We start from the raw sequence: 54799 nt of genomic DNA, 5'->3' as shown, positions 1-54799 counted from the left end.
CGTGCACCCACAGCGAAGTGAGGCGATCGCACGTGTCCGCCACCACCAAACGTCCCCGCCCCTGGACCACCGCCACCCTCGGCGGCATGGCCTCCTATCTCGACGGCGCGACCATCGTCACCGTCGGGATGTCATCCGTCGTCCTTCAGGAGCAGTTCGGGCTGAGCGCCTGGGCGGTGGGTGCGCTCAACTCCGTCCTCATGCTGATGTTCGCCACCGGTGCCGTCGTCGGCGGCAGGCTCGGCGACCTCCTCGGCCGCCGAGCCGTGTACTCGGTCGACCTCGTGATCTACGCGGTCGGCGTCCTCACCGTCATCCTCGCCCCCAACCCGACCGTCCTGTTCGCCGGTGTCGTCGTCACCGGCCTCGCCATGGGTGCCGACGTGCCCACCTCGCTGGCGCTGATGGCCGAGGAGGCCGCGGAGGGACGCCAGAGCAGCACCGTGGCCTACTCGCAGACGCTGTGGCTCGCCGGTGTGTCCGTCGTCCAGATCCTCGGGTTCTTCGTCGGGGGCTGGGGGCCCGTGGCCACGCAGATCCTCTTCGGACACCTGCTGCTCGTGTCACTCGCCGTGTGGTTCATGCGGCGCGGGGTGAGGGAGTCCGCCGCCTGGCAGCGGTCCCGGACCGCGTCGGCGTCCGCCCCGCGCCGAGACCTGCGGGCCGTCTTCCGCAGGCCGTACGGGATGGCGTTGCTCGGCACCGGTCTGTACTTCGTGATCAGCGGCATCATGCCGAACACCGTCGGCCAGTTCGGCGCCTACCTCGTGGTGAACCTGGGCCACTCCACCGTCCGGGTCTTCAGCCTGATCGGCTGGGGCACCATGGTCGTCGGCATCGCGATAGCCCTGCTGTTCCAGCGTCTGGCGGACTCCCCGCTCCGCCGCGTACTGCTCATGATCGGCCTGGCCTCTCTGGCGCTGGGGCCGCTGGCCGCGATCGTCGGCGGCTACTCGGTCGCGTCCCTGGTGGTTCTGTTCGCCATGAACACCATCGCGGGAACCTGGGCGGGCGAGGGCCTGTACAAGGTGTGGAGCCAGGAGGTCTTCCCCACCGAGATCCGCAGCACCGCCCAGGGAATCACCTTCGGTGCGGCACGCTACGTGATGGCCGCCTTCGGCCTGTTCACCCCGACGCTGGTGCAACGGACCCCGACCCTGTTCATGGGCATCCTCATCGCTCTGGGAGCCGTCGCCACGCTCATCGGCCTGCTCTGGCTGCCCCGGCTGCCCCAGCACGGTCTCGTCGACGCGAACGCGCACGAGCCGGTCGACTCGGTACGGACGCACAAGGCGACCGAGGACACCTCCACTTCCTGAACCGGGACGGGCCCACGGGCCCGTGCCCCCGTCACGCACAGCCCCGCCACCACCCGCACCACCCGAGCGACCAGGAGCAGCCTTGACCGTGGAGCACGACGAGCGTCCCCCCGGCACCCACCCCAGGCGCCCGGAGCCGGGACTGCGCGTGGGCGTCACCAAAGCCGACATCACTCCGGTGGACCTCACCGGTCTGCACCCCATGCCCGGCGCGTTCTCCGGCGTCCACGACCCGCTGTTCCTGCGGGCCCTTTACCTGTCCGACGGGGAGACCGAAACGGCCCTGGTGTCACTGGACCTGATCGAGGCGGGCGACATCACCCCGGTACGCGAGCGCATCGAGCGGGAACTCGGCATCCCGGCCGACCACGTGATGATCACGGCCACGCACACCCACAACGCGCCCAGGATCGCGGACGTCTCGCCCGGCGCACTCGCCCACGCGGGCGGCCCGGAGTCGTTCGCCTACACGGAAACCGTCTACGACCGAATCGTCGACGCGCTCCGAGAGGCCCGGGCCGGCGCCCGCCCGGCACGCTTCGGCGCGGGCACCGGTACCGCCGACGTCAACGTCAACCGGGAGACGTACACCGAGCACGGATGGAGGCTGGGGCACAACCCCGAGGGCCCGTCCGACAAGACCGTCTCGGTCCTGAAGTTCGAGGCGCTGGACGGCACACCGATCGCCCTGCTGGTCAACTACGCGGTGCACTCCACGGTGGTGTTCGGCACCGGAGAGGTCAGCGCGGACCTGGCCGGTGCCGCCTGCCGCTATGTCGAGGAGCGGTACGACGGGGACGTGGTCGCTCTGTGGACCCCGGGAGCGCTCGGCGACCAGGCTCCCCGGGTCGACCTCGGCGTCCCGTTCGGTGTCGCTCCCACCGAACCTCAGAGGGCCCACGCCTACGCGGCCATGGACGCCCAGGGCCTCATCGTCGGCGCCGAGGTGGTACGGGTCGCGGGCGGGCTCGGCGGCCTCACGGGCGTGGTGCGCATCGACGCGGGACAACTGACGGTGCCCTGCCCTGTGAAAGCCGGGCATGACGTCATGGAGAGCATGCGACAGGAGGCCGTCGACACGGTGCCGCTGCGCCTGGCCCTGATCCGTCTCAACGAGGTGGCACTGGCCGGCGTGTCAGGCGAGGTCGTGACCGAGATTCACCGGCGGCTCCAGAAGGAGTCGCCGCTCTCCCGCACGGTACTGATCTCGCTCGCCAACGACCGCATCGGCTACCTCCCCGACGACGCCCGCTTCGACCGGCCCGTCCACTCGGTCAACGGCTGCCCGATCGCGCGGGGTCACGCCGAGGCCGCCATCGTCGGCGGCATCGTCGGCATGATCCGCGACCGGCTGAACTGACCTACGCGACGGAGACGACCCGATGACCCTCTTCGCCACTGGCCGGGGCCTGACCGCGGGCGCGGGCAAGGCAGCTGTCGACCTGCCGCCCTCGCTCTTCCCGGTGGACGGCTTCACCGCCGTCCACGACCCTCTGCACGCACGCGTGCTCGTCCTGGACGACGGGGCGAGCCGGCTCGCACTGACGGTGATCGACCAGACGTCGATCTTCGACGACCAGATCGCGCGCACACAGCGACTCCTCCACGAGGTCTGCGGTGTCGACCCGACCCGCTCACTGGTGATCGCGAGCCATACGTTCTCCGCCCCCCACGTCCTTCCCCCTGACCGCACACCGGAACGGGAGCGGGACAGAAACGCCCTGTTGAGCGCGGCGACCGACGATGCCGTCAGACGCGCCGCCACCGAGGCGGCGGCGACCCTGAGGCCGGCCCGTACGGGCTTCGGGCGGGCCCCCTGCCGCGTCAACGTGTGCCGGGACGTGGCCACGGCTCACGGCTGGTGGCTCGGAGCCGACGACGCGGGGCCCACCGACCCCGACGTCGGCGTGACCCGTCTCGACGGCCCGGACGGCCGGCCCATCGCCGTCCTCGTCAACCACGCCGTCCAGTCGTCCGTGATGAACGGCTCCGTCACGCGAGCCGGGGGGCGGGAGGTCACGGCCGACCTGGCCGGCGCGGCGGCTCAGCGAATCGAGCGGCACTACGGCGACGGCACCGTGGCCCTCTTCCTCGTCGGTGCCGCAGGAGATCAGGCCCCCTTTCTCTCCACCGTCCGTACCACCGTCGACGAGCACGGAGAAGTGCGGCAGAGCGACCTGCACGAGGATGGGTACGCCCTTATGGATCTCCTCGGCGAACGGCTCGCCACCGCGGCCACGCGGGTTGCCGACACGATCCGGACCACAGTGCCCACGGCGCCGCTGCTCGTGCTCCACGACACCGTGCGAGTTCCGGCCCAGGTCCCGCCGGCCGGTCTGCACGCGCTCCGTCCGACGACGCGTTACGACTTCACCCCGGCCGGTACGACCGAGGCACCGGTCGTCATCGCGCGCATCGGCGACACCGTGTTCGTGGGCACCCAGGCTGAGTTGAACGCCGGCACCGGCCTCGCTCTCAAGGCCGCGTCACCCTTCCCGGACACCTGCGTCGTGACCATGGTGAACGGCGCCGCCAAGTACATGGCGGACGCGGGCAGTTACGACCGGATCACCTACGAGTCCATGAACTCGCGCTACGGCAAGGGCGCGGCCGAGGCCGTGGCGGAACGGATCACGGAGATGCTGCGATCCATGTGACTGACGGTCACTGACTCATCGTCAACTCACTTGAAGCTGAAGCGAGTTGACAAAAAATCATGAGAAACTGATTGTCCTGTAAGGCAGCAATCACAGTGTCAAGCGATCGAATTCCCGTCGTCCGACACTGAGTTCCCCTGAAAGGGAAAGCTGAATTGCAGTCAACAAACGCACACCGCAGGTCGCCACAGCGACGGAAGAAGATCGCCGGAGCCTTCGTCGCGGCGACCGCCCTGCTCCTCGGAGGGCTGTACGCCACCGCGAACGCCGCCTCCGTCGACGAGAGCTCTTCCTCCAGCGCCTCGACGGCCACGACCTCCTCCACCGCGTCCACGGTATCCGTCTCGGACGTCGTGGACGCCGCCGACACCTTCGTGGCCACCCTGGACGACGACCAGCAGGCGGAAGTACTCCTCGACTTCACCGAGGCCAACGCCACCGCCTGGTCCAACCTCCCGTGCGGTTCCACCTGCCGGGTCGGCATCGAACTGAGCTCGCTCAGTGACACCCAGCTCACCGCCGCCAAGGCCGTGCTGGAGGCCGCCGCCGGGACCGGCAGCGGCACCGGATACGACCAGATCACCCAGATCCTGGCCGCCGACGACGTCCTCGGGGAGACCGCGAGCGGCTACGGCAGCGGCAACTACTACCTGGCGTTCCTCGGCACCCCGAGCGACAGCGGCACCTGGCAGCTGCACTTCGGCGGCCACCACCTCGCGGTGAACCTCACCTACGCGGACGGGGCGGTCGAGGGCTCCACCCCGTTCTTCATCGGGGTCGAGCCGACCAGCTGGACCGACAGCGGCACCACGTACGAACCCCTGTCCGCACAGCGTGACGGAATGCTGGCCATGCTCGAAAGCCTGAGCAGCACCGAACTGTCGGAGGCGAAGCTCTCCGAGTCGTTCAGCGACGTACTGCTCGGCCCGGACGAGGACGGCCAGTTCCCGTCCACCAAGGAGGGCCTCGCCGTCAGCGAACTGACCGACGCCCAACAGCAGTTGGTGCTCGACGCCATGGCCCCGTGGGTCGAGGTGGCGGACGACGACACGGCCGCCTCCGTGCTCAGCACCTATGAGTCGGAACTCGACGAGACCTACATCTCGTACTCCGGCAGCACCGGCCTGGACGCCCAGGGCGACTACGTCCGCATCGACGGACCGGGCGTATGGATCGAGTTCGTCTGCCAGAACGGCGTGGTCTACCAGAGCCAGATCCACTACCACACCGTCTATCGGGACCACAACACCGACTACGGGGGAGAGTTCTCGTTCTGATGAGCCGCCTGCCGATCTCACTGTCATCCGTGCTGCGCACGATGGCCGGGATCGCGGCGGTGGTGACGGCGGCGCTGCTTCTGGCAGCGCCGCCGGCTGCCGCGCATCCCATGCCGCACTCGGTGGTCATGCTCGACGTGCACGAGACATCGGTGACCGCCGAACTCGAACTGCCGGTGGCCGACTTCGCCACGGCGAGCGGTATCGACCTGACCGACACCACGGTGGCCGGGCAGACCGGGGCCGTCCGCCGCTATCTCGCCGCCCACTTACGCCCCACCACCCTCCAGGGCAAGGCGTGGACCGTCACCTTCGGTGCCGTCGCACTCAGCCAGGCGGAACAGACCTCCACCGGCCCCTACCGTGAACTGACCGTGCGGGCCACGCTCACCGCACCGCCCGGCGGCGACACCCGCCACTTCGTCCTCGGCTACGACGCCGTCGTCCACCAGGTCGTCACCCACACCGCCCTGGTCTCCGTCCGTCAGGACTGGGCCACCGGCAAGGTGAGCGAAGGCGACGACGCCACCCAGGTGGGGGTCATCCGCACCGACACCCGGACCATGAAGGTCACGGCCCTCACCGTCGACCTGGAGAGCGGGGGCGTCTGGAGCGGGACGTACGCCATGTTCCGGCTCGGTGCGACCCACATCCTCGAAGGCACCGACCACCTGCTCTTCCTGTTGATCCTCCTGCTGCCCGCACCGCTCCTCGCGGCCGGGAACCGCTGGCGCGGGACGGTCAGTGTCCGGACCGCCGTCGGCCGCATCGCCCGCACCACGCTCGCGTTCACCGTCGGGCACTCCCTCTCGCTCGCCCTGAGCGCCTTCGGGAAGCTCGACATCCCAGCCCAGCCGGTCGAGGCGTTCATCGCCTTCAGCATCCTCGTCGGCGCGGTCCACGCCATCCGGCCGCTCTTTCCCGGGCGCGAGGCCGTCGTCGCCGGGTTCTTCGGGCTGGGACACGGCATGGCATTCTCCTTCGTCCTGGCCGAGATGAGCCTGTCCACCTCCCAACTCGCCCTCAGCCTGGCCGGGTTCAACCTCGGCATCGAGGCCGTGCAGCTCCTGCTCGTCCTCCTCGCCCTGCCGAGCCTGCTCCTGCTGACCCGGCTGCGCAGACAGTCCGTCGTGCGCTGCGCCTGCGCGCTGCTGACGGCCGGCGCCGCCCTCGGCTGGCTGGTCGACCGGCTCGGTCTCCCGAATCGGGTCGCCCGTGCCGCGGACAGCGCCGGAGCGCACACCTCCCAGCTCTTCGCCGTGCTCATGGGTGCCGCCGTGCTCTCCGTCCTGTGGACGGGGCTGCGGGATCGGCGCCTGCCCGTGAGGTTGGTCGAATGGCGGCGGACCCTCCTGTTCGCCCGGCGGTGAGGTCAGCGGGACACCCAGGGCCACCGGGGTGGAACAGTGGCCGGCCGAACGCGGGCCTCAGGCGCTGAGCCCGTCCCCGTCGAGGTCGGTGCACTGCCGGAGCACCCGCAGCTCATCCCCCTCGAACCCCACCTCGTACAGTTTCCCGCGCGCGTTCTCGAAGGGACGGTGAAGGATCATCATGAGCCGGCCGTCGAAGACCCGGAACAGCATGCCGTGCCCGCTGTCGTCCCGGACCAGGGGTCGGCGCTGTTCCCAAGGGCCGGTCAGCTCACCGGACTCGGAGACCGCGTAGGTCTGCACATAGCCGCCGCTGACGGTGCCGTCCGCACCGGCCGTGTCCTTCTCGTACGTCGACCACAGCATGAGGAGGGCGCCGTCAGGGGTGCGGTACAGCTGCGGGCCGTCGGTGACGTAGGGCGCGAGCTGGTGCGGTACGCCCGCGGGGATCTGCTCACCGAGCCAGAACGCGTCCGAGCCCTTGAACAGGAAGACGGGCTCCCCGACGGTTCCTGTGAGATCGGGAGCCAGCCGAACGGCTTCCATCGTTCCGTCGACGGTCTGCAGCCACTCGTGCGCGTACACCATCCAGGGCTGCCCCTCCGGGTCGACGTACAGCGTGCCGTCGAGGGTCATGAGGTGTGCGGGCGGGGTGGGCCGGGCCGGGTCGACGACGTTGAACGGCCCCAGCAGGGAGTCGGACACGGCGGTGATCGTGCCGCGCGCATGGTTGGGCAACTGGAAGGGCGTACCCCACCGCCCGGACGGCGGCACCGGCAGCGTCCTGCCCTCGTCGTGCAGGGTGGTGAACAGGTAGTACCTGCCGCCCCACGCGTGCACCTCCGGCGCCCATCCGCCGTCCCGCGCCCACATGCCCTCCTGCTCGCCCACCCGGAACACCACGACGGGCCGCGTCCAGTCCCGCAGGTCCCGGCTCCGGTAGACCATGGTCCCGACGCCGTCCACACCGAGACCGACGGCTCGTTGGACGTGTACAGGTAGTAGGTCCGCGTCTCCTCGTCGGCGACGACGAACGGATCGTGCAACGGCATGTCGGGCAGCCGCAGGGGCTCGGTGTCGGTCACGGCTGAACGATACGTCCGCGTGTGATCACCCGCCCAGGTCAGCAGCGCACCGTCAACTCCACCCGCACGTCGTCCCCCGCCGCCGGCCCCTCCGGCCGCCGCACCGCCTGCTTGAGCGGCAGCAGACAACTCCCGTCCTTCGGGAAGAGCGACGTCGTGAAGGTGACCTCGCCGATGTCGGCGGACTCCTGGTCGGGCACCGGGACGAAGCAGTACGGCGCCGGGCCGCGCCATTCGATCACCCGGCCGGTGAAGGTGAGTTGCATGAGGCCCCGTCCGTAGAAGAGGAACGTCAGGACACGTTGTACCGCGCCGCGATGTCCGTCAGATAACCGCGCAGCAGGATCTTCGCCTCCTCAAGCAGTGCCGTGTCCCCCTTCGTGTCCCGGCGGAAGGCCTCCTGGGCGAGGGCGTCGGCGGCCAGCATGGCGGCGTGGCAGACACGGGTGAGGTTCTCGTCGTCGTCGGCGAGGCGCAGGGCGAGCAGGACGCGGCGGATTCCGTCGGCCATTCGCCGCTTGTGCTCACGGTCCGCGGCCCGGGTCCGCTCGGTCAGTCCGCTGCCGAACCACAGGGCGCGGAAGCCGTGTTCGGTGCGGTAGATCTCGGCGTACGCGTCGATGAGGACGCCGACCGGGTCCTCCCAGCGCTCGACGGACGCGGCCTCGACGAGCGCGTCCATCGCCGCTTCCAGCTTCGCGAAGTAACCGGCCGCGAGCGCCTCGATGATGGCGCCGCGGTCGGGCAGGTACTGGTACAGCGAGCCGACCGACACCCGTGCCTCGGACGCGATCCGGGTCGTGGTGAGCGACTCGACGCCCTCCTCGACCAGGATGCGCTCGGCGGCGTCCAGCACCCGCGCCAACCGGGCCCGGCTGCGGGCCTGTTGGGGAGTGCGGCGCAGGGAGGCCATCCACGCGGCCTGGTCGCCGTCCGGGGTGGACTCACTCACCGCGACCGGGCCGGGATCACCCACCGCGTCCGAGCCGGGCTCACCCACGAAACGACCTTCGCTCACTCACGTGACGACCTCCGAATGTGAACGTGACTTTGTTTCAGGTTTAGGTTAGCGTCGCGCGCATGACCGACTCAAGCTCGGCGCTGAGCGAGGAGCGGACCGCCGTGGCGGACGCCTGCCGCCGTCTGGGGGCCGAGGGCCTGCTCATCGGTACGGCGGGAAACGTCAGTGTGCGCGTCGACGACCGCGTGGCGATCACCGCGACCGGCGCGGTCCTCGCAGACCTCACCCCGGACCAGGTGACCGTCGTGGACCTCGACGGAGAGATCGTGGCCGGAAGGCTGCTGCCCACCTCGGAACTCGACCTCCACCTCGGTGTCTACCGCCGCTACGGCACCACCGCGGTCGTGCACACCCACGCCCCGATGGCCACCGCGCTCTCCCTCGTCCTCGACGAACTGCCCTGTATCCACTACCAGTTGCTGGCCCTCGGCGGCACCGTACGGGTCGCGCCGTACGCCACGTTCGGCACCCCGCAACTCGCCGAGTCGGTCCTCACCGCGCTGGAGGGCCGGGGCGCCGCGCTGATGGCCAACCACGGCGCGGTCACCCACGCCCCGACCCTCGGCAAGGCGGTCGAGCACGCGCTGCTCCTGGAGTGGGCCTGCGGTGTCTACCAGCGCGCGGCCGCCCTGGGGAAGCCCCGCATCCTCGACGAACAGCAGCAGATCGCGGTGATCGAAGCCGCTCTCGCCCGTAACTACGGCACCACGCAATCCGCACAGGAGGGGAAGAGATGAACGTCGTCACCATGGGTGTGCACGTGCTGGACGTACTGGTCCGGCCGGTCGAGGAGATACCCGAGGGCCAGGGCGCGACCCTGGTCGAGGACATCCGCATGACCGCGGCGGGCACGGCCGCCGGTACCGCGCTCACCCTCGCCAAGCTGGGTGCCTCGGTGCGCACCGCCGGAGCGATCGGCACCGACCCGACCGGCGACCTGCTCACCCAGCTCCTCAACAGGGCTGGAATCGGCACCGAGTTGCTGGTCCGGCGCAGGGACACCTCCACCTCCGCGACCGTCCTGCCCATCCGCCCCAACGGCGACCGCCCCACCCTCCACCTGCTCGGCGCCAACATCACCTACGGCCTCGACGACGTGCCCTGGGACGCCGTCGCCGAGGCGAGCCATCTGCACCTCGGTGGACCCGAGCTGATCGGCGCGGAGGTCGCCGCCCGCATCCTGGCGTACGCCAAGGAGCACGGCGTGGTCACCTCGGTGGACCTCCTCGCCCCCGGCGAACTCGGCACCTTCGACCAGATCGAACCGCTGCTCCCGTACGTCGACTTCCTGCTCCCCAACGAGGACCAGGTCCTCGGCTTCAGCGAGGAACAGGACCTCGTCACCGGCGCGAAGAAGTTCCTGGCCCAGGGAGTGGGCCTGGTCGCGGTCACCCGGGGCGGCGACGGCGCCCTCCTGGTCACCGCCGAGGGCACCGAAACGGTCCCCGCCTTCGAGGTCGAGGTCATCGACACGACGGGCTGCGGCGACGCCTTCTCGGCGGGCTTCCTGCGAGGGATGAGCCTGGCCCGTACCCCGCGTGAGGCGGCCGTGCTCGGATGCGCCGCGGCCGCTCTGGTGGCGCAGGGACTGGGCAGCGACCACGGGGAGTTCGACCTCGCGGAGGCCGACGAGTTCTCGATGACGAGCGAGACCCGGGCCTGATCCGCACCCATACCTTGCGAGCTGTGACGGGTGGGGAATGGGCCCAGCGCACACGGTGTTGCGGGAGCATCGAGTCGTCCCGCAGCACCGCACGACAGGGAGTCGCCCCATGCCCCGCTCCGAAGCCCGCGTCACCACCGACCGCCCCCACCGCTACGCCAAGCAGCTCGCCTCGCACCTCGGCCGCCGCAGCCAGACCAGCTGGGACGAGGAGAGCGGTGAGGGCACCCTGCTGTTCCAGAACGGAGGCAAGGGCTCCCTCACCGCGGCCGAGGGCGCGCTGCTGCTGACGCTGGAGACGGAGGCCGAGCATCTCGACCTCCTGGAGGGCGTGGTCGGCAGCCACCTGGTCCGCTTCGGCACCAAGGACGAACTCGTCGTCGAGTGGACGCGGGACACCGGCGAGCCCGGCACCACGCAGCGCAAGGACACCGACTGACGCCGGCGGACCTCAGATCACGCAGCCCACATGGGCCAGCGCCTGCTTGAGCAGCACCCCGTGACCGCCGGGCATCTCGCTCTCCACCGCCGGCGACAGGGCCTCCTGCGGGCTGAACCACACCAGGTCCAGGGCGTCCTGGCGAGGCCGGCAGTCGCCGGCCACCGGGACGACGTAGGCGAGGGACACCGCGTGCTGGCGCGGGTCGTGGTACGGCGTGACCCCATGGGTCGGGAAGTACTCCGCGACCGTGAACGGCTGAAGCGAGGACGGGACCCGGGGCAGTGCCACGGGCCCCAGGTCCTTCTCCAGGTGGCGCAGCAGGGCGTCCCGGACCCGCTCGTGGTGCAGAACGCGGCCGGAGACCAGCGTCCGGCTGACCGTTCCGTCGGGGCCGATGCGCAGCAGCAGGCCGACGCTGGTGACTTCGCCGCTGTCGTCGACGCGCACGGGCACGGCCTCGACGTACAGGATGGGCATCCGGGCGCGCGCCTGCTCGAGATCGTCGGCGCTCAGCCAGCCGGGCGTGGTTTCGGTCAAGTCAGACATTGCTGGATCATACTTTCCGGGGACGGCGGGCGCTCAGTCGCGCTCGCCTGGTGGGACGGGGGCAGGGGCAGGAAGTCCGTAGAGGCGGCGGGCATTGTCCCCGCTCGTCCAGGCCGCGATGCGCAACGCGTCCGGCAGGCTCAGCTCGTCGGCGTCCACCCGCTCCTGCAGCAGACCGGCCAGTCCCTGCCGGAAGGCCAGTGCGCCGAGCAGATGGAATTCGGCCACTCCGTACGCGTCGGAGCTGTACAGCAGCTTGCGGAACGGCGTGATCTCCAGCGCCTCCGCCAGGATCGCCCGGGACCGCGCGGGGCCGACGTAGTGCAGCGTGAGGCCCACGTCCAGGTACACCTGCTCGAACACGGCGGCCAGATAGGCGGCCTGCCGCTGATACGGCCAGCAGTGCAGCAGCAGAACGGGGATCGTGCCGGCGGTCAGGTGCAGCCAGTCCGTGAGGTGGGTCGGGTCCGCGCGGTGCATCCGGATGTCGCTGTCGCCGAACCCGGTGTGCAGCTGGAGGGGCAGCCCCAGATCCACGGCGGTCCACAGCAGATGCCGTACGAGGACGGGATCGGCCAGTCGACCACCGCGGGCCAGCCAGCCGGCGGCGGCACGGGTGACCTCCGGATCCGAGGGGCGGGCCGGGTCCAGATCGAAACCGGTGCGATAGGCGGCGACCGACTTCACGGCCACCACACCCGGCCGCCCCACGGCCTCCAGCGCGGCAGCCCGGAACACGTCGGCGTACGCGCGCGCCTCCACGCCCCGCGCCGCCACACCCTCGGCGACCCGCTCCAGCCGTACGACCTCGTACGCCGTCCCGCCGGCCGCCTCCGCCAGCTGTGCCGGGGTGGTGAGGCGTTCCGTCTCGTAGCCGGTGTCCACGCAGAACACGTCCGTGCCCGTGGCGGTCAGAAAGCGCCGGTTGACCTCCCGAGGGCCGAGTTCGGCGCGACGGGCGAGGTAGTCCTCGGGCGGCGCGTGGCGGGGCAGGTCCAGCAGGGGCGCGCAGTGGCGGCGGACCGCCACGCCGACGGGGCTGTCGAAGGGGGAGATCCCGGGCCAGACCGCACCCTCGGTGATCAGCGACTCGAAACCGGTCCGGTCGAGGGCGCCGGTGACGACTCCGTGGCAGTGGTGATCCACGAGCCGGGCGGCGGAGAGGACGTCGTGGACGGGGTGCGCGCCCGTACCCGCTGATTCCAGGCGAGGTCCGCTCATGCTCAGTACTTCCAGCGGTACGCCGCCGCGATCTGCTCGTCGTCCAGCTCGGCCACGGAGTCGACCTCGCCGAAGCGGACCGCGACCACGGCGTCGGTGAGGACCGGGCCCAGGGCGGCCCGCAGGCGTTCGTCGGCGCGGAACGCCCTGACCGCCTGGGAGAGGGAGGTCGGCAGCCGGCGTACGCCCGCGGCGGCCGCCTCGTCGGGGGCGAGCAGGGCCGGGTCGCCGGTGATCTCCTCGGCCAGCGGGGTGGACGAGGTCAGGCCGTCGAGTCCGGCGGCGATCAGGCCGGTGAGAGCGAGATAGGGGTTCGCGGCCAGGTCGACCGGCTTGAGCTCCAGGTTCGCGGCCCGGTCGGTCAGGCCCGCCGTGCCGGTGACGATCCGGACGGCCGCCTCCCGGGTCTCACGGCCCCACGCGGTGAACACGCCCGCCCACTGGGAGGGTTTGAGGCGCAGATAGCTGGCCGGGCTCGGCGCGGTCAGGGCCGTGAGCGCGTGCAGGTGGGCGAGGACACCCGCCACGAACGACTCGGCCTCGGGCGTCATGCCGTACCGGCCCTTGCCGCCGGAGTGCAGGTTCACCCCGTCGCGCCAGGCGGACAGATGGAGGTGGCCGCCATTGCCGACGCCCTCCGCGAAGACCGACGGGGCGAAGGAGACGACAAGACCGTGCCGCTGGGCCACCGCCCGGATCGTCTGCCGTACCAGCACGCTGACGTCGGCCGCCGCCACCGGGTCCAGGGCATCCGTCGAGATCTCGAACTGCCCGGCCGCGTACTCGGGATGGAGCTGCTCGACCTCGACGCCCTGCTCGGCGCAGGCCGCCAGCAGATCCGCCAGGTAGTCGCCGAGTTCGACCTGCCGGGTCGCGCCGTACGCCGGTCCCGCGACCGCGGGTACGAAATGACCGTCGGCCGCCGGGCCCCGGCCCACCGCCCACTCGATCTCGACGCCCGCCTTGAAGGTGATCCCGTACCGCTGGGCGGCCTCGGTGACGATCCGCCTGAGGACCGTGCGGGAGCAGCCCGGATGCGGCTCGCCCTCCTGGGTGATCCGGTCGACCGGTGCCCACGCCCAGCCCGGCTGACCGGCCAGCGTCACGAGTTGGTCGAGGTCGGGGTAGAGGCGCAGATCGCCGTCGGGGGAGCCCAGGGTGTCGGTGGTGACGATGGAGTCGTTGGCCAGGAAGGTGTCGAACACCGGGGACATGCCCACGCCCCAGGCCGCGGCGGAGGGGAGTTTCGCGGTCGGGATCGTCTTCACCCGGCAGATGCCCGCGGTGTCGACGTAGGCCAGGACCACACCGCGCACACCCTTCTTGAACAGTTCGTCGCTGACCGCGGTCGCCCGGTCCACGTCACCGGGGCGGCCGCCGGGGACGGGGTCGGCAAGGGTGGTCATACGTCCTCCACGACGGGCTCGGCTGGTTCGGATCCCGCGTCAGGCTTTCACGGCCACCGCGCCGAACTGCGGTACCACGGCCGGGGAGTCGGACTCCGCGCGCCACTGCGAGCAGGAGACCAGGCCCGGTTCGAGAAGGTCGAGCCCCTCGAAGAACGCGGCGATGTCCTCGCCGCTGCGTGCGGTGATCGGCGGAGTGGCGTTCTCGTTCCAGAACTTCATGGCCGGGATCTGGCCCTCGCCGCCGAGCTCCGCGTCGAACGTGGGATGTGTCAGGGCGAGGTGACTGCCGGCCGGCATCGCGGCCATGACCTCGCGGGCGATCCTCCGTGCCTCCTCGGTGTCGAGGACGAAGTTGAGGATGCCGAGCATCATCACCGCGACCGGCTTGGTGAAGTCCAGGGTCTGCGCGGCGCGTTCGAGGATGGTGGCCGGGTCGTGGACGTCGGCGTCGATGTAGTCGGTGACGCCCTCCTGGGTGCTGGTCAGCAGGGTGCGGGCGTGGACGAGGACGATCGGGTCGTTGTCGACGTAGACGATCCGCGCGTCGGGTGCGATGCGCTGGGCGATCTCGTGGGTGTTGTCCACCGTCGGCAGTCCGGTGCCGATGTCGAGGAACTGCCGGATGCCCTGCTCCTCGGCGAGGAAGCGCACCGAACGGCCCAGGAACCAGCGGTCCGCGCGGGCGATCTCCCGGATGATCGGGAACATCCCGGCGACATGGTCGCCGACCCGCTGGTCGACCTCGTAGTTGTCCTTGCCGCCGATCCAGTAGTTCCACACGCGCGCGTTGTGCGCCACACCTGTGTTCAGCCTCGCCGACGCACCCGACGGGGTGTGGCTCTCGCTCACGACTGTGCTCCTTCTCGTACCCGCTGCCGTTGCCGCCATTGTGCCGTCCGATGATCAGCTTGTCCCGGAAACGGCGACCTGAACGCCCCGTCCGAGATGCCCGCGGATCTTCCGACGGCGACACTGGCCCGGTACCGACCCTTGGCGCGAGGAGTGAACATGCTGCCCGGATTCCTCACCAGGGCGGTCGAGTTGCTGCTCGGCCGGGAGGGACGCTCGCTCCATCTGAAAGCGGCGGGCGGCGCGACCGCCGTGCTCCTCGTGGTGATGCTCACCGGATCCTGGGCGGTCGTCGTCGCCGAGAACGGGGCGAGGGGCGCCAATCTGACGTCGTACCCGAAGGCCCTGTGGTGGTCGGTCGAGACGGCGACGACCGTCGGATACGGCGATTTCTACCCCGTGACCCCCTGGGGCCGGGTCGTCGGCACGGTGGTCATGGTCGTCGGGATCACGACGTACGGCATGGTCACGGCGGCCCTCGCGACATGGTTCGTGGCGCGGGAGCAGAAGCGGCGCCATGGCCTCCACCAGGTGGAGGCCGAGACCCTGCACGCCCTGCACGAGCGCTTCGACCGGCTGGAGGAGCTTGTCGCGGCGAGGAGGAAGGGGTGACTCAGCCCTCCGGCCGGGCGAGTCCGTGCTGCCAGGCCCCGGCCGCGATCACCGCCGTACGGCAGGGGCCTCCCTCCTGTGCATGGTCGACTCGGTGGTCCGCTCCGGCGCCCTGTTCGGGCCGGGCGCGCCGGCGATCCTGCTTGCCTGCTGCTCATCGCGGTACGGCACTGTCCGCGCACCTCGGTGGTGGCGTGTTCTGATCGGCCTGACCGTGGCGTTCGCCGCGTATCTGCGCTCGCAGGACCACCGGCGGACCGTCGCCGTGAGCGAGACCCCGTGCTCCGAGCGTCTGGCCATCGCCGCCGACCTGCACCACTTCGTCGCCCACGCATCCTGGTGCAGACCCAGGTGGCTCGCATGATGGCGGGAACCGACTCCGACGCACTCGATCCCGTCCTCGCCGACATCGAGCGCGCCGCGACCGAGGCGCTCGCGTCGATGCGCCGCACGGTCGGCGTCCTGCGAGACACCGACGACGCGGCCGACCTCGCGGGCATCGCCGGTCTCGTCGACGGCTTCACGAGCCCCATCCAGAAGGACCGGCGACCTCCCGTACGAGGTCCTGGCGGCGGCCTTCCGGGTGGTGCAGGAGGCCCTGACCAACGTACGGCGGCACGCGATGGGCTGGGAACTGCATGTGGGGCCGCCGTCCCAGTACGGGTGGGAGGTGCGGGCCGTCCTTCCCGAGTGACGCGCGCGGTCTTCCCCGGGTGAGGGGCCGGGCTGTTCAATGGGGCTGCACAGGAGAGGAGCCCGCCCGTGTCCCCTGTCCCCGTGCCGTCGGTCGGCGCGCGCATCCGGCAGGCGCGTCTGGAGCGCGGCCTGAGCCTGCGCGCACTGGCCCGTGAGGTCGGCGTCTCCGCGAGCCTGGTCTCCCAGATCGAGACCGGCAAGAGCCAGCCGTCGGTGAGCACGCTGTACGGCATCACGACGGCTCTCGGTATCTCCGTCGAAACCCTCTTCGAGGTGCGGGAGGCCGCCGTGGCGGCGAGTTCGGCCCCGGTCGTGCACGCCTTGGCGGCGTTCGCGGCCGACCCTGGCCGACGCATGGGCCCCCTGGTCACGCCCGGTGAGCGGGAGGTGCTGGAACTGGACTCCGGAGTCGTGTGGGAGCGGCTCGGACACGTCCCGGGCACGGACGTCGACTTCCTGCTCGTCACCTACCGGCCCGGGGGCTCCTCCTCCGGTTCGGGCGGCCTGATGCGGCACCCCGGTACGGAGTACGGCTGGCTGACCTCCGGCGAGCTCGTCCTCACCCTCGGCTTCGACGAGCAGGTCCTGCGCCCCGGCGACGCCGTCTGCTTCGAGTCCACGACCCCCCACCGCTACCGCAACGACGGCGACGCACCGGCCGTGGGTGTCTGGTTCGTCGCCGGCCAAAGCGTTCAGTGACGCTTGACACCTCTCGCGGTCGGTCGTTGACTCGATGGTGGGGGTGGTCGCGATGGCGATCCGCACATACGGCCCCAACGCCGTCGACTGGGAAGAGCGCGTCGACCTGGACCGGCTGCGCAGGCAGCGCCTGGCCCGGCTCCACGACACGCTGTACCGCTCCGAGCTGGGCGCCGTGCTCAGCTTCGACTTCGCCAACATCCGCTACATGACCGCCACGCACATCGGCACCTGGGCGATGGACAAGCTGATCCGTTTCGCCCTCCTGGTCCGCGGCGGGGAGCCGATCGTCTGGGACTTCGGCTCCGCGGCCCGCCATCACCAGCTGTACAACCCGTGGCTCGACTACAGCGACGGCAAGGGTGGCCCGCCCACCGGAGCCCGCGCCGGCATCTCCACCCTCCGGGGCGCCTTCCATCCGGACGCCGGGATCGCCGAGGACGTCGCCGCGAAGATCGCCGCCGAACTCCGCGCGCACGGCCTGGCCGGCGAACCCCTCGGTATCGACGTCGCCGAGATGCCCGTCCTCGCCGCCCTGCGCGCCGAGGGCATGGATGTCGTCGACGGCCAGCAGGTCTTCCTGGAGGCCCGCCGCATCAAGACCGGCGACGAGATCTCCCTGCTCGCCCAGGCCTGTGCGATGGTCGACGCGGCCTACGAGGAGCTCTACGGATACCTTCGCCCCGGAGTCCGCGAGAACGAGTGCGTCGGACTCGTCAGCAAGGTCCTCTACGACCTCGGCAGCGAGTACGTCGAAGGCGTCAACGCCATCTCCGGCGAACGCTGTTCACCCCACCCGCACGTCTACAGCGACCGCCTCATCCGCCCCGGCGACCCGGCCTTCTTCGACATCCTGCACAGCCACCTCGGCTACCGCACCTGCTACTACCGCACCTTCGCCGTGGGCAGCGCCTCCCGCGCGCAACGGGACGCGTACGTGCGCTGCCGGGAGTACATGGACGAGGCGATCTCGCTCGTCCGGCCGGGCGCGACGACCGCCGACATCGTCCAAGTCTGGCCGCACGCCGAGGAGTTCGGCTTCGCCGACGAGACCGCTGCCTTCGCCCTGCAGTACGGCCACGGGGTGGGCCTGTCGATCTGGGAGAAGCCCATCTTCAGCCGTCTGGTCTCCCTCGACCACCCCGAAGTCCTCGAAGAGGGCATGGTGTTCGCCCTGGAGACCTACTGGCCCGCCGCCGACGGCTGGTCCGCCGCCCGGATCGAGGAGGAACTGGTCGTCACCGCCGACGGCTGCGAGGTCATCACCAAGTTCCCCGCCGAGGAACTGCTGGTGGCGGGCCGCAAGTACTGGACGGTGGGCGGCGAGCTGAACACCGCCCGGGAGGCACAGTCCCACCTCAACACGGGGACCGTCGATGGACACCGCTGAACTCCTCGCCCGGTACGAGCAGATGGCCCTCATCCGCCGTACCGAGAAGGCCGCCCACGACCTGTTCCTCCAGGGCCTGGTCAAGGGCACAACCCATCTCGCCGCAGGCCACGAGGCGATCGCCGTCGGCGCGAGCGCCGCCCTGCGCGAGGACGACTACGTCTTCGCCACCTACCGCGGCCACCACCACGCGATGGCCCGCGGCGCCACCCCCGAGGAATGCCTCGCCGAACTCATGAGCAGGGCAACGGGGTTGTGCAAGGCCAAGGGCGGCTCCATGCACCTCACCAAGGCCGCGAGCAACATGCTCGGCTCCTACGCCATCGTCGGCGCCCATCTCCCGATGGCGGTCGGCGCCGCCTGGTCGGCGAAGCTGCGCGGCACCGGGCAGCTCGCGGTCGCGTTCTTCGGCGACGGTGCCACCAACATCGGCGCCTTCCACGAGGCGCTCAACCTGGCCGCCGTATGGAAGCTGCCGGTGCTGTTCGTCTGCGAGAACAACCTGTACATGGAGTACACGCCGATCGCCGACGTCACGGCGGTGCCCCGCCCCGCCGCCGACCGGGCGCCCGCGTACGGCATCCCCGGTGAGGTCGTCGACGGCAACGACGTCGTCTCCGTCCAGGAGGCGGTGGCAGGACTGGCTCGGCGGGCCCGGGCAGGAGACGGGCCCGCCGTACTGGAGGCCGAGACCTACCGCCACTTCGGGCACAGCCGGGCCGACCCGGCGACCTACCGCCCCGCCGAGGAGGTCGAACGCTGGCTCAAGCACGACCCGTTGGACATCGCGAGGGGGCGGCTGATGGAGGCCGGGGTGCCCGAGGAGACGGTCACGGAGGCGGACGAGCGGGCGCGGGATGTCGTACAGCAGGCCGTAGAGGCGGCGAAGAACGCGCCGCCGCCCGATTCCCGCGAGGCGTTCACCGACGTATGGGCCGACGGAGGTGCCGCATGGCGGACGTGATCACCTATCGCGAGGCCGTGGCCGAGGGCCTCGCCCGGGAGATGCGGCGTGATCCGTCCGTCGTGTGCCTCGGGGAGGACATCGGCGAGGCCGGCGGGGTCTTCAAGACGACCGCCGGACTGTTCGAGGAGTTCGGGCCCGAGCGGGTGTGGGACACGCCGATCTCCGAACAGGCCATCGTGGGCGCGGCGATGGGCGCCGCGATGACCGGGATGCGGCCCGTCGCGGAGATCATGTTCTCGGACTTTTTGGCCTGTTGTTGGGACTACCTCGCCAACGAGATACCCAAGGTGCGTTACATGACGGGCGGTCAGGTCACCGTGCCCCTCGTCGTTCGCACCGCCAACGGCGGCGGGCTCGGTTTCGGCGCCCAGCACTCCCAGGCCACGGAGAACTGGGCGCTGACCGTGCCAGGGCTGAAGATCGCGGCACCCTCCACGCCCGCCGACGTCACCGGCATGCTGGCGGCGGCGATCCGCAGCGACGACCCGGTGGTCTTCTTCGAGCACAAGGGACTGCTGGCCACCAAGGGCCCGCCCCCGCCGCCGGACCACGTCGTGGAGCTGGGGCGGGCGGCCGTCGTGCGCGAGGGCGCCGACGTGACGGTGGTGGCACTGGCATCGATGGTGCCGGTCGCCCTGAAGGCCGCCTCGGTGCTCGCCGAGGAGGACATCGACGTCGAGGTCGTCGACCTGCGCTCTCTCGTGCCGCTGGACACGGCCACCGTTCTCGCCTCGCTCGGCCGGACCTCCCGGCTGGTCACCGTCGAGGAGAACCCGTACCAGGGCGGCTGGGGCGCGACCCTCGTCTCCGTCGTCGCCGACGAGGGGTTCGCTCTGCTGGACGCGCCGCTGCGGCGGGTGGCGGGGGAGTGCGTGCCGCTGCCCTTCGCGGACGCGCTGGAGGAACAGGTCATCCCCACCGTCGACAAGGTCGTGGCCGCCGTCAGGAACCTGGCCGCGTACTGAACACCCCTGAGGAGGAAGCGCGATGACCCATCGGACACTCCTTCGTGCCGGACACGTGCTCTCGATGGACCCCGGCATCGGGGACCTGCCGAGGGGGGACATCCTGATCGAGGACGGGAAGATCGCGGCGGTGGACCGCGACATCCGCGCGGACGCCGAGGTCCTCGACATGACCGGCCGGATCGTCATCCCCGGCTTCGTCGACACCCACCGCCACACCTGGGAGGCCTCGATCCGCAACGTGGCCCCCGACGCCACCCTCGACGACTACTTCGTCGACATCCTCGACACCTTCGCCCCCCTCTACACACCCGAGGACGTCTACGCCGCCAATCTCGCGGGCGCCCTGGAGTGCCTCAACGCCGGCATCACCACGCTCGTCGACTGGTCCCACATCAACAACACCCCCGAGCACCCGGACGCGGCGATCCGAGCCCTCACGGAGACCGGCATCCGCGCCCAGTACGCCTACGGCAGCGCCAACACCTCCCTCGCCGACTACTGGTTCGAGAGCAAGATCGCGATCCCGGCCGACGACGTACGGCGGATCCGCACCGAGTACTTCGCCTCCGACGACGGCCTGCTCACCCTGGCCCTCGCCACCCGCGGCCCCGGTTTCTGCGTCAACGACGTCGTCACCTCCGAATGGACGCTGGCCCGCGAGCTGGACATCCCGATCACCGTGCACGTGGCCATGGGACGGCTCGCAGGACGCTTCGGCATGGTGAAGCAGCTGAACGACCTGGGACTCCTCGGCCCCGACACCACCTACGTCCACTGCTGCTACTTCAGCGAGGAGGAGTGGCGGCTGGTCGCCGACAGTGGCGGTACGGTCTCCATCGCGCCGCAGGTCGAGACGCAGATGGGGCACGGGTGGCCGCCGGTGATGAAGGCCATCGAGCACGGTCTGCGGCCGTCGCTCAGCATCGACGTCGTCACGACCGTGCCCGGCGACATGTTCACCCAGATCCGCGCGGCCTTCGGCGCCGAGCGCGCCCGCGTCAACGCCGACAGCTGGCAGGCCGATGTCCCGGTCCCCGACACCATGTTGACGGCACGTCAGATGCTGGAGATCGCCACCCGCAACGGCGCGCACGTCGCAGGTCTTGAGGACCGCACCGGCTCCCTCACCCCGGGCAAGCGCGCCGACCTCGTCGCGATCGACGCAACGGCCCTGAACGTGGCCCCGGTTCACGACGCGGCCGCCGCGGTGGCGCTGAGCGCCGACGTGTCCAACGTGGAGACCGTCATCGTCGACGGCGTGGTCCGCAAGCGGGACGGTCGGCTCACGGCCGACGTGGCACGCGCCCTGCGGCTCGTCGAGGAGTCCCGCGACCGGCTGCTGGCCGCGAAGGAGGCCCCGGCGTGACGCGACACCTGGTGCGCCGCACCGGCGCCGCTCCGGAGCCGTCGTACGGCGAACACGGCTTCCGGCGACGGGAGTTGGTCGGCGAGGGCGACGGCAGCTCGCACACCGGTTTCGGGGTGTGCGAGCTGCGGCCCGACGGCTCGGTCGCCGCGCACGTCCACTCGTACGAGGAGAGCTTCCACGTCCTCGACGGGTCCGTGATCCTGGAGGTGCCCGAGGGGGCGTACCTGCTGGAGGAAGGCGACTACGGCCTCCTCCCGACCGGCGTGCCGCACGCCTGGCGAGGCGCCGGAGTCAGCGTCGCACGCTGGGCGGACATGCTCGCGCCGGTGCCACGGGCACGGTACGGGTACGACACCCAGGCGGTCGCCTCCTGGCCCCCGCGCGAGCCCGTCCGCATCGACGTCCGCGACCCGCGCACCCGGTCCTTCGGTCACTTCGAGCCCGCCCAGATGGACCCCGGCAAGCAGTCCCAGGACCTGCTCGCGGTGTCGGCGAGCATGCGGACGGCGCTGCTCGTCTACAGCGGGATCACCGTGAAGATGATGGTCGACGGCGACCTCGGCGCGGTCGCCTCGACGATGTTCATGGTGCAGTACGCGCCCGACGGCGTCGCGGGCACCCACGACCACCCCTTCGAGGAGACCTATCTGTTCCTCGAAGGCGAGGTGGACGCGGTGTTCGACGGCACGCGCTACCGGCTCGGCCCGGGCGACTGCGCCTGGGCGGGCGCCGGTTGTGTGCACGGCTTCGCCAACGCCGGTGACGGACCGCTGCGTTGGCTGGAGACCCAGGCCCCGCAGCCGCCGGTCCGGCACTCGTACCGGTTCACACGGGACTGGGAGTACCTGAGGGAGGCGTCCCGATGAGCAGCAGCGTGGTCGTGATCGGCGGAACCTCGGGCATCGGGCGGGAGTTCGCCCGGGTGCGGGCGGAGCGCGGCGACGAGGTGGTGATCACCGGCCGCGACGCGCACCGCACCGACACCGCGGGCAAGGAGATCGGCGCCCGCGGGCTCGCCCTGGACCTCGCCCGGCCGAAGGGGATCGCCGACGCGCTGAGCGACGTGGGCCGTGTCGACCACCTGGTCCTCGCGGCCATCTCCCGTGACGAGAACCGGGTGAGCGCGTACGACATCGACGCGGCCGTCCACCTCGTCACGCTCAAGCTGGTCGGCTACACCGAGGTCGTGCACACGCTGCGGTCCCGGCTGCACGACGACAGCGCGATCGTGCTGTTCGGAGGACAGGCCAAGGAGCGCCCCTACCCGGGGGCGACGACGGTGGCGACCGTCAACGCCGGTGTGACCGGCCTTGTTCACTCCCTCGCCGTGGAGCTCGCGCCCGTCCGGGTCAACGCGATCCACCCCGGGGTCGTGGGCGACAGCCCCCACTGGCGGGCCAAACCGGAGGAAGTCCTCGCGGGTCTACGGGCCAGGACACCGACCGGACGGCTCGCGACGGTGGCGGACGTGGTGGACGCCGTGGACTTCCTGCTGCGCAACGGCTCCGTCAACGCGGTGGGGCTGAGTGTGGACGGGGGGTGGCTGCTGGGCTGAGCGGGTCTCAGCGCTTGATGCCGACGGCCCCGTACAGCGACACCAGTTCGCCGCCCTCCCGCTCGTCCGGACGCCACCGCGACAGGGACACGATCCCCGGCTCCAGCACCTCAAGTCCCTTGAAGAGACGGCTCACTTCGTCGTGTGAGCGGGCCACCAGGGTCATCCCGCTCGCCGTGTACGCCGCGATGCCCGCGTTCACCTTCTCCGGGTCGAAGTCCGCCGTCAGCGCCGACAGCACCAGACAACTGCCCGGCGCCAGTGCGCCGACCAGCGATTCCACCAGCTCCCGGGCGCCGTCCTCGTCGGCGATGAAGTGCAGCAGCGCGACCAGGGACAGAGCCACGGGCTGCTCGAAGTCCAGTACGGCAGACGCTCCTTGGAGAATCCGCCCCGGCTCGCGGGCGTCGGCCTGGAGGTAGTGCGTCGCCCCCTCCGGGGTGCCGTGCAGCAGGGCCTCGGCGTGGGCGAGGACGATCGGGTCGTTGTCGACGTACACCACCCGGGCGTCCGGTACCGCGGACTGGGCGATCTGGTGGAGGTTGGGCTCGGTGGGGATGCCGGAGCCGATGTCGAGGAACTGGCTAATGCCCGCCTCCCGTACGGCGATCCGCGTGGCCCGCTCCATGAACCGGCGGTTGGCGCGGGCCTGCCGGGACGCGTCCCCCTGTGCCGTGATCTGCCGGCCGAGTTCCTCGTCGACGGGGTAGTTGTCCTTCCCGCCCAGGAACCAGTCGTACACCCGGGCCGGATGCGGCCTGCTCGTGTCGATCCGACGGCCGGCCGACTCGGTCCCGGTCACCCAAGGCTCCTCTGCGCTGCTCGACTTCGGCACTGCGTGCGAGCAGTGTGCCACGGTCACCCGGCGCGGCGGAGGGTGTCCTCGGCCACCTCGTCGTCGATCGCCGCCCGCACCAACGCGGCGGCCAGGACGGCGGGTCGGGTGTCCCCGGCGAGCTTTGTGAGCCGGTCGGGGTCTTTCGGCAGGCCGAGCCGCTCCGCGCCCGCCAGCGTCTTGCGGTCCAGGCAAGGCGCGATCTCCGGCCACACGTCCTGGACCTCGCGCAGGAAGATGTCGGCACCTGCGGGCCCGATCCCGGGGAACTCCTGGAGCAGCCGCCGCAGTTCGGGCACCTCGCCGTCCGCCTCGGCGCGCAGCCGACGCAGGTCTCCGCCCCAGCGCTCGGTCAACAGCTCGGCGCCCTCGCCGAGTTGGGTGGCGGTGCGCTCGTCGTAGCGCCGATACCCGCCACGGCCCAGCGCGTCCACCCGCTCCTGCCAGTCGGCCCCGGCCATGCGGCGCGGATCGCGCAGCCCCGCCCTGTGCAGTTCGCGGGCGGCGGCGACCGCGACGGAGCCGCGGATGCGGGCACTGAGCAGGAGGGACAGCACCAGCAGCCGGTACAGGGGCTGCGGAGTGTCCTTCAGCGTGATGCCCGCCTCCGCGGCGTACGTCTGTCCGTGCGCGGCGACGAGTTCCCGCAGGACGCGCTTCCCGTCGGCCATGACTACGGTTTGAGCGGGTCGTGGCCGACGGACATCAACCGGTGCCGACGCCGGGTCTCCTCGGCCTCGGGCTCGTTCTCCACGTCGGCCTGAGCGGTGACGGTGTCCACGACCTCGTACATCACCTCGATGTCGTCGTCGGTCAGGTCCGTGCGCCGCTTCTGCAGGATCGCCAGGACGTGCTGACCGGTCGGCTCACCCGCGTGCTCCGGCAGCGGTTCGGCGGACTCGTCGGCGTCGCTCACCCGCAGCCAGGCGGCGAGTTCCTGCGAGGTCATGTTCACCGCGCGGTGGAAGTCCTCCCACAGCGCGTCGAGTTCGAGGGCGTCGGTCATCGCATGCGCCTTTCCGTGGGTGTCGCGTGCCGGTCAGTCCCGGGGCCAGTTCTCGGCCTCGAACATCCAGCGTTCCTTCTCCAGCTCGGCGGTGATGCCGATCAGCAGGTCCTGGGTGACCGGATCGGCCTTCTCGGTGGCCCCGATGCGCTCGCGCAGTCGGCCGATCGCCGTCTCCAGCGTCTCGACCATCAGCCGGACCACCTCGTCGTCCCGTAGCCAGCCGCTCTTGGAACCGGGCAGCGTGTACGCGGCGGCGATCGTCTCCGGCCTGCCGTCGGGCGGCAGACCCAGTGCCGCGGCGCGCTCCGCCACCGTGTCGGAGAACGAGCGGGCCGTCGACACCACCTCGTCCAACTGGAGATGGATGGACCGGAAACGCGGGCCCACGATGTTCCAGTGCGCCTGCTTCCCGATCAGTGACAGGCCGAGCAGATCCACCAGGGTGCTCTGCAGGGCCTCGCCGGTGATCTCGCGGGCCGCCTCGGGGAGGGTGCTCCTCACCACAGTCATACCGTGCTCCTCCTTCGGGCATGGTCAGTGCCGTTACGGAGCAGTGCGTCGCGTTCCTGCTCGCAGGTTCCGCCCCACACGCCCGAGGTCTGCCCACTGGTGAGCGCCCATTCCAGGCACTCCGGGGTGACCGGGCAGCGGGCACAGACGCTCTTCGCCGCAGCGAGATCGCGCAGGGCGGGCCCTTCCGTGCCCACGGGGAAGAACAGCTCGGGGTCCTCTCCCACGCAGGCTGCTCGACGCAACCACTCCATGGGGGCGCGGGTGCCCAGGGCGTACTGGTGCAAACAGGGGTGTCTCAGTGGGCGAGCACGCCGTCGAGGAAGCCCGTCACGTCCGCGAAGACCGCCGCCCTGTTCGTCTCGTTGAACACCTCATGGCGGGCGCCGGCGTAGATCCGCTCGGTGAACCTCTCGCCCCTGAGCTCCTCGACACCGATACGGCTCCCGGAGAGCGGCACCAGCCGGTCGTCGTCGCCGTGCAGCCACAGCAGCGGGAGCGAGCCGACGTCCCCGCCCTTGGACACCGTCTCCAGGGTGCGCGCGAACGCCTGCACCGTCGGCCGTTTCATGGGTCCGTGCCAGACCAGGGGGTCCGCCGTGTACGCCGCACCCACCGCAGGGTCGCGGGAGAGCGAGGCCGGGCTGATGGGCGTGTCGGGGATCTCGTCGAGGGCGAGCAGCGTCCCCGGCAGCTCCCACGCGCCGATCACCGGCCCCGACAGCACGAGCGCGGCGAGCTCGCTGCCGTACCGCTGGGCGAAGCGGGCGGCGATCAGACCGCCCATGGAGTGCCCGACCACGACGAGCGGCACCCCGGGGTGGGCGCGCCGGGCCAGGTCGGCCACCGCGTGCACATCGGTGACCACGTCCTCGAAGTCCTCGATCAGGACCCGCTCGCCGCCGGACTTCCCGTGCCCGCGGTGGTCCGGCCCGAAGACGGCCGCGCCGTGCGCCACGAGGACCTCGGCGAGCTCCTCGTACCGGCCGACGTGTTCGCCGTACCCATGGACCAGGAGCGCCACGTACCGGGGCCGGTCATGCGGCCACTCGCGGACGGTGAGAGGGCCGTGGGTTCCTTCGACGACGTGCTCGGCCATGTGTCCTCCAGCTGCGTTGCGGTCCAGCACCGGCAGTGCTCATTAAAGGCCCGGGACCGCCCTCGGAAGAGGGCACCGCCGCCAACAGGACCAAGAGGCGAGACGGCACTTACACCAGCCGGTTACCTGCACCTAGCATCGGTCCCCGCATGGACACGATGACGCTCTGGAACATTTCCGGCTGGGAGTTCGCCGCGCTCGCCTTCGCGGCCCTGCTCGTCGGCTTCTCCAAAACAGCCGTGAGCGGGGCCAACACGGTCAGCCTCGCGATCTTCGCCGCGGTGCTGCCCGCCCGCGCCTCCACCGGCGCCCTGCTGCCGATCCTGATCGCCGGAGACGTTCTCGCGGTGCTCACCTACCGGAGGCACGCCCACTGGCCCACGCTGTGGAAGCTGTTCCCCGCGGTCGCCGTCGGCGTGGTCGCCGGCACGCTGTTCCTTCAGTGGGCGGACGACGGGATCGTCCGTACGTCCATCGGCGTGATCCTGCTGCTGATGGCCGGGGTGACGATGTGGCGCCGCCGGACGGCCGACGCCGAGGCTGAACCCGACTCGGTCGCCACCCGGACCGGCCGCGTCAAAGCCCGTTCCTACGGTGTCCTCGGCGGCTTCACCACGATGGTCGCCAACGCCGGCGGCCCGGTGATGTCGATGTACCTGCTGTCGGCGGGCTTCCGCAAACTCGGCTTCCTCGGCACCTCGGCCTTCTTCTTCCTGATCGTCAACGTCTCCAAGGTGCCTTTCAGCGTCGGCCTCGGCCTGATCGGCGGCCACTCGCTGCTCCTCGACCTCGCCCTCGTGGCGTTCGTCGTGCCCGGCGCGCTTTTCGGCAAATGGGCTGTGAACCGGATCAACCAGCGACTCTTCGAGCAACTGGTGATCGCGGCGACGGTGGTGGGCGGTCTGCAGCTCCTACTGCGCTGATCGCAGCAGCCCCGGCAGGTCCGCGAAGGACCCGATCACGTGATGGGGTGTACCACTGGCCGCCCGATGGGTCTGCGGCAGGTACTTGCCCGTCTTCACGAGCACCCCGGTGAGCCCGGCGCGCTGCGCGGCCAGCACGTCCGACTCGATGTCGTCCCCGACCATCAGCGCCTCGCCCGCCCCGACCCCGAGCGGGGAGAGCGCCGCCTCGAAGAACGCGGGCGACGGCTTGCCGGTGACCTCGGCCTCGGTCCGGGCCGCCTTCTCCAGGCCGGCCAGGAAAGCCCCGGCGTCGAGCTGGAGACCGTCGTCGGTACGCCAGTACAGGTTGCGGTGCATCGCCACCAGCCGGGCCCCGCGCTGGAGGTGCCCGAAGACACGGTTGAGCTCCGCGTAGCCGAACTCGGGCCCGGCGCCCCCGAGGAGCACGACGTCGACCCCCTCGGCCTCGGCGCCGACCAGCGTGACGCCCGCGAGGTCCTCGGCGATGTCCCCGCTGTTCAACAGCGTGCAGCGGGCGCCGGGCCAGCGGTCGGCCAGATACGCGGCGGTGGCCGCGGGCGCGGTGAGGATGTCCTGCGCCGACACGGGAAACCCTGCCCGTGCCAAGGCCGAGGCGATCGACGCACGTGTCCGTGAGGTCGTGTTGGTCACCAGGGCGACGCCGAGTCCGGCTTCCCGGAGCTCCCGCAGTGCCGCCACCGTCCCCGGCAGCGGCTCCCACGAGACGGTGAGGACGCCGTCGATGTCGATCAGGACCGCGCGCACGGATGCCATACCCGGACGACGACCGCCTGGAGCCGCGGAGCTCATGACGTCGTACTGTCTGCCGACTCCCGCGCGCGCTGCGGCAGTCCGCTGTTGAGGTCCTCCACGAGGAGCCGTTTCGCGATCGTGTCCACCGTGGCCCGCAGGTCCGTGCCCGAGGGGCGGCCGATGTCCTGCTGCACCCGGTCCGCCGGCCAAGCGCCCCACGCCGTGCCGATGAGCCGGGCCTCGTGCGCACCCGCCTGCGTGTGCGAGAGGAGACTGCCGGCGCCGGTCGGACGGCCCTCCTCGACCGTCCGGTCGAAGACCGGCAGCAGCACCTCGGGCGGCAGATGGCGGCGCGCGGCGATCATGCCGAGGCCGGCGCCCCCAACCATCCGCGTGTGCAGCTCCACCCACATCACGGCCCAGGCCCCGGCGAGGTCGAGCCGGGTGTCGGAGCCCGCCATGATCCGGCGCGCGGTGTCCAGGTCCGTACTGCCGATGATCTTCCCGACGGTGGTCTCCAGCACCCGCTGCGAGTCCGCACCGGACGGTGAGGCGAACCCCTCGCCCGTGTCGGTCGAACCGGCCCGCGCGCTGTCGCGCAGCTGGACCTGCTTGAGGAGCAGGGGCCCCGACGAAACCCAGGGCGGCCACTGGCACGGTCCACAGGAGGACGGTCCGGATTCCTCGGCGACTGTCACAAGGGCACGATCACATCGCTGGGCCATCCGTGCATGTGGGGACGGTCCGCGCGGGTGCCTGCGGACAGTGGCTCGTGCGGTGTGTCTACAGTGCGCCCCGGCTCCGGCCGCGCAGCCGGGGCGCCCGCGCCGCCGCGTCGACACTCGCGCCGGTCTCCTCCACGACATCCGCGAGCCGTCGCGCCCAGTCCGCCAGATCCGCGAGATCCATCCCGTACGGCGACCACTGCCCGAGCTGCGCCGCCCACTCCGCCACGCCCACGGCGCCGCGCCGCAGCAGCCTCGCCCCGCCCGTGACGTTTCCCCGGGCCGCGTGGGTCAGCCCCACGGCGAGCTGCGCCAGCCCCCGCCACAGGGCACGCTCCTCGTCGGGGCCCGACTTCCAGGCGTCCTCGAAGACCTCGTGCGCATGGAAGGGGCGCCCCGCGTCCAGCAGTTCCTGCGCCTCGGCCACGGTGTCCTCAGGGGTGCGCAGCACGCCCTCCGGCTGCCGGGCGACACCGTCCGCGCCGTACGGCAGCGGCCGCCCGAGCCCGTCCCGCGGCCGGGCGTTGCGTGCCCGACCCTCGCCGTCCCGGTCCCGCGCGTCCTGCCGTCCTGAGGATGTAGTGGCCATACGTCGATTGTCCCGCGCCCGGCGCCCGCTTCGGTCAGGCCTCCGAGGTGGGGTAAAGTTCTGTACGCGCATTCCCGTGATCCACCGCGGGACAGCGCACCGGGACGTGGCGCAGCTTGGTAGCGCACTTGACTGGGGGTCAAGGGGTCGCAGGTTCAAATCCTGTCGTCCCGACTGGAGACGGTCGCTGGTGAGGGCCGGTTTCGGAGGTGTCCGGAACCGGCCCTTGATCATTCTTGGGGACCGGTTGGGGACCGGCGCCCTTGACCGGGGTCAGTGGGTCACGACGATCGGGCTCGGCAGCGAGCGAGGTGCGCGGAGCACGCTGAGGTGTGCGGAGAGCGCCGCCCCGGCGGCCGTGATCTTGTGTACGTCGGGGTGCAGGTAGCGCTGAGTGGTGGTCAGGGAGCCGTGGCCGGTGATCTTGCGGAGGACGTGTACCTGGACTCCGGCGTCGGCGAACCAGGTCAGGCCGGTGTGCCGGAGGTCGTGGCGGCGCGGGTGTTCGTAGCCGTGCTTGGTGACCACGTCGTCCCAGTGCGTGGCGTCACGCAGGACGGCGGTGGAGATGCGTCCGCCGCGCGGGCCGGTGAACAGGCGGGCATCGGGATTCGGGCCGGCGGACAGAACACGCCGAGCGACGAGGGCACGGATCTCCTCGACGATGGGAACCTTGCGGGCCCGCTTGCCCTTGGTGCCCTTGTCGGTCAGCCCGCCGGGCGCTGGTGTCGTCTGGCGCCGTACGGTCCAGATCCACTGGTTGGTGTCGATGTCCCCGACGCGGCAGCCTGGGACCTCGCCGATCCGTGCGGCAGTGCACGCGGCGAAGACGACCACGTCTCCCCAGCCGCGGTACTGGTCGTGGGAGGCGGCAAGGAGCGCGTCGGCCAGCGCAATGAGGGTCTCCCGGTCGGGCAGGGCCAGCGCCCGTGGGTCGAGGAGTTCGTCCTCGGCCTGCTTGTAGAGCTTCTGCCAGCCGGCCACCCGGGCGGGGTTGACCTTGATGATTCCGTCGCGGACTGCCTGCTCCATGACGCGGACCAGGACGGCGATGGTGTTCTTCACCGTGGAGCGGCTGTGCTCGTCGGCGATCCAGTTCTGCACGGTGCGGTCGACGACACCATTGGTGATCATCCGCACCGCGAGGTGGCCCAGGGCGGGGACCACGCGCATCCGCCACCCTGACAGGTAGGGCCCCGGGTTGGGCGATTCCCGTCGTCCGCCGATGAGGAGCCCTCTGCCGTCGCCCCTTCGCCGGACCTCTGTGTCCCCAACCCCCGGTCGGGCCCTCACCATGCGGCGTCCGCACGCGGTCCGGGCCGCGCGCGGCGATGTCCCGGTCGGCGGGGGATGTCCCGCCGATCAGTCGCCCCCACCGCCGTCGCTCCCACCGGAATCCCCGCCGTCGCCGCCGTCCGAGCCCCAGCCGTCGCCGCCACCAGGTTCGTTGTCGTCGCTGCCGCTCCCGAGGTTGCTGAACCAGGGGCGGTCCCACTCCGCGTCGGTGGCGATCGGCTCACCTCCGACCACCGCCGGGCGCCGCTCCGAGCCGAACCTTGCCCAGCCTGTCGCGTCCCCGAGCCCGAACGCGACGGCGAAGACGTGCGCCATGACGGCATCCAGCGGGTCGGTGCTCTCGTACCGCACGTCGGCCAGCGGCAGAAGCACCGTGCCCGGCGCGCGCGCCGGTCGGCGTGGGGGTCGCGTCAGCAGGGCGACCCGCCGCTCACCGCACAGCAGCCACGAACTGATCGCGTTCTCCCGTCGCAGTACCCAGTGCCGCTCGGGCAGCCGCACCTCCAGGGAACTCTTGGACTTGCGCAGCTTCTTCTTGAGGCTGAGCCCTGCCGGAACGTCACCGACGGTCAGACGCAGGCCCTTGGACGGTTCGGCACCATCGGGGGAGAAGCCGCGCGGCGCCCGGATCCGTACGATGGGAGCGTGCGGCCCCCACACGTCCACGCGCACCAGACGCCGGTCGACGGCGACGGTGACGGGACCGGCGGGCCCCGGCGCGTGCCGCCGCGCGATCCACAGCGGTACATCCTCGGCCTGGGCTCGGGCGGCCAGGGCGGCCACCTGCTGGGGCCCGCCGCACTGTCGTACCGCCAACTCGCCCAGCTCGCTGGCGAACTGCGCGGCCTGCCGCACCCTCACCGGCCTGGTGGTGCCGGTGGCGCGGGTCACGGGGACGACGCCGGTCCCCTCCGTCACACGCTGCAGCGGCCGCTCGGTCCCGCCGCCGCCGAGCCAGCACTCGCGCTGGAACGCCTCGGCCATGGCACCGAGGTTCAGCTCGCTCAGCGGCATTGTCCTGCCGCCCACCCGCAGCCCGTCCTCGGTCAACTCCACAGTCCGCGCCAGCGGATTCCATGACCGCTCGCTATAGAGCACCTGGCTCACGACAGCTCCCCGTTCTTACGCCGCTCAGCTCAGCCCGCCGTCACCGCCCGGACGGCACCGCCCCACCCTCACACATCCCGGTCGACCTCGTCGCCAGGGTGTCTTCCCCGGGTCCGGGCCCTCTTGCCGGCTCCAACGGCGCGGGAGAGGAGGTATCGGGTATCGAAGGAAGCAGGCGAGGTCGTGAGCTGCGACGGCGGCGACGCGTGGACTGCGCGGCTGGGCTGGGCCGTCCGCCAGGCACCGAACCGCTATGTCTGCTCGGCGGACCGCTGAGCCGCCACGTGTCCGCCAACACTGACCAGTCCGGTTTCGTAGGCGACGATGACCGCTTGGACGCGGTCGCGGAGGCCGAGTTTGGCGAGGATGCGGGTGACGTGTGTTTTGACGGTCGTCTCGGCCAGGTGGAGGCGGCCGGCGAGTTCGGCGTTGCTGAGACCTCGGGCCAACAGACCCAGGACCTCGAGTTCGCGGGGAGTGAGGGAGGCAAGGTCGCGGTGAAGTGCGGCGGTGTCGCTGTCCCGGTGGGCGAACCGCTCCACGAGGCGGTGGGTGATGGCGGGCGCCAGGAGTGCGTCGCCGGAGCGGACCATGCGTACGGCGGCGACCAGGTGTTCGGGGGTGACGTCCTTGAGGAGGAAGCCGCTGGCGCCGGCGGACAGGGCCGCGTAGACGAAGTGGTCGAGGTCGAAGGTGGTCAGGATGATCACGCGGGGTTCGCCCGGGGCGCCGGTGAGGATGCGGCGGGTGGCCTCCAAGCCGTCCATCTCCGGCATGCGGATGTCCATCAGGACGACGTCGGGCCGGGTGCGGCGGACGGCGGCGACGGCTTCCTCGCCGTTGTTGACCTCGGCGACCACGTCGATGCCGTCGGCGGTGAGGATCATCCGGAAGCCCGTGCGGACGAGTGCCTGGTCGTCGGCGACCACCACGCGCAGCGGGCCGTCGGTCGAGGTGCCGGTCACGGTGTCTCCAAGGGGATCAGGGCAGTGACGCGGTAGCCGCCGGTGAGGCGTCGTCCGGCGTGCAGAGTGCCACCGTAGACGGCCAGGCGCTCGCGCAGGCCGAGCAGGCCACGGCCGTTCCCGGTGGCGGCGGTCGCGGACGGGTTGCCTCCGGTGTCGGTGACCTCCACCCGGAGCTGGGCTTCGCTGTGTTCGACGGTCACCGCCGCACTCGCACCGGTCGCGTGTTTCACCGTGTTGGTCAACGCTTCCTGCACGACGCGGTAGGCGGCCAGCCCGATTCCCGACGGCACGTCGCGCGGGGTGCCGGTGATGGCCAACGTGACCGGGACGCCGGAGCGCCGCACGCGTGCGACCAGGGAATCCAGCTGGCCGAGGCCCGGTTGCGGCGCGAGGTCGGCGGTGGTGGCCGGGTCGGTGCCATCGGCTTCGGTGTTCATGGTGAGCAGCCCCATGGCGTGGCGCAGTTCGGCCAGGGCCGCGCGGCCGCCGGCCTCGACCGCGAGCAGGGCTTCGCCGGCCTGCTCGCTGTCAGCGTTCATGATCTTGCGGGCGGCGCCGGCCTGAATGACCATCACGCTGACGTTGTGCGTCACCACGTCGTGCAGTTCGCGGGCGATGCGGGCACGTTCCTGTTCGGCCGCGCGGCGCAGTTCCTCGGCTTGCTCGCGTTCCAGAGCGGACATCTGTGCCTGGCTCTCGGCGGTACGCAGCTTCCAGGTGCGCAGCCCGTTGGCCGCCACGACCAGCGGAACCAGGATCAGCAGCGGGACGTACTGCGTGGGGACGATGGGCGGCACCGGCATCGGCGCCGACCGGACGTAGCCCGTATCCCTGCCGACGGTGAGCACGGTCACCGCCAGGCTCGCCAGCGTGGCCACCCGGTACGGGCCGTAGGCCGCAGCGCTGTAGGCGGCGATGACAACGGCGTAGAACGTGATCCGCTGCGCATTGTCGGGCGTCAGCGCGGCGGCGCTGGTCACGATCCACAGCACGGCGAGCGGATACCTGCGGCGCAATACCAGGGGCGCACAACCCATGACGGCGAGCGCCGCCGCGGCGATCACGGTGGTCGTATCCGTGCCGAGCACGAGCGGGCCGACACCGTCGGGGGCTTCGCGCAGCAGGCGGGCCCCCTGGTTCACCGCCCACTGCAGCAAGACGATGCCGAGGACCAGGGTCAGCAGGACGTCGAAGACCAGACTGCGGCGCGTGGGGCGCGGCAGGGGACCGGTCGGGCGCCTCAGCGGTCCGACGAGGTCTCGTAGCCGGTCCGCCACTGACGCGCTCATCACCGGGTCATTCTCGCTGACCGTCCAGGGCCGCCACATCCGTCTCAGCGATCACCGGGGGTACGCCCCTCGCCTACATCTCAGGGATGACGCCGGGCTGCCTCGTCCCCATGGTGTACGGGAAATGCCGCGGTCCGATGACGCGGGACCAGGGGACGCGCGCCTAGCGTCCGACGGGGCCAGAGGGCCGGAATGCAGAGACCCGAGGGGGAACGCCATGACCACACCGGTGATCGAGCTGCGTGACGTCAGCCGTAGATACGACAGTTCGGCCGAGGGGCCGCCCGCGCTGCACGACGTGTCGCTGACCGTGCGGCCCGGTGAGGCCGTCGCGGTCCTCGGGCCGTCCGGCAGCGGCAAGTCCACGCTGCTCAACCTGATCGCGGGCCTCGACCGGCCGGACGCGGGGACCGTCACGGTGGACGGCGTACGGGTGGACCGGTTGGGCGAGGCCGCCGCGGCACGCTACCGGCGGTCCAGGATCGGCATGGTCTTCCAGTTCTTCAACCTGCTCGACGACCTGACCGTCGCCGACAACGTCGTCTTGCCGGCCCAACTGGCCGGCATGGCGCGCGGCGAGGCGCATCGGCGCGCGGCGGAACTCCTTGAGAACCTCGGCGTGGAGCGGCATGCCCGTGCCTACCCGGGTCGGTTGTCCGGTGGTGAGCGGCAGCGTGTCGCGGTGGCCAGGGCTTTGATGAACCGTCCACGGTTGCTGCTGGCCGACGAACCGACCGGCGCTCTGGACTCGGCCTCCGGCGAGGACGTCAGCCGGCTGCTCACCGAGCTCCATGCCGACGGCCAGACCATCGTGGTGGTCACCCACGACCTGGCCTTGGCCCGGTCCTGTACGACCCGGACCGTTCAGCTCGTCGACGGCCGGATCGCGGCCGACCGGGCCACTGGGGACTTCGCGGTCGAGGCGGCCCGATGAGCGACCTCAGCAGGGTGGTGCGCTCGGGGGTGGGACGCCGACGGGTGCAGACCGTAGTGATCGGCCTGGCCATGATGATGGCGGTGACCGCGTCCGTCCTCGGCGGTTCCCTTCTGGTGGCCTCCGGCGCACCGTTCGACGACGCTTTCGCCCGGCAGCACGGGGCACACCTGTCGGTGCAGTTCGACGCCGACAAGGCGACGACCGCCCAGCTCCGTGCCACCGGCGACACTGCCGGGGTCAGCGCGGCGTCCGGCCCGTTCCCGACCGTGTCGGTCACGTCGAGCACCACCTCGGACGGGGACCTGACGCCGATGACGGTCGCGATGACGGTAGCGGGCCGTCCCGGGGCGGGGGGCGCGGTCGACGATGTCGAGGTGACGGAGGGCCGGTGGCCCACCGGGCCCGGTGAGATCGTGCTGTCCGACGACGCGCCGCTCTTCGCTCCCCTGGGCCTGCGGCTCACGTTCCCCGATCTCCCCGGCGATCCGACGCTGAAGGTGGTCGGCAAGGCCCGCTCGGCCAGCCGGACGGCCGACGCCTGGGTGGCTCCTTCCCAGATCGCCTCGCTCACGCCGGGTGGCGAAGCCGGTGGGTACCAGATGCTCTACCGCTTGGCATCGGCGGACACCCCTGCGCAGATCGCGCAGGGCCGCCGCGCCGTGACGGCAGCCGTCTCCCCCGGGGCGGTGACCGGGGCGCAGTCCTGGCTCACGGTCAAGAAGGCCGCCGACCGGGGGACCGCGCTGTTCGTCCCCTTCCTCATGGCGTTCGGTGTCCTGGGCCTGGTCATGTCGGTGCTCATCGTCGGCAACGTGGTCGCCAGCACGGTCGGCGCGGGGCTGCGGCGTATCGGCATCCTCAAGGCCGTCGGCTTCACCCCGGCCCAAGTCGTCCGGGCGTATGTGGGCCAGGCATTGGTCCCCGCGGGAGTCGGTATCGCGCTCGGCGTCGTCGCGGGCAACCTCCTCGCCGTCCCGGTGCTGTCGGAGACTGAGGACGCCTACGGCACGAGCGGCCTGACCGTCGCCCCGTGGGTCGACGGCGCTGTGATCGCCGGGGCTCTGGGGCTCGTGGCGGCAACCGCCTGGGCGGCCTCGTGGCGGGCCGGCCGGCTGCGTACCGTCGACGCGCTCGCCGTCGGACGCACCCCCGCTGCCGGCCGCGGTCGATGGGCAGTGCGGCTGAGTGCCCGGCTCCCTCTTCCCCGGCCGGTCGGCCTCGGCTTCGCCCGGCCCTTCGCCCGTCCCGCCCGTACGGCGACCATGTGCGCGGCGATCGTGTTCGGCACCGTGGCGGTCACCTTCGCCGTCGGTCTCGGTTCGTCGCTGGCCGAGGTGATGACCGCCCGGGAACACAATGCCGCCGACGTCACCATCGGGGTCGCGGGACCGGCGGCCGCACCCACCCCGAGCGCCGAACCGCCGACCAAGGCCGAGGCCACCGCGATCGCCGAGGTGATCAACGCCCAGCCGGGAACCGAGGCGTACTACGCCATCGCCACGACCCAGGCGACCGTCTCCGGGGTGTCCGGTTCCACCCACGTCGACGCGTTCTCCGGCGATGCCTCCTGGGGCGGCTACGAAATGGTCTCGGGGCGCTGGTTCACCAAGCCCGGCGAAGCTGTGGCGGCGACGCCGTTCCTGACGGCCACCGGCACCCGAGTCGGGGACACCCTCAAGTTGAACGACCACGGCACGGCGGTCGCGGTCCGGATCGTCGGAGAGGTCCTCGACACTCACCACCAGGGCATGGAGGTCTTCACCGACCTGGCGACCCTGAAGGACGCGGAGCCGGACCTGGCGGTGGCAAGCCACCACATCGCGGTGCAGTCCGGCACGGACGTACCGGCGTACGTCGACCGTCTGAACGCCGAGCTGCGGCCCCTGGGCGTCACCGCCGAGACCGGCCGGGCCGGCAACGGCAGCGACCAGGTCGTCATCATCAACACCCTGACCGCGATCCTCACCCTCATGCTCGTCGCTGTCGCCGCCCTGGGCGTCCTCAACGGCGTCGTCCTCGACACCCATGAACGCGTCCGCGACCTCGGCATCCACAAAGCCCTCGGCATGACCCCACGGCAGACCATCACCATGGTCATCACCTCGGTCGTCGTGACCGGACTCGCAGGCGGCGCGCTCGGCGTAGCGCTCGGTGCGGTCCTCCACGGCTGGGTCGTCCCCGCCATGGGCCACAGTGCCGGACTGAACCTGCCGGGCTCCGTCCTCGCCGTCTACCACGCGCCCCAACTCGCCCTGCTCGGCCTCGGCGGCCTGCTCATCGCGGTCCTGGGCGCACTGCTGCCGGCCGGCTGGGCGGCCAAGACACGCACCGCCACCGCCCTGCGCACGGAATAGAGCGGATAAAGCAGATAAAGGGAAGAGCCCGCCCAGGGGCAGATCTTGCGTCGTTGTCCACGTCGCACAGAGTGATGGGAGCCACGCACTCGCCGGATGCCCCTATCCGTACGACGGGTTGGAGCACAGTTCATCGTCGCCGGAGCGGGCGTCGTCCGCCACAGTGAGGACAGAGGTTGGTGTGGCTTGACAGACACCTGGTCAGCGGCGCAGCTTCACCTTCTGCAGGGCGGCAACGCCGACGGCGGCGAGGGCTATCTGGATGACCCACTCGATCCAGTCGACGCCCTTGGTGTCGGCGACCCCAAGTCCCGATGCGACGCCGGTTCCGATGAACGCGGCGATGATACCGACGACGATCGTCCACAGGATGCCGATGTGCTGGCGGCCGGGGACGACGAGTCGGCCGAGAACACCGATCACGATGCCGATGACGATCGCGCTGATGACGCCTGAAATCTCCATGAGCGGCCTCTCACCTCTCAGCCGTTGATGGGATACGAGTGCCCGTGCGAGTCGGCATCACTCCGTTCCGATGCACGAGGCAGAGGCGGGGTGGGGCGTGCGAGTTCGGCTGCGAGGTCGTCCAGGGGGCTGGGGGCGCTCGCGCGCTGAAGGTGCTGGAGCGGCTCTCGTTCATGCTGTCGGGTGCTCAGCTCGGCATCACCCACCCCGCTGACCGGCTCCACCCCGCCGGTGGACGTCCGGTGCGACAACGCCACTCCCGGCGTCTCCTCGATCGGCTGTGTCTTCCAGGGCTACGCGCCGGTCAACGTCGTCAGCCTCAGCGGCTCCTACCCGAACTACGCACGCCACATCCGGGGGCTCAAGCGTCCGGGCTGCCCGGCGCCTATCCGAACGGCACCCCTCTGACCCGGCTGACCGATGCCGCGCTGCGCCAGAGCAACGGCGACACCGCCTGCCCGCAGGCATCCAGCGGCGGCTACCCGCGACCGACCGGCTACAGCTGTGACGAGTATCCCTTCCGCTCGACCTGGCAGGGCGCCTTCACCAGCGCGACGCCGCCCAACCCCGGCCGCACGTTTGACTGGTGCCAGATCAGCGCACTTCCTCAGGGCGTCACGGGCCCGAACGGCTGGAGCGCCTGCATGATCCCCGCGACGGAGAACTCCAACGCCGGTAGCCAGGACCTGCGGGTCTTCTACAACGACAACCGGGTCATCGAGCAGGATCCGTTCTTCGTCTGGATCGTCGACTGACAATCCATAGCATGGCCGCATGACTGAGCCAGCGCCCACGACGGCTTCCCGCCCGGTCCACGTTGACTACCACGCGTTCGAGCTCACGGACTCCGACGAGCGTGTACCTACGGGCTTCGAGACCTCGAACGGACTGGTCTTCTCCCGCCCCGGACACGCCGTCATCTGCACCGGCATTAGCAGCGGCCCGGTCAACGTCAGCGTCCAGCTGCGCCGGTATCCCCCCGAGCGGGCGGATATCGGCGCCTGGGACGAAGTCGTCGACCACAGCATCGAAACACGCACAGGAGACATGCGCGTCACGTGTGTGATGGACAATCCCCCGGAACTGCCCACCCTCACGCCGTTCGCGCCTGGCACCTACCGCGTCCGGGTGCACGCCAGAGGCCGTGACACCGCGCCTGACGGCCACGTCGCCGACCCCGTCGAGAGCTACCTGCTTGTCGTGTGGCCGGACAAGCCGCAGCCTGACGAGATCCACAAGCAGACCGACCACTATGGCGCGCAACTACGCGCCCAGCCCAGCAGGCCAGCGCCCCACGAGGAACCCGTAACCGACGCCGAAGCCGAGCGGCAACGCCTCATGCGAGCCCGGCTCCAGCGACGTAGTTCTCAGTAGTGCCGACGCGCCGTTCACGATCTATCACGGAGAGGTGAGCGGGGACAGCGACGGCCCGGTCGAGTGTTGCTGGCCCGTCCCTGACGACCAGGCGGACGAGATCGCGGCCAGGTTCCCCGACCTCACGCTCCGCACCGAGTCCGCGCACCAGCAGGCATTCGCCCGCCAGGAGGCGCCCGGACGGTGGGAAACCGGGACCCAAGTTGAGATCGCCATCGAGGCCCTGTTCGCCCGGGCTTCGGAGCAGCAGCGCCAGCCGTCCGGGGCGTGCGCAGCGTATTGATCCCGACTGCCAACCGGGGAGCTGGGCCGGACTGCGAATTCGCCGTGTCGCTGCGCTGAAAGGGGGGCGCGAAGCGACAGCGCCCACGGTCAACCCTTCGATGGCCCACCGCGACAGGTGCATCAAAAGCCGCCAGGCCGCCGGCCCGCCACGACACGGGCGCGGCCTCGCCCGCTCGTGTGCACCCCGGAAGGATCGGCAGCCCGCCTTCGATGCCTGTGTGCCTCGCCGTGCCGGTGGTACTGAGTGCCGCGGAGCGCCATCGGCTGAAGAAGATGGCCTACGGCCACAAAACTCCCCATCAGGCTCGACAACGTGCCACGGTCGTGCTGTTGGCGGCGCGCGGCCGCAGCAACGCCCGGATAGCTGTCGAGACCCGTCTCCATGTGGACACCGTGCGGACTTGGCGTGGCCGGTTCGCCGCGGGCCGACTGCCGGCCCCGGCCGACCGCAAACGCGCAGGGCGGCCACCGCGCTTCACGCCGGTGCAGGTCGCTGAGGCAAAGGCGCTGGCCTGCCAGTTACCCGTCGAAAGCAGCACGCCTCTGTCGCGCTGGTCGTGCCCGGAGCTGGCTGCCGAGCTGACCGCGCGCGGGATCACCGACGCCATATCCGCATCCACGGTGCGCCGTTGGCTGGCTGCACCAGGACGCGCTCAAGCCCTGGCAATACCGGTCCTGGATCTTCATCCGCGGACGTTTTCTGTCCCTCAAAGGGCTCTCCGTGATGGTCGTGTCCGTGTCAGACGGCGGTGATGCCCTCCATGCCGGACTCGTCGAAGGCGGGAAGGCCCTCGGCCGTCGTGACCTTGGTGAGGGAGCCGTTCGCCTCGACGCGGAAGCCGTCGACGGTGCCGGACACGGCGTTCTGGACGTAGAGGAATTTCTCGTCCTCGCTCACGGCGAGGTCGATCACGCCCTGCGAGTTGGCCGAGGGCGGGGTGGCGATACCCACCTCGTTGGTCAGAGCCAGCTTGCCTCGCTTGTCCATGCGGTAGCCGGTGACGGTGGAGTTGCCGGTGTTGCCGCCGTAGAAGTAGTCGCCCGCGCGCTCCAACCAGCACAGGACCTCCTGGCCGCTGGCCAAGGGCGGTTGCAGCACCTTGAGTTTGCCGTCGCGCTTCACCTGGTACGTGGTGACCGTGGAATTCTCGGCCTCGGCGACCAGCATCCGCTTCCCGGTCCTGTCGAAGCTGATCGCGAACGGGACGCCGCCGGCCGACTTGTTGACGACGGGTTCGGCGACGGCCGGGAGGCCGTCCGGCTTCATCGGGAAGACCTCGACGGTGTTGGCGGACTTGGTGGTGACCACCAGGTTGCGGCCGTCCGGGGTGAACTCGACCTCGCCGGGCGAACTGGAGAACAGCGGGATGTCCTCGTTGTCCAGCCCCAGGGACCGGTGGGACCCGTGCAACGGCTTGAGCCCCTTGCTGGTGATCTTGAAGCCCTGGACGCTGCCCTCGCCGCCCGCGTTCATGACGTACGCGACCGTGCCATGCACCGCGATGCTTGCCGGGAACTCGCCGCCGGAGTCCACGACCCGCCGGTCCTTCAGTTGTTGTCCCTCGACGCGGAAGGAGGTCACCGTGCCGCTGCCGGCATTGACGGCCAGCAGCATGCCTGAAGCGTCGTCGTAGACGAGTGAGCCCTGGGAGGCGAGCGAGTCAGTGGGCGCGTCGACCTGGTCACCGCCCTGGCCGCCGGTCGCGAAGGTCCCCGAGGGACTCAGCTTGCCGTTGTCGTCCCGCGCGAACACATGGATGGTGTTGCCGTCCAGCTCGTTGCCCTGGACGAAGACGGCGTGGTCGGCCCCGGCCGTGCTCCCGGAGTACTGGCTCGCCGAGGCCAGGGACACGGCCACCGTGGCGGCCCCGGCGATGGCCAGGGCCCCGCCGCCGATCATGATGCGCTGTGTCCTGGGCTTCGCCCTGTGACCGCCGCGTGTTCCGGCGGGCTGGCTCGTGCGGCGGTGGTCCCTGCGGCTGCTGTGCATGTTCACGTCCCGTTCCTCTGCGTCTGGGCGATGCCGTCCATGGCTGTGGACAGCACCAGAGTGGACAGTGGGAGCGGTGTGCCGATCTGGAACGGCGGTTGCGTCAGACTCTCGTAAGAGACTCTGGCGGCGGAGTGACGGGGTTCGCCGCGTACGGCAGGCAACGGATCCACGAGTGCCGTTGACTTCTTGGCAGGCGTGGACACGGAGGCAAAGAGTCCTATGGAACCCTCACGCGGCCGTACCGGATGACATCACGTGCCTACCTCGCAGGCGTGTTGACCATCCGAAGCGTCGCCCTCGTTACTGCCGCCCCCTGTGCCGGCTGCGGAGGGCATCGCACATCCGCACGGGCCGCTAGTGCTATGACCGGATTGGTTCACCGGGTTGGCGGTACTGTCCGCGCATGCATCAGCTCCCGTGCACTTTGGAAGCCCTCGTTGTGCACACTGACTTCTCGGCAGACGACGCTTGGTACGCTCTGCGCGCGGCGCTGTGCCTGCCCAGCAGGGACGGCTTCTTGGCCAACGTCGCACTCGTCGATGACCGGAGATACGAAGGCTTGACGCCCGAGCCGGCCCTCGACCTCCTCCCTGCGGATTATCGGCATCCACTTCTTTTCCTTGCGGACTCTGTAGCTGTCGCCTCGACTGAACTGCCGCTTCTCGTAGTGGACCTGCGGGGTGAGCGTGGGCGGTGTGTCCGCGTTGTGGCATCCGAGTTGTGGAGCATCGAGAACAACCTCTCGGAGGCGAACATGGACTTCGAGGAGTTCGCCGACGCTGTCGGCGACGACGGCGTTTTCCGAGGCTTCTGAGTCGCTGGCCGCCAGGCGGTGTGTGAGGCTGCGGGTGCGAGGGGGCGTCCGCCCCAGCGGATGCCCTTCTCGCTGCGGATGCGGGCGCGTTCTCTGCGCTGGGCTGCAAGGACGTCGGGATGGCGGGCATCGGTGTTGCGCCAGCGCAGGTAGCGGTGCAGGGCCCGGGTCTGCGCGGGGCGGCTGCGATGGTTCGAGTTGGCCAGGGTGAACTGCCACACCGAGCGGGTACTGCCCCGGCGCACGATCTGCTGCAGCTTCTGCCCTTCCTAGTCGGTAAGTCGGCGCACACGGACAGGCTCGGCCACTCGCACCAGCGATCGCAACGAACGTGACCGCCCATCCAACCGCCCTAGCCACCAACTCCGCGAACCTTCCCGGTCACAGCACTAGGTCGACGGCCTGGGGAGTAATTGTCAAATTCTGTGGATCACGAGGCTCCGGAGGCGTCCTGCAGCCAGTCGTCGAGCGCGGCGGGGTCGGTGTCGGTGAGGCTGCCTGAGGAATCGACGCGGTGGAGCAGGGCCTGTCCCTGGTGCTGTGCCGTCACCCCTGCGCGGTCCGTGCAACAGGACGAGAGGCGGCCCCGACCCACCCCAGATCACGGGATGAGAGCAGCACCCCGTCGTTGACGAGGGTGCGCTCGGACCACCCCATGAGCTCCCATGCGTGGCAGCTCAGTTGCCAGACCGCTCGGCGAGAGTGTGCGCGACGAGGGCATTGGCGTGACCGTGGCCCAGCCCATGCTCGGCCTTGAGCCAGTTCACGAGCTCCATGTGCTTGGTCAGAGGCGAGGAGCGGATCAGGTCCTTCCACTCCGCAATCGGGCGACCGTACTTCTTCTCGATGGAAGGGAAGTAGCTGGCAGGGCCCTTCACGGTGGCGGTCATGTCAGCCATCCTGTCTGTCCGTTGTGTTGCTTCGGTGTTGTCGCTGGTACGACCGAGGGGCATGGACGGAGTCATCGGTCGATGAAGGTGTGCTGCGTCACACCTCCTGCTCGCTGATGTGCGGGGGCAGGTTGAAGAGCGGGAACAGTTGCTCGGTGTCCCGGAAGACATGGATGTCGGTGATCCGGTCTCCGGAGATGTCGACGACTTGAAGGGCCCAGGGCTCGAATGCCGCTCCGGTGACGCTGGGCCGGTACTGGCCGAAGGCCGGCGAGCCGTTCGCCAGGGTGGGGACCAGCCGGGATCCCCGGCAGCCGACGGCAGGTCCGGTCAACCATGCCTGGATGTCGGTGACGCCTCGCATCCACAGGGCGTACGGCGGCAGGGACATGGTGGCGTCCACGTGCAGCAGCATGTTCAGCTCCTCCATGTCGAAGCTGGAGAAGGCCGCGGCATACCGCTTCGCCAGTGCCCGCTGAACGGCGTCGGGCGACTGTACCGCCGTGTCGCCGGCCGCCTCGCGCCGGGCGGCCAGTGTGGCGCGGGCGCGCTGGAGCGCGCTGTTGACTGAGGCGACGGTGCAGCCGTGCAGGTCTGCGACTTCGCGTGCCGAGAAGCCCAGGACTTCCCGTAGGAGGAGGGTCGCGCGCTGCTTGGACGGCAGGTGCTGCAGTGCGGCGATGAATGCCAGGCGCACGGATTCGCCTGCTTCGGCTGCCTCTGCGGGGTTGGCCGGCGTGTGGGCCAGAGCAGCCGGGCACGGTTCAATCCACAGGCTGGCGTCCAGTGGAGGGCCTGGTGAGGCGGCACCGCTGGTCGGGGCGGAGAGGTCCATCGGGCGAGCCCGGCGCTTACCGGCGGCGAGTGTGTCGAGGCAGACGTTGGTGGCGATGCGGTAGATCCACGACCGTAGTGACGACCGTTCCTCGAACCGGTCGAGGCCGCGCCACGCCCGGACCATGGTCTCCTGTACGGCATCTTCCGCATCGAAGACCGAACCCAGCATTCGATAGCAGTAGCCGATCAACTCGGTCCGGTGCGCCTCCAGCCGGAGAGCCGCCGATTCGTCACCGAGCCCGACAATGCCGACTTCCAGACCATTCATCTTCGCCCCCTGGTGCGCACAGCATGTGCAGTATGCATCCTGCGGCACCGGCACGGAGTAATTGTCAATTTCTATGGGTCAGTTGAGGTGGCTCAGGCCGCGCTGAGCTCGGGTCGCTCTACGAGCTGGCCGCGTTCGAAGCGGGCTCCAGCGCGGACGAGTGCGACGAGGTGGGGTGCGTTCACGGCCCGCCACCGCTGCTGGGCGGACTCTACGAGCTTGAAGACCATCGCGAGGGCATCGGTGCGGGAGCCGGCGCCGCGGGTGACTTTGGTGCGCAGTCGGACGGTTGCGAAGGTCGACTGGATCGGGTTCGTCGTCCGCAGGTGGATCCAGTGCTCGGCGGGGAAGTCGAAGAACGCCAGCAGTTCGGCCTCGCCGGCGGTGATCTTCTTGACGGCCTTGGGGAACTTCACCCCGTAGAGCTGCGAGAACGTCCTGATCGCCGCCTGGGCGTGCTGCTTGTCCTCGGCGTTGTAGATGTCCTGGATGGCCCTCTTCGCTCCCGGCTGCGCGGACTTCGGCATGGCGTCGAGCACGTTGGCCGTTTTGTGAACCCAGCACCCTTGCTCGCGGTTTTCGGGGAACACCTCGGCCAGGGCCTTCCAGAAGCCCAAGGCTCCGTCCCCGACCGCGAGCACGGGAGCACGCATGCCCCGGCGGGCTGCAGTCGCGCATCAAGTCGGCCCCACGACTTGCCCGGCTCGCGGTAGCCGTCTTTAAGCGCGACCAGTTCCCTGGAGCCGTCGGCGCGGACCCCGGTGAGCACCAGGACGCACGCCTTGGCCTCCTCTAGGCGGACGTTGAGGTGAATGCCGTCGGCCCACTGCTGCGTGAGCCGGGTGACCGTGGCGGGCGAGAGACCGGCCGAGCTGCCGAGGAACTGCTCCAGGGCAGGCACGAAGTCGCCGGAGGACAGACCGTGCAGATAGAGCAGCGGCAGCACCTCGCTGATCTTCGGGGACTTACGGCACCACGGCGGCAGGATCGCGGAGGGGAACCGCTTGCGCTCGCCGGTGGCTTCGTCGACGCGCTTGTCGTTCACCGCGGGGCCTTCACCTCCACTGCCCCGGCCGCGGTGGTGACCTCCCGGGGCTGGTGGTAGCCGTTGCGGACCACGACGCCCGGCGAACCGGCCGAGCAGCCCCAGGCCCAGGATGATGCAGCCGAACTCGATCAGGAAGACAGCGGAGGAGTGCATGATGGGTCACTCCCGCCCGAGTATCGCGGCGGCCGCCTCCACGCCCTCGCGGGTGCCGATGAGGATGAGGGTGTCACCGCCGGCGAGCCGGGAGCCGGGTGTGGGGGAGGGGATCGCCTCGGCCCGGCGCAGCACGGCCACGATGGAGACCCCGGTCTCGGTACGCATCCGGGTCTCGCCCAGCGGGCGCCCGTTCCAGTGCGATGTGGCCGACAACTCGATGCGCTCGGCCACGAGCCCCAAGTCCGTGGTGGACAGCAGGTTCGGGGTGTGGTGGGCGGGCATCAGCGCGTCGATGAGGGTGGCAGCCTCCTACGCGGTCAGCCGGGCAGAGAGGGCACAGGCGTCCGGGTCGTCCTTGCGGTACACGCTGATCGTGCGCTGTCCGTCGCGGTGCGCGACCACGGACAGGCGGCGGTTCTCCCGCGTCGTGAGGTCGTAGCGGACCCCGATTCCCGGCAATGGCGTACTGCTGAGGCGTGGAGCGCCCATGGCTGTCCCCCTTCTGTCGGCGTGAGCGATGTTCTTGTGGCTCGCGTGCGGGGGTCGCCCTGACGAGCGCCCAGGTTTGACCTGTGGGTTTCATCCTAGGTGGCCGGACAGATGCGGTCCGCTTCCAGCGATCGTCACTGCTCGGGCAGAAGTGCCTGGCAGTGGACCAAAGGCCGGCGTCTCCTGCGCCCACGTGCTGCTGCACGCGGCCTGCCGACAGTCCCAGACGGCGCGCGAACCTCATCACGGTGCTGATGATCGAGGGTGAGGGGGCCAAGGATGACCGGTTCCCCTTCCCGCTGGGGTGTACGGGCCTCGGCAACGGATAGAGTGTAAAGAACGCGTCAAGTGGCGCGGGGTGTGCCGGGAAGTCTGGTCGGCGAGGAAAGGGGCCGTGGGCCCTTCGTCACCGATGCCCGGAGGGTCGACCGTCATGACCGATGCCCCGCAGTCCCGTTCGCTGTTCCTCGGCCTGCCCCCGCTCCCGGAGCGGCAGGCCGTCGCCCGCGCTCTGCGGACGGAGACGGTGGGCGGGCTGATCGATCCTGCTGGCCGCTGCGGTTGTGGCCCTGGTGTGGGCCAACAGCCCCTTCGGCGCTGCCTACGAACAGATACGCGACTTCCACTTCGGTCTCCCGGCCCTCGGGCTGGACCTGTCTGTCGGCCACTGGACCGCGGACGGACTGCTGACCGTGTTCTTCCTTTTCGCGGGCATCGAGCTGAAACGCGAACTCGTGGTCGGCGAGCTGCGCAACCCAGCAACAGCCGTACTGCCTGTCATCGCAGCCCTGTGTGGCATGGCGGTCCCCGCCGCGCTTTACGCCGCCACCGCCGGCTTCGGCGGCGGCAGCATGGACGGGTGGGCGGTGGGGAAGGCTACGGACATCGCCTTCGCCCTCGCCGTTGCGGCGGTCATCTCCACCCACCTGCCCACGGCGCTGCGCGCCTTCCTGCTCACCCTTGCCGTGGTCGACGACCTCGGTGCCATCCTGGTGATCGCCATCTTCTTCACCGCCGATCTCAACCCGTACGCGCTGGCGGGGGCCCTCGCCGGTCTCATCGTTTTCTACCTGCTCCAGCGGCTGAGGGTGACCGGCTGGTGGTGGTACCTCCCTCTCGGGATCACGATTTGGGCGCTGATGTACAACGGCGGCGTCCACGCGACCGTCGCCGGCGTCGCCATGGGTCTCCTCCTGCGCATCACCCGTGAGCAGGGCGAGAGTGCATCGTCTGGCGAGCGCACTGGGCACCTGCTGCACCCTCTGTCCGCCGGAATCGCGGTCCCGTTGTTGCGTTGTTCGCCGCCGGTGTCAGCGTTTCCACGGGGGCCCTGGGGGAGGTGTTCTCCAGCCCGGAGCCGCTTGGCGTGGTCGTCGGCCTGGTGCTCGGCAAGACGGTGGGGATCTTCGCGGGCACGTATCTCGCGGCCCGCTTCACCCGTGCGCGGCTCAACCCGGACCTGGCCTGGGCCGACGTGTTGGCCCTTGCCGCCCTGGCAGGGATCGGGTTCACGGTTGCCCTGCTCATCGGTGAACTCGCCTTCCCGCAAGCCACGTTGGGCGAGCACGTCAAAGCGGTCCTCATCGCCTCGCTGGCCTCCGCCCTGCTTGCCGTGCTGCTCCTGCGCCGCCGTAACCGGCTCTAGCGGCGCCTGTACGAGAAGGAGAACACCGACGCGGACGCCGACGGCATCCCGGACGTCTACCAGCGGGCCGCTCCGACGCCGGCCGGTGCGGACCGGTCTGACGGGGTGTCCGGCTCCTCTCTGCGGGCACCCGCGATCGTGGCCGCCGCTCTGGTGATCAGGACAGCTGTCGGTGAGCTCAGGCACCCGGGCAGCGCCCGCGAACAGTGGGCCTTCGCCACCGACCGCCGCGCCGTGGCCGCCGCAGCCGTAGTCGTGCTCGGTTGGCAGCAGGCAGGCCCCGCTACTGCGGCCTGGGCCCTGCTCATCGGGGCGCTCACCGCGCACCTGGTCCACCGCGACTGGGACCGGGACCGCTCATGACCGCACTGACGACGGCCTCCGTCCCGGCCGAGCCGACCATCGCCGGCGCGGATGATCGCCGCCGCCGCTCGCCTGAGTTGGCCTGCGCCGCCCTCACACCCACAGGAGCCTTGCGCCTATGACCTGGCACTGGACCGGTCTCGTCTTCTTCTCCCTCACCCTGCTGCCGACCGGGCTGGCGCTGGTCAGCGGCCGGATACCGCACCGGCTGCGGCACCGGCTCGCCCCCATGCGTCCGCGCGGCTGGACCCTTCTCGGCCTCTACGCCGTCGCCCCCTCAACACGATCCCGCGCCCGGTCGAGGCACCGCCTGTGACCATCGAGGTGGCTACGGCCGCCGCGGCCGTCCTGGCCTCGGCGGGCTGCACCTACGCAGCCCTTGCTCCGCGCCGGGCCAGGAACGTCGCCCGGTGACCGGCAGACCCCGCCTGCCGCGCCTCGCCTTCTCGCTGACCGTCTGGTGGATGCTGATCGCCCTCATTCTCTGGCTCCTGGGCAGGGCACTGGACCAGCCCGCCTCACTCGCCCAGTGCACCGCCTCGTCTGCCTTGTTCGTCGCCCTGGGGGAGGCCGGTGACTGGCTGCGGCGACGCTGGAGGGCCGTCCGGATCACCAGTCGACACCAGCCGGCACCGTCACGGCCCCAAACGCCCCGACGAGAAGGCGCCGACCACACACTCGTGACCCCTGCCTCCAAGGGAGGTTGTTGCCTCGTGGCGAGTGGCGCTCGGCGGGACAGCGCAACCCCCGGGAAGGTTCAGCTGTCTTCTCTACGGGCACCAGGTGTCCCAGGAGTAGAGGGCAACCGCAGCTCGTGCGGCCCTACTCCGAGACGCGGCCGGCGGGTGAGATCCGCGATGGTCCGTTCTGTGAGGAGGCACGCGGGATGGCTGCACGTCGTGACGATTCAGACGGCTTCCCAGCGCCATCCCGCTGGCACGGCGAGGCCCCCATTGACAGCCTGCAGCCCGCTGGGGAACACGTACACGTCAGGCAAGAAGTGGTCGAACCGCTGCTGCGCCGCGCCGACTTGTTGTCGCAGCTCCTGCGGATCGGGTACGCACGTGAGCTGCAGGGGCAGGAGACGTAGTAGTCCCGGGAGCATCCCTGGTGGCCTGCTCAGGACACTAGGCATGAAGAGGGTGGCGACCCGCGCCTGTGTTGGACGCCGGCCTGTTCATCATGATCGTGGAAGGGCGGCTGTGCCGACGAGTGCTGCGCACGATGGGGCCGGATGCCAGTGGGAAGCGCTGTCGTGTCGGCTGCTGCTGGAAAGCACCGTGTGCCGGTGCGTCGCAGCGGGACAACGCGCGCATTCCGCGAGACGCTGCCGCGGGGCGGCGCGGAGCTCTGCCTCCCCGCCCCCTGACCCCGTCCGCTCTCCTCCTCGGAGTCCGCCATGGCAGCATCGCCCGCCCCAACTGAGGACAGTTTCCGCTTCGATGACCTGCGCGCGCTCTTCATCAACTGCACACTCAAGCCGTCCCCCCAGCTCAGCCACACCCAAGGACTCATCGACAAGAGCCGGGCGATCATGGACGCGCGCGGAGTGGTGACAGAGCTCATCCGTGCGGTCGACCAGGACATCGCCCCCGGCGTGTATCCGGACATGACCGAACACGGCTTCACCACGGACGCCTGGCCCGCGCTGTACGAACGAGTGATGGCCGCCGACATTCTGGTGCTGGCTGGACCCATCTGGCTCGGTGACAACAGCTCTGTCACCAAGCAGGTCATCGAGCGGCTCTACGGCTGTTCCAGCCTCCTCAACCCCCAAGGCCAATACGCCTATTACGGGCGCGTCGGCGGCTGTCTCATCACCGGCAACGAGGACGGCGTGAAGCACTGCGCCATGAACGTCCTCTACAGCCTCCAGCACCTCGGCTACACCATCCCGCCCCAGGCCGACGCGGGCTGGATCGGCGCCGCCGGCCCCGGCCCCTCGTACCTGGACGCCGGCTCGGGCGGTCCGGACAATGACTTCACCAACCGCAACACCAGCTTCATGACCTGGAACCTGATGCACCTGGCGGCCATGCTCAAACGCACCGGGGGTATCCCCGCACACGGCAACCAGCGCACGGAGTGGGACGCCGGCTGCCGACCGGGGGCGGACAACCCCGAGCACCGCTGAGCCGGATCAGGGAGTCCGGGGCTCACGGAGCATCTGGCGCGGCCGCTTCGACGTGCCCTTCGGCGCCGCCGGGTGACGGTCGTCCACCGCGTCGCTGGTCCCCGGCCCGCCCCTGATGCGGGCGCGTCCTCGTAAGGCCGTTGCGAAGACGCCCGGGTTGGTCTGCGGACGAAGTGACCATGACCGGCTATCGATGAAGCGCCCGATGCCGACTACCCCGGTCCGCGGCTGGACCTGTGCCTTCTCACGCGAAGAGCGCGGCTGCCGTGGTGAGGGCGCCGAGGAGGAGCAGAACGGGGCCGAGCGGCAGGCCGTGGTCGCGAGGTGAGCTGCGGTCGGTGGGGCGCAGTTCCGGGTGGAGTTGCAGCGCGGTGACCTTCTCGACCATGCGGACGTACGACGGACGCAACTGGAGACGTCGCTCGAGCCGCGGTTCACCCAGGCCCGTCAGGTGCCAGGTGCTGCCGTCCGACAGGCGTATCTCCACGCTGCCCTCATCGGTGTACCGGGCTGCCCGCAGCCGTTCCCAGGGGACGTGTCGTATCGTCCAGGCCCCGGCCAGCCACAGGCCGGTGCTGTCCGCGGTGACGCGCCAGTTGAGGAGGATGGCCGTCAGGTTGATCCACATGAGCAGCCCGAGCAGAGGGAGGATCTCCCAGCCGAAGCCGTCGGTCATGGGGGAGTGCGTGAAGTAGGCGATGCCTGCTGCCACGCCCGCGGTGCAGGCCAGTACTGCCGTTTCGGGCCACGGGGCCTGGTCCCCAGCGCAGAGGGTCGTCAGTGGTCGGCGGTGAGTTCGCCGGTGAGCTTGCCGTGGAGCTGGGCGCTGGGGGTGTTGAGACCGGTGATGTCGACGGTCTTGCCGCGCTGGGCGTACTTGGTCTCGATGGCGTCGAGGGCAGCGACGGAGGAGGCGTCCCAGATGTGTGCGGCGGACAGGTCGATGATGACGTTCTTTGGGTCACCTGCGTAGTTGAACTGGCCGACGAGGTCGTTGGAGGAGGCGAAGAACAGCTCGCCGGTGACCCGGTAGACCACAGTGGTGCGGTCGGGGTCGGTGACGGCGGTGACCTCGGCGAGGTGGGCGACACGCTTGGCGAAAATGACCATGGCGGTGACGGAACCGACCACGACGCCGATGGCCAGGTTGTGAGTGGCCACGACGACCGCGACGGTGATCGCCATGACGGCGATCTCCCCGGCGGGCATCCGCTTGAGGGTCTTCGGGGCGATGGAGTGCCAGTCGAAGGTCGCGAACGACACCATGACCATGACGGCAACCAGAGCGGCCATGGGGATGTCGGAGACCACCGGGCCGAAGGCGATGCACAGCACCATCAGGAAGGCCCCCGCGAGGAACGTGGACAGCCGGGTGCGGGCGCCGGAGACCTTCACGTTGATCATCGTCTGGCCGATCATGGCGCAGCCGCCCATGCCGCCGAAGAAGCCGGTGACGATGTTGGCAATGCCTTGGCCGATCGACTCGCGGGTCTTGTTCGAGTGGGTGTCGGTGATGTCGTCGACGAGCTTGGCCGTCATCAGCGACTCCATCAGGCCGACCAGCGCCATCGCGAACGCGTACGGCGCGATTGTCGTGAGCGTGTCCAGGGTGAACGGGACGTCCGGCAGGCCGGGCACGGGCAGGGAGGACGGCAGGGCGCCCTTGTCGCCGACGGTGGGGACCGCGATGGCCGCGCCGACGGTGATCGAGGTCAGGATCACGATCGAGACGAGCGGGGCGGGGACGACGGTGGTGATCTTCGGCAAGGACACCATCAGCGCCAGGCCGCCGATGATCAGCGGATACACCGGCCAGGGAACGTTCGTCATCTCGGGGACCTGGGCCATGAAGATCAGGACGGCCAGGGAGTTGACGAAGCCGACCATCACCGAGCGGGGGACGAACCGCATCAGCTTGGCGACCCCGAGCGCGCCGAGGATTACCTGGAAGACGCCGGCGAGGATGACGGCGGCGATCAGGTGTCCGAAGCCGTGCTCCCGGTTCAGTGGCGCGATGACCAGGGCGACGGCACCGGTGGCTGCGGAGATCATCGCGCGCCGGCCGCCGACGATCGCGATGGTCACGGCCATGGTGAAGGAGGCGAACAAGCCGATAGCGGGGTCGACACCGGCGATGATCGAAAAGGAGATCGCCTCGGGAATCAGGGCCAGGGCGACGACCAGGCCGGCCAGCACCTCGGTGCGCCAGACCTTCGGATCACTCAGCCAGTCGGGCTTCAGGCCGCGCAGGCGCGCGACCGGGGACAGGACGGAAGCAACGGAAGACAAGGGAGACGGAACCTGTCGTGCTAGGCACGCGCCGTTCGGCAGGCCGAGGCGTGCGGGATGAACGCAAGGTGGCCGGGCGGGCACCCTGCGGACGGCCCCGTGAGGACGCGGGCCGGTAGTCGAGGGAGGGGAGCGGCGACTTGCACGAGGGCGCGGCCCGGGCTCACCTCCGGGGGCGAAGCCTCACGGCGGGCAGGCGGCGGCGCCGGGCGTCGTAGGCTCGCGCACGCTTCTCTCCTGCGACAATCGGGACTTCGCCGGGGGCGCCATCGGCCCCGACACGGCAACGGCGGGGCAGCGGTACGCCACCCTCACCAACAACAACCCTACCCTAACGTTAGAGTAGTGATCGGCGGCGCCCACCGGTCCCGCTGACAGCAAGCGGGAGAGGCCAGAGGATCACGGGCGTGGACGGCAAGCACATGCAGATCGGCGAGGTCGCCGCACGAACCGAGCTGTCCTTGCGTACGATCCGTCACTACGAGGAGACCCGTCTGGTCGTCCCCTCCGCGCGCTCCCAGGGTGGCTTCCGCCTCTACACCGAGACCGACGTGCAGCGGCTCATTGTCATCCGCCGCATGAAGCCCCTCGGCTTCACCCTCGACCAGATGCGCGACCTCCTGGACGCCACCGAACGCCTCGACGCCGCCACCGACGCCGACGAGCGCGAAGCCCTTCTGGAGCGCGTCCGCGGCTACGAACGGGCTGCCCTCGAGCAGATCGACAAGCTCCGCGTCCAGCTCTCCCGCGCCGAGGAATTCGCCACCACCCTCCGCACACGCCTTGAGGACAAGGCGAATCGACGTCCGAAACTGACGGAGTGAACGATCAGCCCTCCTGCTGCTTGGCGGGCAGTGTCGCAGCCTTCAACGCACCTTCGTGCTGCGGGTCACTCCCTCGGCCTTGACGCGCCGTGCCCGGGCCGCAGGCCGTTTCGAGTACGGCATTGGAGTCTCGTTGGTCGCCTCCTGGGGTGCAGCGCCGCACTGTTGATCCTCGGGACGGTGGGTTCTCTGGGGCAAGAGGTGTGGTATCGCGCAAGGTTCAACGAGTTGGCGCAGCACGGCGCCGGTGCCGTTGACGATATCCGGCGCAACAGGTGTGGTGCCATCGCCCGATTCAATGACGGCATCTTGCTGCTGGCCGACGTCGTGCCCGGAAGCCGTCAGACCTTCGCGCGGTCGGTGATCCAGCGAGCGGCGAGCAGGCCGGATGTCGTGGTGAGGACGGCGGCTGCGATGACGGTCGCGTTCAGGCCGAAGGCATCGGCGAGGACGCCGGCTACCAGTGCGCCGGCGGCATAGCCGATGTCGCGCCAGAATCGGTACGTGCCCAGTGCGTTGGCGCGCCAGGCGGGGTGGGCGTGGTCGGAGACCGAGGCGATCAGGGCCGGGTAGACCATGGCGGTGCCGAGGTCGAGCGCGACGACGGACAGGATGCCCGCGAGCAGGGGGCGGTCGAGCAGGGCGAGGGCGAGGACGAAGCTGACGGCTTGGACGAGCATTCCGTATCAGGGGCTGCGGTCGGCGAGGTGGCCGGTGGGGATTTGGCCGAGGCCCCAGAGGATGGGGTACAGGCCCTTGACCAGTCCGACCGCGGCGAGCCCGAGCCCGTGGTCGGTGAAGAGGAGAGGGAAGACGCCCCAGGTGAGGCCGTCGTTGAGGTTGTTGACGAGGCCGGCCTGGCTGGCGCCGCGCAGAGAGCGGTCGTGCCAGGTGGTGTAGGCGAAGGTGGCCTTCAGGCCGCTGTCCTCGCCGGTGGGCAGGTGCTTGGTGTGTTGGGCGAGTTCGAGGGCGACGTGTGCGACGGTGTCGCGGACGACGAGGGCCCGGGCGAGGCCCGCGACAACGAAGACGACGCCGATGAGTTCCGGGACCGGGCGCAGGCCGTAGGCGGTGGCGAGGGTAGCCGGTGAGCAGTGGCGTGGCTCCCACAGCGGTGTAGCCGGCGGCCTCGTTGAGCCCGGTGGCCAGGCCGCCGACGCAGACGTTGACGTTGACGATGACGAGCAGGGTGAACTGGAGCCGGTTCTCGCGCAGGCCGAGGCGTACGGACAGGCCGGTCGCGTCGGCCGGTGTGCTCGACGTGGGGGTGGTCGTCACGGGCGTGTGTCCTCCGAGCCCTGGACGAGCTGCCGGCCGGCCGGCATGCGGCACGCCCCGACTCGGAGGAAGGGAAGTTCTCCACAAGGGTAAAATTGTTGTAACGGTGCGGACGGGGTCGTTTCGGGGCGCGTC

Annotated in this window: 56 protein-coding genes, 1 tRNA gene and 6 pseudogenes; 33 read left to right on the top strand and 30 right to left on the bottom strand. The window is 70.3% G+C overall.

From position 1 onward, the window contains the following. The first annotated feature begins 32 nt into the window (after window positions 1–32). From ACI2L1_RS15975 to ACI2L1_RS15955, 5 genes are all read left to right on the top strand, one after another. The gene (locus tag ACI2L1_RS15975; protein WP_404739917.1) at window positions 33–1319 is read left to right on the top strand and encodes an MFS transporter; all 1287 of its coding nucleotides are present in this window, start codon (window positions 33–35) and stop codon (window positions 1317–1319) included. Window positions 1320–1407: 88 nt separating this feature from the next. Next, entirely contained in the window at window positions 1408–2679 is a 1272-nt protein-coding gene (locus tag ACI2L1_RS15970) for a neutral/alkaline non-lysosomal ceramidase N-terminal domain-containing protein (RefSeq protein ID WP_404740061.1), read from the top strand. A 22-nt stretch (window positions 2680–2701) separates the two neighbouring features. After that, a complete protein-coding gene (locus ACI2L1_RS15965; protein WP_404739916.1) occupies window positions 2702–3976 on the top strand; it encodes a hypothetical protein in 1275 nt (424 codons plus the stop codon). Between the two features lie 155 nt (window positions 3977–4131). Continuing rightward, window positions 4132–5253 carry a DUF3500 domain-containing protein gene (locus ACI2L1_RS15960; RefSeq protein ID WP_404739915.1) on the top strand — a complete coding sequence of 374 codons (1122 nt, stop codon included), beginning with the start codon at window positions 4132–4134 and terminating at the stop codon, window positions 5251–5253. Then, window positions 5253–6623, top strand: coding sequence for a HupE/UreJ family protein (locus ACI2L1_RS15955; RefSeq protein WP_404739914.1), 1371 nt, complete (start codon window positions 5253–5255; stop codon window positions 6621–6623). Before ACI2L1_RS15960 ends, ACI2L1_RS15955 begins: the two co-directional genes overlap by 1 nt. A 57-nt stretch (window positions 6624–6680) precedes the next feature. Here the strand turns inward: ACI2L1_RS15955 and ACI2L1_RS15950 are convergent. The 3 genes and pseudogenes from ACI2L1_RS15950 to ACI2L1_RS15940 all read right to left on the bottom strand — a co-directional run bounded on the left by ACI2L1_RS15950 (window position 6681) and on the right by ACI2L1_RS15940 (window position 8660). Continuing rightward, a pseudogene (locus ACI2L1_RS15950) lies at window positions 6681–7675 on the bottom strand (glycoside hydrolase family 43 protein). Window positions 7676–7746: 71 nt separating this feature from the next. After that, window positions 7747–7974 carry a DUF1905 domain-containing protein gene (locus ACI2L1_RS15945; RefSeq protein ID WP_404739913.1) on the bottom strand — a complete coding sequence of 76 codons (228 nt, stop codon included), beginning with the start codon at window positions 7972–7974 and terminating at the stop codon, window positions 7747–7749. A gap of 26 nt (window positions 7975–8000) precedes the next feature. Continuing rightward, complete coding sequence (locus ACI2L1_RS15940) at window positions 8001–8660, bottom strand: TetR/AcrR family transcriptional regulator (RefSeq protein ID WP_404740060.1); 660 nt, start codon at window positions 8658–8660, stop codon at window positions 8001–8003. Window positions 8661–8788: 128 nt separating this feature from the next. On the opposite strand from ACI2L1_RS15940, the gene ACI2L1_RS15935 reads away from it, so the two are divergent. The 3 genes from ACI2L1_RS15935 (at window position 8789) to ACI2L1_RS15925 (ending at window position 10831) form a co-directional block, all read left to right on the top strand. Then, window positions 8789–9466, top strand: a complete 678-nt coding sequence (locus tag ACI2L1_RS15935; RefSeq protein ID WP_404739912.1) for a class II aldolase/adducin family protein — start codon at window positions 8789–8791, stop codon at window positions 9464–9466. Further along, entirely contained in the window at window positions 9463–10392 is a 930-nt protein-coding gene (locus ACI2L1_RS15930) for a carbohydrate kinase family protein (protein WP_404739911.1), read from the top strand. The genes ACI2L1_RS15935 and ACI2L1_RS15930 overlap by 4 nt, the downstream gene beginning before the upstream one ends. A 109-nt stretch (window positions 10393–10501) precedes the next feature. Then, window positions 10502–10831, top strand: a complete 330-nt coding sequence (locus ACI2L1_RS15925; RefSeq protein ID WP_404739910.1) for a DUF2218 domain-containing protein — start codon at window positions 10502–10504, stop codon at window positions 10829–10831. Window positions 10832–10843: 12 nt separating this feature from the next. Here ACI2L1_RS15925 and ACI2L1_RS15920 read toward each other — a convergent pair whose 3' ends face one another. The 4 genes from ACI2L1_RS15920 to ACI2L1_RS15905 are packed head-to-tail and all read right to left on the bottom strand — an operon-like array spanning window position 10844 to window position 14859. After that, entirely contained in the window at window positions 10844–11380 is a 537-nt protein-coding gene (locus tag ACI2L1_RS15920; protein ID WP_404739909.1) for an NUDIX hydrolase family protein, read from the bottom strand. A gap of 33 nt (window positions 11381–11413) precedes the next feature. Beyond that, on the bottom strand, window positions 11414–12601 hold the full coding sequence (locus tag ACI2L1_RS15915) for an amidohydrolase family protein (protein ID WP_404739908.1): 1188 nt from the start codon (window positions 12599–12601) through the stop codon (window positions 11414–11416). A 2-nt stretch (window positions 12602–12603) separates the two neighbouring features. Beyond that, a complete protein-coding gene (locus ACI2L1_RS15910; protein WP_404739907.1) occupies window positions 12604–14007 on the bottom strand; it encodes a glutamine synthetase family protein in 1404 nt (467 codons plus the stop codon). Window positions 14008–14046: 39 nt separating this feature from the next. Further along, on the bottom strand, window positions 14047–14859 hold the full coding sequence (locus tag ACI2L1_RS15905) for an SAM-dependent methyltransferase (RefSeq protein WP_404739906.1): 813 nt from the start codon (window positions 14857–14859) through the stop codon (window positions 14047–14049). Window positions 14860–15018: 159 nt separating this feature from the next. Here ACI2L1_RS15905 and ACI2L1_RS15900 point away from each other — a divergent pair, with 159 nt between their 5' ends. The 10 genes from ACI2L1_RS15900 to ACI2L1_RS15855 all read left to right on the top strand — a co-directional run bounded on the left by ACI2L1_RS15900 (window position 15019) and on the right by ACI2L1_RS15855 (window position 23115). Further along, window positions 15019–15471: a potassium channel family protein gene (locus ACI2L1_RS15900; RefSeq protein ID WP_404739905.1), complete on the top strand. Its 453-nt coding sequence runs from the start codon at window positions 15019–15021 to the stop codon at window positions 15469–15471. 82 nt (window positions 15472–15553) lie between these two features. Further along, window positions 15554–15835 (top strand): hypothetical protein, encoded by a 282-nt coding sequence (locus tag ACI2L1_RS15895; RefSeq protein ID WP_404739904.1) that lies wholly within the window; start codon window positions 15554–15556, stop codon window positions 15833–15835. Continuing rightward, window positions 15832–16188 carry a hypothetical protein gene (locus ACI2L1_RS15890; RefSeq protein WP_404739903.1) on the top strand — a complete coding sequence of 119 codons (357 nt, stop codon included), beginning with the start codon at window positions 15832–15834 and terminating at the stop codon, window positions 16186–16188. Before ACI2L1_RS15895 ends, ACI2L1_RS15890 begins: the two co-directional genes overlap by 4 nt. A 45-nt stretch (window positions 16189–16233) precedes the next feature. Then, complete coding sequence (locus ACI2L1_RS15885) at window positions 16234–16866, top strand: helix-turn-helix domain-containing protein (RefSeq protein ID WP_404739902.1); 633 nt, start codon at window positions 16234–16236, stop codon at window positions 16864–16866. Window positions 16867–16918: 52 nt separating this feature from the next. Beyond that, window positions 16919–18256: a M24 family metallopeptidase gene (locus ACI2L1_RS15880; RefSeq protein WP_404739901.1), complete on the top strand. Its 1338-nt coding sequence runs from the start codon at window positions 16919–16921 to the stop codon at window positions 18254–18256. After that, window positions 18243–19220, top strand: coding sequence for a thiamine pyrophosphate-dependent dehydrogenase E1 component subunit alpha (locus tag ACI2L1_RS15875; protein WP_404739900.1), 978 nt, complete (start codon window positions 18243–18245; stop codon window positions 19218–19220). Before ACI2L1_RS15880 ends, ACI2L1_RS15875 begins: the two co-directional genes overlap by 14 nt. Continuing rightward, on the top strand, window positions 19208–20188 hold the full coding sequence (locus ACI2L1_RS15870; RefSeq protein ID WP_404739899.1) for an alpha-ketoacid dehydrogenase subunit beta: 981 nt from the start codon (window positions 19208–19210) through the stop codon (window positions 20186–20188). Before ACI2L1_RS15875 ends, ACI2L1_RS15870 begins: the two co-directional genes overlap by 13 nt. A 22-nt stretch (window positions 20189–20210) precedes the next feature. Continuing rightward, window positions 20211–21557, top strand: a complete 1347-nt coding sequence (locus ACI2L1_RS15865; protein ID WP_404739898.1) for an amidohydrolase family protein — start codon at window positions 20211–20213, stop codon at window positions 21555–21557. Next, the gene (locus ACI2L1_RS15860) at window positions 21554–22426 is read left to right on the top strand and encodes a cupin domain-containing protein (RefSeq protein WP_404739897.1); all 873 of its coding nucleotides are present in this window, start codon (window positions 21554–21556) and stop codon (window positions 22424–22426) included. The genes ACI2L1_RS15865 and ACI2L1_RS15860 overlap by 4 nt, the downstream gene beginning before the upstream one ends. Beyond that, the gene (locus ACI2L1_RS15855) at window positions 22423–23115 is read left to right on the top strand and encodes an SDR family oxidoreductase (protein WP_404739896.1); all 693 of its coding nucleotides are present in this window, start codon (window positions 22423–22425) and stop codon (window positions 23113–23115) included. Before ACI2L1_RS15860 ends, ACI2L1_RS15855 begins: the two co-directional genes overlap by 4 nt. A 7-nt stretch (window positions 23116–23122) precedes the next feature. Here the strand turns inward: ACI2L1_RS15855 and ACI2L1_RS15850 are convergent, their stop codons facing one another. From ACI2L1_RS15850 to ACI2L1_RS15825, 6 genes are read right to left on the bottom strand one after another with little or no spacing between them, the layout of a single operon-like run. Continuing rightward, window positions 23123–23917, bottom strand: a complete 795-nt coding sequence (locus tag ACI2L1_RS15850; protein WP_404739895.1) for an SAM-dependent methyltransferase — start codon at window positions 23915–23917, stop codon at window positions 23123–23125. Between the two features lie 56 nt (window positions 23918–23973). After that, window positions 23974–24621, bottom strand: a complete 648-nt coding sequence (locus ACI2L1_RS15845) for an endonuclease (protein WP_404739894.1) — start codon at window positions 24619–24621, stop codon at window positions 23974–23976. A gap of 2 nt (window positions 24622–24623) precedes the next feature. Then, complete coding sequence (locus tag ACI2L1_RS15840) at window positions 24624–24956, bottom strand: DUF3140 domain-containing protein (RefSeq protein ID WP_404739893.1); 333 nt, start codon at window positions 24954–24956, stop codon at window positions 24624–24626. A 33-nt stretch (window positions 24957–24989) separates the two neighbouring features. Next, window positions 24990–25469 carry a Dps family protein gene (locus tag ACI2L1_RS15835; RefSeq protein WP_404739892.1) on the bottom strand — a complete coding sequence of 160 codons (480 nt, stop codon included), beginning with the start codon at window positions 25467–25469 and terminating at the stop codon, window positions 24990–24992. Continuing rightward, entirely contained in the window at window positions 25466–25723 is a 258-nt protein-coding gene (locus ACI2L1_RS15830; RefSeq protein ID WP_404740059.1) for a WhiB family transcriptional regulator, read from the bottom strand. The genes ACI2L1_RS15835 and ACI2L1_RS15830 overlap by 4 nt, the downstream gene beginning before the upstream one ends. A gap of 44 nt (window positions 25724–25767) precedes the next feature. Further along, window positions 25768–26568 (bottom strand): lysophospholipase, encoded by an 801-nt coding sequence (locus ACI2L1_RS15825; protein WP_404739891.1) that lies wholly within the window; start codon window positions 26566–26568, stop codon window positions 25768–25770. A gap of 149 nt (window positions 26569–26717) precedes the next feature. Here ACI2L1_RS15825 and ACI2L1_RS15820 point away from each other — a divergent pair, with 149 nt between their 5' ends. Further along, the gene (locus ACI2L1_RS15820; protein WP_404739890.1) at window positions 26718–27491 is read left to right on the top strand and encodes a sulfite exporter TauE/SafE family protein; all 774 of its coding nucleotides are present in this window, start codon (window positions 26718–26720) and stop codon (window positions 27489–27491) included. On the opposite strand, the gene ACI2L1_RS15815 is transcribed toward ACI2L1_RS15820, so the two are convergent. The 3 genes and pseudogenes from ACI2L1_RS15815 to ACI2L1_RS15805 all read right to left on the bottom strand — a co-directional run bounded on the left by ACI2L1_RS15815 (window position 27480) and on the right by ACI2L1_RS15805 (window position 29561). Next, on the bottom strand, window positions 27480–28268 hold the full coding sequence (locus tag ACI2L1_RS15815) for an HAD-IIA family hydrolase (protein WP_404739889.1): 789 nt from the start codon (window positions 28266–28268) through the stop codon (window positions 27480–27482). The genes ACI2L1_RS15820 and ACI2L1_RS15815 overlap by 12 nt on opposite strands. Before the next feature lie 32 nt (window positions 28269–28300). Next, window positions 28301–28928, bottom strand: a pseudogene (locus tag ACI2L1_RS15810) (MFS transporter); the annotation flags it as partial. 102 nt (window positions 28929–29030) lie between these two features. After that, window positions 29031–29561, bottom strand: coding sequence for a DUF309 domain-containing protein (locus ACI2L1_RS15805; RefSeq protein WP_404739888.1), 531 nt, complete (start codon window positions 29559–29561; stop codon window positions 29031–29033). A gap of 100 nt (window positions 29562–29661) precedes the next feature. Here ACI2L1_RS15805 and ACI2L1_RS15800 point away from each other — a divergent pair. Then, a tRNA-Pro gene (locus ACI2L1_RS15800) sits at window positions 29662–29735 on the top strand. Window positions 29736–29834: 99 nt separating this feature from the next. Here ACI2L1_RS15800 and ACI2L1_RS15795 read toward each other — a convergent pair. The 4 genes from ACI2L1_RS15795 to ACI2L1_RS15780 form a co-directional block, all read right to left on the bottom strand. Beyond that, on the bottom strand, window positions 29835–30788 hold the full coding sequence (locus tag ACI2L1_RS15795) for a tyrosine-type recombinase/integrase (protein WP_404740058.1): 954 nt from the start codon (window positions 30786–30788) through the stop codon (window positions 29835–29837). A 135-nt stretch (window positions 30789–30923) separates the two neighbouring features. Beyond that, a complete protein-coding gene (locus ACI2L1_RS15790) occupies window positions 30924–31964 on the bottom strand; it encodes a hypothetical protein (protein WP_404739887.1) in 1041 nt (346 codons plus the stop codon). 251 nt (window positions 31965–32215) lie between these two features. After that, window positions 32216–32929, bottom strand: coding sequence for a response regulator (locus ACI2L1_RS15785; RefSeq protein WP_404739886.1), 714 nt, complete (start codon window positions 32927–32929; stop codon window positions 32216–32218). Continuing rightward, the gene (locus ACI2L1_RS15780; protein WP_404739885.1) at window positions 32926–34221 is read right to left on the bottom strand and encodes a sensor histidine kinase; all 1296 of its coding nucleotides are present in this window, start codon (window positions 34219–34221) and stop codon (window positions 32926–32928) included. Before ACI2L1_RS15780 ends, ACI2L1_RS15785 begins: the two co-directional genes overlap by 4 nt. 217 nt (window positions 34222–34438) lie before the next feature. On the opposite strand from ACI2L1_RS15780, the gene ACI2L1_RS15775 reads away from it, so the two are divergent. Together ACI2L1_RS15775 and ACI2L1_RS15770 are read left to right on the top strand one after the other, a co-directional pair. Then, window positions 34439–35155 (top strand): ABC transporter ATP-binding protein, encoded by a 717-nt coding sequence (locus ACI2L1_RS15775; protein ID WP_404739884.1) that lies wholly within the window; start codon window positions 34439–34441, stop codon window positions 35153–35155. Beyond that, window positions 35152–37512 (top strand): FtsX-like permease family protein, encoded by a 2361-nt coding sequence (locus ACI2L1_RS15770; protein ID WP_404739883.1) that lies wholly within the window; start codon window positions 35152–35154, stop codon window positions 37510–37512. Before ACI2L1_RS15775 ends, ACI2L1_RS15770 begins: the two co-directional genes overlap by 4 nt. 201 nt (window positions 37513–37713) lie before the next feature. On the opposite strand, the gene ACI2L1_RS15765 is transcribed toward ACI2L1_RS15770, so the two are convergent. Further along, the gene (locus ACI2L1_RS15765) at window positions 37714–37977 is read right to left on the bottom strand and encodes a GlsB/YeaQ/YmgE family stress response membrane protein (protein ID WP_404739882.1); all 264 of its coding nucleotides are present in this window, start codon (window positions 37975–37977) and stop codon (window positions 37714–37716) included. A 152-nt stretch (window positions 37978–38129) separates the two neighbouring features. Between ACI2L1_RS15765 and ACI2L1_RS15760 the strand changes: the two genes are divergently transcribed. From ACI2L1_RS15760 to ACI2L1_RS15745, 4 genes are all read left to right on the top strand, one after another. Beyond that, window positions 38130–38732 carry a hypothetical protein gene (locus tag ACI2L1_RS15760; protein ID WP_404740068.1) on the top strand — a complete coding sequence of 201 codons (603 nt, stop codon included), beginning with the start codon at window positions 38130–38132 and terminating at the stop codon, window positions 38730–38732. Between the two features lie 19 nt (window positions 38733–38751). Next, a complete protein-coding gene (locus tag ACI2L1_RS15755) occupies window positions 38752–39351 on the top strand; it encodes a hypothetical protein (RefSeq protein ID WP_404739881.1) in 600 nt (199 codons plus the stop codon). 34 nt (window positions 39352–39385) lie between these two features. Then, window positions 39386–39634 carry a hypothetical protein gene (locus tag ACI2L1_RS15750; RefSeq protein ID WP_404739880.1) on the top strand — a complete coding sequence of 83 codons (249 nt, stop codon included), beginning with the start codon at window positions 39386–39388 and terminating at the stop codon, window positions 39632–39634. 212 nt (window positions 39635–39846) lie between these two features. Next, window positions 39847–40389 carry a helix-turn-helix domain-containing protein gene (locus ACI2L1_RS15745; RefSeq protein ID WP_404739879.1) on the top strand — a complete coding sequence of 181 codons (543 nt, stop codon included), beginning with the start codon at window positions 39847–39849 and terminating at the stop codon, window positions 40387–40389. Here ACI2L1_RS15745 and ACI2L1_RS15740 read toward each other — a convergent pair. Beyond that, window positions 40376–41626: a lactonase family protein gene (locus tag ACI2L1_RS15740; protein ID WP_404740057.1), complete on the bottom strand. Its 1251-nt coding sequence runs from the start codon at window positions 41624–41626 to the stop codon at window positions 40376–40378. The two genes, ACI2L1_RS15745 and ACI2L1_RS15740, sit on opposite strands and share 14 nt — an antisense overlap. 406 nt (window positions 41627–42032) lie before the next feature. Between ACI2L1_RS15740 and ACI2L1_RS15735 the strand changes: the two genes are divergently transcribed. Beyond that, window positions 42033–42443, top strand: coding sequence for a DUF6924 domain-containing protein (locus ACI2L1_RS15735; RefSeq protein WP_404739878.1), 411 nt, complete (start codon window positions 42033–42035; stop codon window positions 42441–42443). Window positions 42444–42487: 44 nt separating this feature from the next. Here the strand turns inward: ACI2L1_RS15735 and ACI2L1_RS15730 are convergent. The 5 genes and pseudogenes from ACI2L1_RS15730 to ACI2L1_RS15710 form a co-directional block, all read right to left on the bottom strand. After that, window positions 42488–42658: pseudogene (locus tag ACI2L1_RS15730) on the bottom strand (IS630 family transposase); the annotation flags it as partial. A 462-nt stretch (window positions 42659–43120) separates the two neighbouring features. After that, entirely contained in the window at window positions 43121–43333 is a 213-nt protein-coding gene (locus ACI2L1_RS15725) for a DUF4287 domain-containing protein (protein WP_319189267.1), read from the bottom strand. Between the two features lie 97 nt (window positions 43334–43430). Further along, window positions 43431–44438, bottom strand: a complete 1008-nt coding sequence (locus ACI2L1_RS15720; RefSeq protein ID WP_404739877.1) for a sigma-70 family RNA polymerase sigma factor — start codon at window positions 44436–44438, stop codon at window positions 43431–43433. A gap of 92 nt (window positions 44439–44530) precedes the next feature. Beyond that, window positions 44531–45560, bottom strand: a pseudogene (locus ACI2L1_RS15715) (IS256 family transposase); the annotation flags it as partial. 85 nt (window positions 45561–45645) lie between these two features. After that, a pseudogene (locus tag ACI2L1_RS15710) lies at window positions 45646–46131 on the bottom strand (cation:proton antiporter regulatory subunit). Between the two features lie 433 nt (window positions 46132–46564). On the opposite strand from ACI2L1_RS15710, the pseudogene nhaA reads away from it, so the two are divergent. The 4 genes and pseudogenes from nhaA to ACI2L1_RS15690 all read left to right on the top strand — a co-directional run. Next, window positions 46565–47851: pseudogene (gene nhaA / locus ACI2L1_RS15705) on the top strand (Na+/H+ antiporter NhaA); the annotation flags it as partial. A gap of 30 nt (window positions 47852–47881) precedes the next feature. Further along, entirely contained in the window at window positions 47882–48139 is a 258-nt protein-coding gene (locus ACI2L1_RS15700) for a hypothetical protein (RefSeq protein WP_404740056.1), read from the top strand. Window positions 48140–48257: 118 nt separating this feature from the next. After that, window positions 48258–48455 (top strand): hypothetical protein, encoded by a 198-nt coding sequence (locus tag ACI2L1_RS15695; RefSeq protein WP_404739876.1) that lies wholly within the window; start codon window positions 48258–48260, stop codon window positions 48453–48455. A 1083-nt stretch (window positions 48456–49538) separates the two neighbouring features. Then, window positions 49539–50273: a flavodoxin family protein gene (locus ACI2L1_RS15690; RefSeq protein WP_404739875.1), complete on the top strand. Its 735-nt coding sequence runs from the start codon at window positions 49539–49541 to the stop codon at window positions 50271–50273. A 244-nt stretch (window positions 50274–50517) separates the two neighbouring features. On the opposite strand, the gene ACI2L1_RS15685 is transcribed toward ACI2L1_RS15690, so the two are convergent. Further along, window positions 50518–50985: a hypothetical protein gene (locus tag ACI2L1_RS15685; protein ID WP_404739874.1), complete on the bottom strand. Its 468-nt coding sequence runs from the start codon at window positions 50983–50985 to the stop codon at window positions 50518–50520. A 65-nt stretch (window positions 50986–51050) separates the two neighbouring features. Continuing rightward, a complete protein-coding gene (locus ACI2L1_RS15680) occupies window positions 51051–52541 on the bottom strand; it encodes a SulP family inorganic anion transporter (protein WP_404740055.1) in 1491 nt (496 codons plus the stop codon). A 428-nt stretch (window positions 52542–52969) separates the two neighbouring features. On the opposite strand from ACI2L1_RS15680, the gene ACI2L1_RS15675 reads away from it, so the two are divergent. Further along, window positions 52970–53386: a MerR family transcriptional regulator gene (locus tag ACI2L1_RS15675; protein WP_404739873.1), complete on the top strand. Its 417-nt coding sequence runs from the start codon at window positions 52970–52972 to the stop codon at window positions 53384–53386. Between the two features lie 341 nt (window positions 53387–53727). Here the strand turns inward: ACI2L1_RS15675 and ACI2L1_RS15670 are convergent, their stop codons facing one another. Continuing rightward, window positions 53728–54066, bottom strand: coding sequence for an MFS transporter (locus tag ACI2L1_RS15670; protein WP_404739872.1), 339 nt, complete (start codon window positions 54064–54066; stop codon window positions 53728–53730). Here ACI2L1_RS15670 and ACI2L1_RS15665 point away from each other — a divergent pair. Then, window positions 54055–54477, top strand: coding sequence for a hypothetical protein (locus tag ACI2L1_RS15665; RefSeq protein ID WP_404739871.1), 423 nt, complete (start codon window positions 54055–54057; stop codon window positions 54475–54477). The genes ACI2L1_RS15670 and ACI2L1_RS15665 overlap by 12 nt on opposite strands. The last annotated feature ends 322 nt before the right edge of the window (window positions 54478–54799 follow it).

Source organism: Streptomyces sp. NPDC019531, assembly GCF_044903305.1.
In the GTDB taxonomy this organism is placed as follows: Bacteria; Actinomycetota; Actinomycetes; order Streptomycetales; family Streptomycetaceae; genus Streptomyces.
The sequence above is the reverse complement of the archived record's forward strand: the minus strand, read 5'-3'. Positions and strand labels throughout refer to the sequence as shown.

What these genes read in the sequence shown, in the direction of transcription:
- ACI2L1_RS15965 (WP_404739916.1), top strand. Translation starts at nt 2,702, where the DNA reads ATGACCCTCTTCGCCACTGGCCGGGGCCTGACCGCGGGCGCGGGCAAG.
- ACI2L1_RS15955 (WP_404739914.1), top strand. Translation starts at nt 5,253, where the DNA reads ATGAGCCGCCTGCCGATCTCACTGTCATCCGTGCTGCGCACGATGGCC.
- ACI2L1_RS15945 (WP_404739913.1), bottom strand. Translation starts at nt 7,974, where the DNA reads ATGCAACTCACCTTCACCGGCCGGGTGATCGAATGGCGCGGCCCGGCG.
- ACI2L1_RS15935 (WP_404739912.1), top strand. Translation starts at nt 8,789, where the DNA reads ATGACCGACTCAAGCTCGGCGCTGAGCGAGGAGCGGACCGCCGTGGCG.
- ACI2L1_RS15930 (WP_404739911.1), top strand. Translation starts at nt 9,463, where the DNA reads ATGAACGTCGTCACCATGGGTGTGCACGTGCTGGACGTACTGGTCCGG.
- ACI2L1_RS15925 (WP_404739910.1), top strand. Translation starts at nt 10,502, where the DNA reads ATGCCCCGCTCCGAAGCCCGCGTCACCACCGACCGCCCCCACCGCTAC.
- ACI2L1_RS15920 (WP_404739909.1), bottom strand. Translation starts at nt 11,380, where the DNA reads ATGTCTGACTTGACCGAAACCACGCCCGGCTGGCTGAGCGCCGACGAT.
- ACI2L1_RS15915 (WP_404739908.1), bottom strand. Translation starts at nt 12,601, where the DNA reads ATGAGCGGACCTCGCCTGGAATCAGCGGGTACGGGCGCGCACCCCGTC.
- ACI2L1_RS15910 (WP_404739907.1), bottom strand. Translation starts at nt 14,007, where the DNA reads ATGACCACCCTTGCCGACCCCGTCCCCGGCGGCCGCCCCGGTGACGTG.
- ACI2L1_RS15900 (WP_404739905.1), top strand. Translation starts at nt 15,019, where the DNA reads ATGCTGCCCGGATTCCTCACCAGGGCGGTCGAGTTGCTGCTCGGCCGG.
- ACI2L1_RS15895 (WP_404739904.1), top strand. Translation starts at nt 15,554, where the DNA reads ATGGTCGACTCGGTGGTCCGCTCCGGCGCCCTGTTCGGGCCGGGCGCG.
- ACI2L1_RS15890 (WP_404739903.1), top strand. Translation starts at nt 15,832, where the DNA reads ATGATGGCGGGAACCGACTCCGACGCACTCGATCCCGTCCTCGCCGAC.
- ACI2L1_RS15880 (WP_404739901.1), top strand. Translation starts at nt 16,919, where the DNA reads ATGGCGATCCGCACATACGGCCCCAACGCCGTCGACTGGGAAGAGCGC.
- ACI2L1_RS15875 (WP_404739900.1), top strand. Translation starts at nt 18,243, where the DNA reads ATGGACACCGCTGAACTCCTCGCCCGGTACGAGCAGATGGCCCTCATC.
- ACI2L1_RS15870 (WP_404739899.1), top strand. Translation starts at nt 19,208, where the DNA reads ATGGCGGACGTGATCACCTATCGCGAGGCCGTGGCCGAGGGCCTCGCC.
- ACI2L1_RS15865 (WP_404739898.1), top strand. Translation starts at nt 20,211, where the DNA reads ATGACCCATCGGACACTCCTTCGTGCCGGACACGTGCTCTCGATGGAC.
- ACI2L1_RS15855 (WP_404739896.1), top strand. Translation starts at nt 22,423, where the DNA reads ATGAGCAGCAGCGTGGTCGTGATCGGCGGAACCTCGGGCATCGGGCGG.
- ACI2L1_RS15845 (WP_404739894.1), bottom strand. Translation starts at nt 24,621, where the DNA reads ATGGCCGACGGGAAGCGCGTCCTGCGGGAACTCGTCGCCGCGCACGGA.
- ACI2L1_RS15840 (WP_404739893.1), bottom strand. Translation starts at nt 24,956, where the DNA reads ATGACCGACGCCCTCGAACTCGACGCGCTGTGGGAGGACTTCCACCGC.
- ACI2L1_RS15835 (WP_404739892.1), bottom strand. Translation starts at nt 25,469, where the DNA reads ATGACTGTGGTGAGGAGCACCCTCCCCGAGGCGGCCCGCGAGATCACC.
- ACI2L1_RS15830 (WP_404740059.1), bottom strand. Translation starts at nt 25,723, where the DNA reads ATGGAGTGGTTGCGTCGAGCAGCCTGCGTGGGAGAGGACCCCGAGCTG.
- ACI2L1_RS15825 (WP_404739891.1), bottom strand. Translation starts at nt 26,568, where the DNA reads ATGGCCGAGCACGTCGTCGAAGGAACCCACGGCCCTCTCACCGTCCGC.
- ACI2L1_RS15820 (WP_404739890.1), top strand. Translation starts at nt 26,718, where the DNA reads ATGGACACGATGACGCTCTGGAACATTTCCGGCTGGGAGTTCGCCGCG.
- ACI2L1_RS15815 (WP_404739889.1), bottom strand. Translation starts at nt 28,268, where the DNA reads ATGGCATCCGTGCGCGCGGTCCTGATCGACATCGACGGCGTCCTCACC.
- ACI2L1_RS15805 (WP_404739888.1), bottom strand. Translation starts at nt 29,561, where the DNA reads ATGGCCACTACATCCTCAGGACGGCAGGACGCGCGGGACCGGGACGGC.
- ACI2L1_RS15780 (WP_404739885.1), bottom strand. Translation starts at nt 34,221, where the DNA reads ATGAGCGCGTCAGTGGCGGACCGGCTACGAGACCTCGTCGGACCGCTG.
- ACI2L1_RS15775 (WP_404739884.1), top strand. Translation starts at nt 34,439, where the DNA reads ATGACCACACCGGTGATCGAGCTGCGTGACGTCAGCCGTAGATACGAC.
- ACI2L1_RS15770 (WP_404739883.1), top strand. Translation starts at nt 35,152, where the DNA reads ATGAGCGACCTCAGCAGGGTGGTGCGCTCGGGGGTGGGACGCCGACGG.
- ACI2L1_RS15765 (WP_404739882.1), bottom strand. Translation starts at nt 37,977, where the DNA reads ATGGAGATTTCAGGCGTCATCAGCGCGATCGTCATCGGCATCGTGATC.
- ACI2L1_RS15755 (WP_404739881.1), top strand. Translation starts at nt 38,752, where the DNA reads ATGACTGAGCCAGCGCCCACGACGGCTTCCCGCCCGGTCCACGTTGAC.
- ACI2L1_RS15745 (WP_404739879.1), top strand. Translation starts at nt 39,847, where the DNA reads ATGCCTGTGTGCCTCGCCGTGCCGGTGGTACTGAGTGCCGCGGAGCGC.
- ACI2L1_RS15740 (WP_404740057.1), bottom strand. Translation starts at nt 41,626, where the DNA reads ATGCACAGCAGCCGCAGGGACCACCGCCGCACGAGCCAGCCCGCCGGA.
- ACI2L1_RS15735 (WP_404739878.1), top strand. Translation starts at nt 42,033, where the DNA reads ATGCATCAGCTCCCGTGCACTTTGGAAGCCCTCGTTGTGCACACTGAC.
- ACI2L1_RS15725 (WP_319189267.1), bottom strand. Translation starts at nt 43,333, where the DNA reads ATGACCGCCACCGTGAAGGGCCCTGCCAGCTACTTCCCTTCCATCGAG.
- ACI2L1_RS15720 (WP_404739877.1), bottom strand. Translation starts at nt 44,438, where the DNA reads ATGAATGGTCTGGAAGTCGGCATTGTCGGGCTCGGTGACGAATCGGCG.
- ACI2L1_RS15695 (WP_404739876.1), top strand. Translation starts at nt 48,258, where the DNA reads ATGACCTGGCACTGGACCGGTCTCGTCTTCTTCTCCCTCACCCTGCTG.
- ACI2L1_RS15690 (WP_404739875.1), top strand. Translation starts at nt 49,539, where the DNA reads ATGGCAGCATCGCCCGCCCCAACTGAGGACAGTTTCCGCTTCGATGAC.
- ACI2L1_RS15670 (WP_404739872.1), bottom strand. Translation starts at nt 54,066, where the DNA reads ATGCTCGTCCAAGCCGTCAGCTTCGTCCTCGCCCTCGCCCTGCTCGAC.